Source organism: Halobacillus sp. GSS1 (assembly GCF_017307035.1).
GTDB classification, from domain to species: domain Bacteria; phylum Bacillota; class Bacilli; order Bacillales; family Halobacillaceae; genus Halobacillus; species Halobacillus litoralis.
This window is the reverse complement of record NZ_JAFLHE010000015.1, coordinates 1-57671: the sequence shown is the minus strand read 5'-3', so window position 1 is coordinate 57671 and position 57671 is coordinate 1. Positions and strand designations below refer to the sequence as shown.

52 protein-coding genes (1 of these 52 running past the window's edge) are annotated in these 57671 nt (G+C 42.4%); 40 read left to right on the top strand and 12 right to left on the bottom strand.

Annotated features, from left to right (window positions below):
- From J0K78_RS17825 to J0K78_RS17755, 15 genes are all read left to right on the top strand, one after another.
- Positions 1-756: the 3' portion of a potassium/proton antiporter gene (locus tag J0K78_RS17825; RefSeq protein ID WP_206948300.1), read on the top strand. It extends 750 nt beyond the left edge of the window; only the last 756 of its 1506 coding nucleotides appear in the window; the start codon falls outside the window, past its left edge; the stop codon is at positions 754-756.
- A gap of 214 nt (positions 757-970) precedes the next feature.
- The gene (gene proC, locus J0K78_RS17820) at positions 971-1783 is read left to right on the top strand and encodes a pyrroline-5-carboxylate reductase (protein WP_160915368.1); all 813 of its coding nucleotides are present in this window, start codon (positions 971-973) and stop codon (positions 1781-1783) included.
- A gap of 93 nt (positions 1784-1876) precedes the next feature.
- On the top strand, positions 1877-2356 hold the full coding sequence (locus tag J0K78_RS17815) for a PH domain-containing protein (protein WP_206948299.1): 480 nt from the start codon (positions 1877-1879) through the stop codon (positions 2354-2356).
- Complete coding sequence (locus J0K78_RS17810; RefSeq protein WP_242517946.1) at positions 2349-3845, top strand: PH domain-containing protein; 1497 nt, start codon at positions 2349-2351, stop codon at positions 3843-3845. Before J0K78_RS17815 ends, J0K78_RS17810 begins: the two co-directional genes overlap by 8 nt.
- A gap of 127 nt (positions 3846-3972) precedes the next feature.
- Positions 3973-5268, top strand: a complete 1296-nt coding sequence (locus J0K78_RS17805; RefSeq protein ID WP_206948297.1) for an NCS2 family permease — start codon at positions 3973-3975, stop codon at positions 5266-5268.
- 1004 nt (positions 5269-6272) lie between these two features.
- The gene (locus J0K78_RS17800) at positions 6273-7853 is read left to right on the top strand and encodes a spore germination protein (RefSeq protein WP_206948296.1); all 1581 of its coding nucleotides are present in this window, start codon (positions 6273-6275) and stop codon (positions 7851-7853) included.
- Positions 7789-8943, top strand: a complete 1155-nt coding sequence (locus tag J0K78_RS17795; protein WP_206948295.1) for a GerAB/ArcD/ProY family transporter — start codon at positions 7789-7791, stop codon at positions 8941-8943. The genes J0K78_RS17800 and J0K78_RS17795 overlap by 65 nt, the downstream gene beginning before the upstream one ends.
- Complete coding sequence (locus tag J0K78_RS17790) at positions 8940-10061, top strand: Ger(x)C family spore germination protein (protein WP_206948294.1); 1122 nt, start codon at positions 8940-8942, stop codon at positions 10059-10061. Before J0K78_RS17795 ends, J0K78_RS17790 begins: the two co-directional genes overlap by 4 nt.
- 82 nt (positions 10062-10143) lie before the next feature.
- Entirely contained in the window at positions 10144-10638 is a 495-nt protein-coding gene (locus tag J0K78_RS17785) for a hypothetical protein (protein ID WP_206948293.1), read from the top strand.
- Positions 10639-10781: 143 nt separating this feature from the next.
- Complete coding sequence (safA, locus tag J0K78_RS17780; RefSeq protein WP_370551177.1) at positions 10782-11405, top strand: SafA/ExsA family spore coat assembly protein; 624 nt, start codon at positions 10782-10784, stop codon at positions 11403-11405.
- A 126-nt stretch (positions 11406-11531) separates the two neighbouring features.
- A complete protein-coding gene (locus J0K78_RS17775; RefSeq protein ID WP_206948292.1) occupies positions 11532-12488 on the top strand; it encodes an ABC transporter substrate-binding protein in 957 nt (318 codons plus the stop codon).
- 148 nt (positions 12489-12636) lie between these two features.
- Positions 12637-13614: a FecCD family ABC transporter permease gene (locus tag J0K78_RS17770; RefSeq protein ID WP_206948304.1), complete on the top strand. Its 978-nt coding sequence runs from the start codon at positions 12637-12639 to the stop codon at positions 13612-13614.
- A complete protein-coding gene (locus J0K78_RS17765) occupies positions 13611-14603 on the top strand; it encodes a FecCD family ABC transporter permease (RefSeq protein WP_370551176.1) in 993 nt (330 codons plus the stop codon). Before J0K78_RS17770 ends, J0K78_RS17765 begins: the two co-directional genes overlap by 4 nt.
- Before the next feature lie 270 nt (positions 14604-14873).
- A complete protein-coding gene (locus tag J0K78_RS17760) occupies positions 14874-16061 on the top strand; it encodes a NupC/NupG family nucleoside CNT transporter (RefSeq protein WP_206948291.1) in 1188 nt (395 codons plus the stop codon).
- A 131-nt stretch (positions 16062-16192) separates the two neighbouring features.
- Entirely contained in the window at positions 16193-17617 is a 1425-nt protein-coding gene (locus J0K78_RS17755) for an aldehyde dehydrogenase family protein (RefSeq protein ID WP_206948290.1), read from the top strand.
- A 565-nt stretch (positions 17618-18182) separates the two neighbouring features.
- On the opposite strand, the gene J0K78_RS17750 is transcribed toward J0K78_RS17755, so the two are convergent.
- The gene (locus tag J0K78_RS17750) at positions 18183-19544 is read right to left on the bottom strand and encodes an MATE family efflux transporter (RefSeq protein WP_206948289.1); all 1362 of its coding nucleotides are present in this window, start codon (positions 19542-19544) and stop codon (positions 18183-18185) included.
- A 110-nt stretch (positions 19545-19654) separates the two neighbouring features.
- Between J0K78_RS17750 and J0K78_RS17745 the strand changes: the two genes are divergently transcribed.
- The 4 genes from J0K78_RS17745 to helD all read left to right on the top strand — a co-directional run bounded on the left by J0K78_RS17745 (position 19655) and on the right by helD (position 24272).
- On the top strand, positions 19655-20731 hold the full coding sequence (locus J0K78_RS17745; RefSeq protein WP_206948288.1) for an undecaprenyldiphospho-muramoylpentapeptide beta-N-acetylglucosaminyltransferase: 1077 nt from the start codon (positions 19655-19657) through the stop codon (positions 20729-20731).
- Positions 20732-20929: 198 nt separating this feature from the next.
- Positions 20930-21352: an ATP-binding protein gene (locus J0K78_RS17740; RefSeq protein ID WP_206948287.1), complete on the top strand. Its 423-nt coding sequence runs from the start codon at positions 20930-20932 to the stop codon at positions 21350-21352.
- Between the two features lie 5 nt (positions 21353-21357).
- Positions 21358-21711, top strand: coding sequence for a hypothetical protein (locus J0K78_RS17735; RefSeq protein ID WP_206948286.1), 354 nt, complete (start codon positions 21358-21360; stop codon positions 21709-21711).
- Positions 21712-22028: 317 nt separating this feature from the next.
- On the top strand, positions 22029-24272 hold the full coding sequence (gene helD / locus J0K78_RS17730; RefSeq protein WP_242517945.1) for an RNA polymerase recycling motor HelD: 2244 nt from the start codon (positions 22029-22031) through the stop codon (positions 24270-24272).
- 124 nt (positions 24273-24396) lie between these two features.
- Here the strand turns inward: helD and J0K78_RS17725 are convergent, their stop codons facing one another.
- The 3 genes from J0K78_RS17725 to J0K78_RS17715 are packed head-to-tail and all read right to left on the bottom strand — an operon-like array spanning position 24397 to position 28108.
- Positions 24397-25527 carry a Ger(x)C family spore germination protein gene (locus tag J0K78_RS17725; protein ID WP_242517944.1) on the bottom strand — a complete coding sequence of 377 codons (1131 nt, stop codon included), beginning with the start codon at positions 25525-25527 and terminating at the stop codon, positions 24397-24399.
- The gene (locus J0K78_RS17720) at positions 25524-26630 is read right to left on the bottom strand and encodes a GerAB/ArcD/ProY family transporter (RefSeq protein ID WP_206948284.1); all 1107 of its coding nucleotides are present in this window, start codon (positions 26628-26630) and stop codon (positions 25524-25526) included. The genes J0K78_RS17725 and J0K78_RS17720 overlap by 4 nt, the downstream gene beginning before the upstream one ends.
- Positions 26627-28108: a spore germination protein gene (locus J0K78_RS17715; protein ID WP_206948283.1), complete on the bottom strand. Its 1482-nt coding sequence runs from the start codon at positions 28106-28108 to the stop codon at positions 26627-26629. Before J0K78_RS17715 ends, J0K78_RS17720 begins: the two co-directional genes overlap by 4 nt.
- 191 nt (positions 28109-28299) lie before the next feature.
- Here J0K78_RS17715 and J0K78_RS17710 point away from each other — a divergent pair, with 191 nt between their 5' ends.
- The 8 genes from J0K78_RS17710 to J0K78_RS17675 all read left to right on the top strand — a co-directional run bounded on the left by J0K78_RS17710 (position 28300) and on the right by J0K78_RS17675 (position 39076).
- On the top strand, positions 28300-29319 hold the full coding sequence (locus J0K78_RS17710) for a TIGR00341 family protein (protein WP_206948282.1): 1020 nt from the start codon (positions 28300-28302) through the stop codon (positions 29317-29319).
- A 957-nt stretch (positions 29320-30276) separates the two neighbouring features.
- Positions 30277-32025 carry an ABC transporter ATP-binding protein gene (locus J0K78_RS17705; RefSeq protein ID WP_206948281.1) on the top strand — a complete coding sequence of 583 codons (1749 nt, stop codon included), beginning with the start codon at positions 30277-30279 and terminating at the stop codon, positions 32023-32025.
- A complete protein-coding gene (locus tag J0K78_RS17700) occupies positions 32022-34049 on the top strand; it encodes an ABC transporter ATP-binding protein (RefSeq protein ID WP_206948280.1) in 2028 nt (675 codons plus the stop codon). The genes J0K78_RS17705 and J0K78_RS17700 overlap by 4 nt, the downstream gene beginning before the upstream one ends.
- A 34-nt stretch (positions 34050-34083) precedes the next feature.
- Positions 34084-34917, top strand: a complete 834-nt coding sequence (locus J0K78_RS17695) for a S1C family serine protease (RefSeq protein WP_206948279.1) — start codon at positions 34084-34086, stop codon at positions 34915-34917.
- Between the two features lie 368 nt (positions 34918-35285).
- Positions 35286-36023, top strand: a complete 738-nt coding sequence (gene sigI / locus J0K78_RS17690; RefSeq protein ID WP_160915329.1) for an RNA polymerase sigma factor SigI — start codon at positions 35286-35288, stop codon at positions 36021-36023.
- Complete coding sequence (locus J0K78_RS17685; RefSeq protein WP_206948278.1) at positions 36020-37192, top strand: anti-sigma factor domain-containing protein; 1173 nt, start codon at positions 36020-36022, stop codon at positions 37190-37192. Before sigI ends, J0K78_RS17685 begins: the two co-directional genes overlap by 4 nt.
- Positions 37193-37263: 71 nt before the next feature.
- Complete coding sequence (locus tag J0K78_RS17680; protein WP_206948277.1) at positions 37264-37665, top strand: DUF1499 domain-containing protein; 402 nt, start codon at positions 37264-37266, stop codon at positions 37663-37665.
- Complete coding sequence (locus tag J0K78_RS17675; protein ID WP_206948276.1) at positions 37655-39076, top strand: dihydrolipoyl dehydrogenase family protein; 1422 nt, start codon at positions 37655-37657, stop codon at positions 39074-39076. Before J0K78_RS17680 ends, J0K78_RS17675 begins: the two co-directional genes overlap by 11 nt.
- A gap of 59 nt (positions 39077-39135) precedes the next feature.
- On the opposite strand, the gene J0K78_RS17670 is transcribed toward J0K78_RS17675, so the two are convergent.
- Complete coding sequence (locus J0K78_RS17670; protein WP_206948275.1) at positions 39136-39747, bottom strand: TetR/AcrR family transcriptional regulator; 612 nt, start codon at positions 39745-39747, stop codon at positions 39136-39138.
- 889 nt (positions 39748-40636) lie between these two features.
- Between J0K78_RS17670 and J0K78_RS17665 the strand changes: the two genes are divergently transcribed.
- Together J0K78_RS17665 and J0K78_RS17660 are read left to right on the top strand one after the other, a co-directional pair.
- Entirely contained in the window at positions 40637-42199 is a 1563-nt protein-coding gene (locus J0K78_RS17665) for a bifunctional GNAT family N-acetyltransferase/carbon-nitrogen hydrolase family protein (protein ID WP_206948274.1), read from the top strand.
- Positions 42200-42211: 12 nt separating this feature from the next.
- On the top strand, positions 42212-42937 hold the full coding sequence (locus J0K78_RS17660; protein ID WP_206948273.1) for an SDR family oxidoreductase: 726 nt from the start codon (positions 42212-42214) through the stop codon (positions 42935-42937).
- 55 nt (positions 42938-42992) lie between these two features.
- Here J0K78_RS17660 and J0K78_RS17655 read toward each other — a convergent pair whose 3' ends face one another.
- Positions 42993-43229: a YhdB family protein gene (locus J0K78_RS17655; RefSeq protein ID WP_206948272.1), complete on the bottom strand. Its 237-nt coding sequence runs from the start codon at positions 43227-43229 to the stop codon at positions 42993-42995.
- A gap of 184 nt (positions 43230-43413) precedes the next feature.
- On the opposite strand from J0K78_RS17655, the gene J0K78_RS17650 reads away from it, so the two are divergent.
- Together J0K78_RS17650 and J0K78_RS17645 are read left to right on the top strand one after the other, a co-directional pair.
- A complete protein-coding gene (locus tag J0K78_RS17650; RefSeq protein WP_206948271.1) occupies positions 43414-43884 on the top strand; it encodes a hypothetical protein in 471 nt (156 codons plus the stop codon).
- A 125-nt stretch (positions 43885-44009) separates the two neighbouring features.
- On the top strand, positions 44010-44552 hold the full coding sequence (locus J0K78_RS17645) for a YhcN/YlaJ family sporulation lipoprotein (protein WP_206948270.1): 543 nt from the start codon (positions 44010-44012) through the stop codon (positions 44550-44552).
- A 20-nt stretch (positions 44553-44572) separates the two neighbouring features.
- On the opposite strand, the gene J0K78_RS17640 is transcribed toward J0K78_RS17645, so the two are convergent.
- On the bottom strand, positions 44573-45286 hold the full coding sequence (locus J0K78_RS17640; RefSeq protein WP_206948269.1) for a class I SAM-dependent methyltransferase: 714 nt from the start codon (positions 45284-45286) through the stop codon (positions 44573-44575).
- A gap of 206 nt (positions 45287-45492) precedes the next feature.
- On the opposite strand from J0K78_RS17640, the gene J0K78_RS17635 reads away from it, so the two are divergent.
- The 6 genes from J0K78_RS17635 (at position 45493) to J0K78_RS17610 (ending at position 50701) form a co-directional block, all read left to right on the top strand.
- Positions 45493-45990: a GNAT family N-acetyltransferase gene (locus J0K78_RS17635; protein WP_206948268.1), complete on the top strand. Its 498-nt coding sequence runs from the start codon at positions 45493-45495 to the stop codon at positions 45988-45990.
- 84 nt (positions 45991-46074) lie between these two features.
- On the top strand, positions 46075-47484 hold the full coding sequence (locus J0K78_RS17630; RefSeq protein WP_206948267.1) for a SpoVR family protein: 1410 nt from the start codon (positions 46075-46077) through the stop codon (positions 47482-47484).
- A gap of 172 nt (positions 47485-47656) precedes the next feature.
- Entirely contained in the window at positions 47657-48193 is a 537-nt protein-coding gene (locus J0K78_RS17625) for a hypothetical protein (protein ID WP_206948266.1), read from the top strand.
- Positions 48194-48309: 116 nt separating this feature from the next.
- Entirely contained in the window at positions 48310-49050 is a 741-nt protein-coding gene (gene pyrH / locus J0K78_RS17620; RefSeq protein WP_206948265.1) for a UMP kinase, read from the top strand.
- Positions 49051-49155: 105 nt separating this feature from the next.
- Positions 49156-50046, top strand: coding sequence for a D-amino-acid transaminase (gene dat, locus J0K78_RS17615; RefSeq protein WP_206948264.1), 891 nt, complete (start codon positions 49156-49158; stop codon positions 50044-50046).
- 217 nt (positions 50047-50263) lie between these two features.
- Positions 50264-50701, top strand: coding sequence for a hypothetical protein (locus tag J0K78_RS17610; protein ID WP_206948263.1), 438 nt, complete (start codon positions 50264-50266; stop codon positions 50699-50701).
- A 20-nt stretch (positions 50702-50721) separates the two neighbouring features.
- On the opposite strand, the gene J0K78_RS17605 is transcribed toward J0K78_RS17610, so the two are convergent.
- Positions 50722-51357 carry a YczE/YyaS/YitT family protein gene (locus tag J0K78_RS17605; RefSeq protein WP_206948262.1) on the bottom strand — a complete coding sequence of 212 codons (636 nt, stop codon included), beginning with the start codon at positions 51355-51357 and terminating at the stop codon, positions 50722-50724.
- Between the two features lie 137 nt (positions 51358-51494).
- Here J0K78_RS17605 and J0K78_RS17600 point away from each other — a divergent pair, with 137 nt between their 5' ends.
- The gene (locus J0K78_RS17600; RefSeq protein WP_206948261.1) at positions 51495-52253 is read left to right on the top strand and encodes a (S)-benzoin forming benzil reductase; all 759 of its coding nucleotides are present in this window, start codon (positions 51495-51497) and stop codon (positions 52251-52253) included.
- Between the two features lie 33 nt (positions 52254-52286).
- Here J0K78_RS17600 and J0K78_RS17595 read toward each other — a convergent pair whose 3' ends face one another.
- Complete coding sequence (locus tag J0K78_RS17595; RefSeq protein ID WP_206948260.1) at positions 52287-53264, bottom strand: S66 family peptidase; 978 nt, start codon at positions 53262-53264, stop codon at positions 52287-52289.
- Between the two features lie 131 nt (positions 53265-53395).
- Here J0K78_RS17595 and J0K78_RS17590 point away from each other — a divergent pair, with 131 nt between their 5' ends.
- The gene (locus tag J0K78_RS17590) at positions 53396-53575 is read left to right on the top strand and encodes a hypothetical protein (RefSeq protein ID WP_206948259.1); all 180 of its coding nucleotides are present in this window, start codon (positions 53396-53398) and stop codon (positions 53573-53575) included.
- Positions 53576-53590: 15 nt separating this feature from the next.
- Here the strand turns inward: J0K78_RS17590 and J0K78_RS17585 are convergent, their stop codons facing one another.
- Both J0K78_RS17585 and J0K78_RS17580 read right to left on the bottom strand, forming a co-directional pair.
- Positions 53591-54214, bottom strand: a complete 624-nt coding sequence (locus J0K78_RS17585) for a class I SAM-dependent methyltransferase (RefSeq protein WP_242517943.1) — start codon at positions 54212-54214, stop codon at positions 53591-53593.
- Positions 54211-54744 (bottom strand): dihydrofolate reductase family protein, encoded by a 534-nt coding sequence (locus tag J0K78_RS17580; RefSeq protein ID WP_206948258.1) that lies wholly within the window; start codon positions 54742-54744, stop codon positions 54211-54213. Before J0K78_RS17580 ends, J0K78_RS17585 begins: the two co-directional genes overlap by 4 nt.
- Positions 54745-55029: 285 nt before the next feature.
- Here J0K78_RS17580 and abc-f point away from each other — a divergent pair, with 285 nt between their 5' ends.
- The gene (gene abc-f, locus J0K78_RS17575; protein WP_206948257.1) at positions 55030-56610 is read left to right on the top strand and encodes a ribosomal protection-like ABC-F family protein; all 1581 of its coding nucleotides are present in this window, start codon (positions 55030-55032) and stop codon (positions 56608-56610) included.
- An 86-nt stretch (positions 56611-56696) separates the two neighbouring features.
- Here abc-f and J0K78_RS17570 read toward each other — a convergent pair whose 3' ends face one another.
- Complete coding sequence (locus tag J0K78_RS17570) at positions 56697-57569, bottom strand: DMT family transporter (protein ID WP_206948256.1); 873 nt, start codon at positions 57567-57569, stop codon at positions 56697-56699.
- Positions 57570-57671: the final 102 nt, after the last annotated feature.

The window sequence follows — 57671 nt, the reverse complement described above, 5'->3', positions numbered from 1 at the left end:
GTATATGTGACAGCCGTTGTCATTGGAAATGCTGAACTGGCTTACCGTTATTCCATCTTGCGGTTTCATGAGGGATTTGGCTGGATGGCTCAAATTCTCATGTTTATAATTCTCGGGTTATTTGTTTCGCCCACTGAAGTTTTCACATGGCCTGTTATGATGGATGGATTGCTTATAGCACTTGTGCTTATATTTATTGCAAGGCCTGTAGCCACGCTTTTAAGCCTGTCTGGTTTTTCGTTTACAATGAAGGAAAAGTACTTTTTATCCTGGGCTGGGTTGCGTGGTGCCGTACCAATCGTACTGGCGATCTTCCCGATGCTGGCTGGAATACAGAACAGCCAGCTTATCTTCAACGTTGTTTTCTTTACTGTTCTTACATCAGCTCTTGTTCAAGGGTCGTCCATCACCCGTATTGCTGAACGTTTCAAACTGGTTTCCGATAAGCTTGGAAACCCGATTCATTCTCTTGAGTTAATTTCCATCGGCAAAGCGAATGTTGAAATGATTGAGTTCGATGTAACAGAAAGGAACATCATTGTTGGTCAGACTTTAGAAAATATGGAATTGCCGGATCGAGCATTAATCAACGCCATCATCCGTGACGGAGATGTAATCACTCCTTATGGTCAAACAGAAATTAAAGCGGGGGATACGTTGTATATCCTTGTAGCAAGGAAAAATAAAAAAGAAGTGAAGCAGCTGCTTGAAGCAATTAATGAAGAGGAAGCAGAACACGAAAAAAGCCGAGCTTAAGGCAGCTCGGCTTTTTTCGTAGCAGCTATGATATTTTGGGCGTTTCACTATGATATGAAGAATACAGTTATTATTATAGGTAAGATATAAGGCTTTGTAAACCTTTTCTAGAAAAAACATGTAATTTTTACTAGAGAAACAAGGGAAATCCAATATGGAATTGTACGTTCGACAATCTTCCTATACAATAAGAATCACTAAGGAGGGATGTACGGTGAACAAACGTATAGGTTTTATCGGCTGTGGTCAAATGGGGCGGGCGATGATACAGGGCATGATTGATGCAGGCCTTGTGAAAGCGCGTGATATCGCTGCGACGGCTTTATCCGATGAAACGATAGATTTTGTGACGGATGAATACGGAATTAACATTTCCAATGAAAATAAACGAGTAGCAAGAGAGAGTGACCTACTTTTCTTAGCGGTGAAACCTTATGTGTACCAAGGAGTCGTCCAGGAAATTAAGGACGAAGTACCTGAGGATACTGTGGTAGTTACCATTGCTGCCGGCATCACCCTCGACGCTATGAAAGAAGCCTTCGGCCGTAATGTGAAGGTGATTCGTTCCATGCCGAACACGCCTTCGCTGGTCGGAGCAGGCATGAGCGTTCTGTGTCCGAACGATTTCGTGACTAAGGAAGAATTAGCAGACGTGATGGAAGTGTTTGAGAGCTTTGGAGAAGCTGAAATAGTCGAAGAAAAGTTGATGGATGCGGTTCCCGCCGTCAGCGGATCTTCACCAGCTTTTATCTATATGCTCATTGAAGCAATGGCGGATGCGGCTGTCCAACAAGGCTTTCCCAGAGACAAAGCCTACAAAATGGTTTCTCAGACTGTCCAAGGGGCGGCCCAAATGGTTAAAGAAACCGGCCGCCACCCTGGTGAGCTGAAGGATGCCGTCTGTACTCCTGGAGGTACAACCATTTCGGGGGTTACAAAGCTTGAAGAAGCTGGCTTCAGAAATGCGATCATTCAAGGGATGGAAGCTTGTACAGAGAAGTCTAAAGCATTATCAAAAGGTAAATAATAAAGGGATGGCCGGGCTGTTACGTCCGGCTTCTTTTATAAATAGTGAAACATTTCGAACAGTCATTCGTAAGCATACATAGGGGGTGGGAGAATGGAACAGCAACCGACACAGAGAATATCACAGCAAGCGCTGACGGTGTGGCGCATTTATGGGTGGATACAAGTAGGGATCATTCTTTTGCTGACAATTGGTCTAACCGTGACGGTGATCTTATGGGATTGGCCATGGTGGATTGTGCTGATTGGGCTAGGCATCGCTTTGCTGGAAGTCCTTTCATTTGTATGGCTTGTACCAAGTTTACGTTGGAAAAGGTGGAGGTATGATGTCACGGAAACAGAAATCGATCTGCAGTACGGATTATTTATTGTGACACGTACACTGGTACCTATGGTCAGAGTTCAGCATGTGGATACAGAACAAGGACCTTTACTCAGGAAGTTTCGTTTATCTACCATCAGCATTTCAACAGCTGCGACGGTACATAAAATCCCGGCACTGGATGAGAGGGAAGCTGAGCGTCTACGCCAGTCCATCTCTTCCTTAGCAAGGGTGGCGGAAGATGATGTTTGAACCGAAAAGACTGCATCCGATTTCAGCAGTTATCAACTTTGTGAAGACGTTAAAAGATGCGGCTTTACCATTGATTATTGTACTCGTGTTAAATGGGAACATATTTAGTGGGGAAGTGGATTGGATTCCATTGCTGATATGGATCGGTGTACTGCTCCTTGTTTTGGGAGCAGGGATCATTCGCTGGCTGCGATTTACATACCGCATGGAAGAGGGAGAGCTGAGAATTGAATACGGGCTTATTTTTCGTAAGAAGAGGTATATTCCTATTGATCGAATTCAGAGTCTTGATTTTTCAGAAGGTATTTTTCATCGTCCTTTGAACCTCGTTAAGGTGTCGATTGAGACGGCTGGCTCAACAGGGAATGAAAAAGCAGAGGCTGAACTAACAGCCATTCGGAAGGAAGAAGCAGATTCCTTGGAAGGAGCCATTTTCCAAGAGAAGAAACGTAGAAACGCAAGACAGGATGACGACATATGGGATACCGAACATGCCCAGACAGAAATGGAAGAATCAAAGCGTGAAAAGGTCTATGCTATGTCCATGAAGGAAATCGTGATGATGGCCGTCACTTCTGGAGGAGCGGGGGTGGTCATCTCCGGAGTAGCAGTTTTCTTCTCTCAATTCATGGACCTCTTACCCGTAGGAACGATCTATAATGAAATCCTTGACTGGATCCAAATTGGCGTGTTGGTGATTGCTTTTACCGCTCTTGTCATACTCTTAGTGGCTTATGGGATATCAATTATTATGACGATTCTAAGGTATGCTAACTTTTCTGTTTTTATTGATGAAGATGATTTGATTATTACGCGTGGCTGGCTTGAGAAAAAACAGATGACGATACCTTTAAATCGGATTCAGGGCATTCGAATGGAAGAAAACCTCATTCGACAGCCTTTAGGATACGCTTCTGTCACGTTAATCAGTGCAGGGGGATCGGTTTTAAAGAATGATGAGCACCAATTACGACTGCTGCCAATGATCAAAAAAGCAGACGTGGGCGAGGTACTGAAAAAGGTTCTTCCTGCTTATGATGTTGTGGAGCATTTCCATGAACCGCCTAAGCGATCGTTATTCAGATACATTCTGCGCCATTCATGGTTCGGATTTGCAGCGTCAATTCCCATCAGCATCTTCTTTTTTCCTTATGGTCTATTATCCATTTTGGCCGGTGGATTCTTAGCCGTGCTGGGCTGGTTAGCCTACCATGATGCAGGATGGAATATTCAGGATGACCAGCTGACTTTAAGATCGAGAGGAATCATCAAGCAGACGGATTTTATGAAAAAGTACCGAATTCAGGCAGCTTATGAAAAACAAACGTATTTTCAAAAAAGGACACACCTCTCAAGTATAGAAGTTATGTTAACGTCAGGAGGAGGAAGATCGCTTGCTTCCTGCTACTACCTTGAGAAAAGGGATACAGAGGAAATTATGCACTGGTATAGAGTCAAGAGATTAAGTGAAAAACCGTCTGAGGAATGATTACTCAGACGGTTTTTTGTGTGAAAATAATAAAAGCGAACATTTTTGTTGTTACTATTGATTTTTGTTCGTAAAAATAATATTATAATACACGTTGTAATTCTTATTGAAAGTTTGGTGTTCCCAAATGTTAAACAAATGGTTCCGATTAAATGAAAATCATACAGATGTTAAAACAGAGTTGCTTGCAGGAGTGACGACTTTTTTAACGATGGTCTATATTGTTGTTGTTAACCCGGCAATTCTATCAAGTGCAGGGGTTCCTTTCGAACAAGTGTTTATGGCGACGATCATTGCCGCAGTTGTTGGTACGTTAATTATGGCATTTGCTGCTAATTACCCCATTGCAATTGCTCCTGGTATGGGATTGAATGCGTACTTCGTTACAGAAGTTGTCCAACAGGATGTTAGTTATTCTGTTATTTTTGGGGCTGTCTTTGTATCAGGTATATTATTTGTTCTTCTTAGTTTGACTAGTTTACGTAAAACGTTGATTACAGCGATTCCTCCTTCATTAAAATATGGGATTACATCAGGAATCGGTTTATTTATAGCTTTTCTTGGGTTAAGAATGTCAGGTATCATCGTTCCTAGTGAAGAGACGCTGGTTACACTTGGAGATTTAACAGCAAAAGGTCCATTGTTGACGGTATTCGGACTTTTCTTCACATTGGTCCTGATCGCAAGAAATGTGACGGGTGGATTATTCATCGGCATGTTCGTTACAGGCATTATCGGCTTTTTCACAGGTCAACTTCAGCTTGAAGGCTTTATCGAGGCACCACCAGCTCCTGTATTCTGGGATATGGATATAGGAGCGGTATTCAGCAATGGCCTTTATACGGTTATTTTCGCTTTCCTTCTTGTCACGATTTTTGACACGACAGGAACGATGATCGGTGTGGCGGAACAAGCCGGGTTCATCCGTAAAGATGGAAGCCTTCCGAGGGCGCGTGCTGCTTTAATGGCAGATGCATCAGCTACAACCGTTGGAGCTATGTTTGGAACGAGTCCTTCTTCTGCTTACATTGAATCTTCTTCAGGGGTAGCAGCTGGAGGACGGACAGGCCTGACGACAATGGTCGTTGCTCTATTGTTCATTCTATCCATGTTTTTTGCCCCTATTGTAGGAGCCGTTTCCGGTTTACCAGCTATTACAGCTCCTGTATTGATCATTGTCGGTTGCTTTATGATGGGTGGTCTTGCAAAGGTGAACTGGGGTACTTTCGATGATGCTTTTCCAGCCTTCATCATTATCCTTTCTATGCCACTCACATCCAGTATTGCAACAGGAATCTCGTTTGGTTTTATCACGTATCCATTGTTAAAGCTCGTTACTGGAAAAGGAAAAGAAGTACACTGGATTTTATACATGTTCGCGATTATTTTCATATTACAAATGGTCTTCTTCCCAGGCCACTAACCCCACCAAATCCTATGGCAATCCAGCCATAGGATTTTTTTTGTTATTCAACTAAATGACAGGTTTCTTGAAGACTCAGTTTCGAGACTTTTGTTGAGTGGATAGGGCGGAGGGGAATAGCTCGCTTTCCGCGGGAGCGCGGTGAGCCTCCTCGGACTGCGTCCTGTGGGGTCTCACCAAGCACTTTTTTCCTCTTCGATATCCGGTTTCGGCGCCTAGCGGCTAGTGAGACTTCCCTCGCTTCTGTACGATAAGTCAACATCGAATCACTCCGTTCTTCGTGTTTCCTTTATCTCCGCCAGCTCGGTCCAGTCCATACGCCGCTGATCAAGGCGCCTGCACACTTAAGGTAGGAGTCTCGCCATTCCCCTTCGCCCCTTAACCAAGTATGGTTCTCGAAACCACTACTTAAAAAACAGCTTGTATGGATATGAGAAGTGAATGATTTAAACTCTACCTCGTTGACGTTTAGCATACGCAAATGCTTGATAGAACGCACTATATGCCCGCATAGGGGAGAAGATTTGGAACCTTACTTATGAATACAGGTGTTCGAATCATCCACTTCCCTTAATCATTCAAGCTGACCCTTTTAGAAGTGGTTTCGAGACACTTATAAGGTCAAGGGGCAGAGGGAAACGGTGAGACTCCTATGGGACGTGTGGGACAGGTGAGACCCCGGAAGGCGTAGCCTGAGGAGGCTCACCGCCCGCCCCATGGAAAGTGTTCAAATGCGGAATCGTCCTGGTAGACATGACTGGCATAAGCAGAACAGCAACGGAATGTGTTTTTCATTCCTTTGCTGTTCTGCTTATGACGCGAGTGTCTGGACGATGGAGCAAGACGAACCTTTTCCCGGAGCCCCTAGAACCACACAATCGTCTCGAAACTGAGTCTTCAACTAAAGGGAGCGTTAGGGGAAAAGAAGATGATTCGTCTTATATAAGGATTTCTAACGTATATTCCATTTTATTCGTGGCAAATTAAGGGTAGGTGATGCGAAAATGGGAATCTTTACGCGATTCTTCAGGAATAACCGAGACATATTGAACGACCGGCATATGTCTGAACCTTCGGGTGATAAAGAAGTGCCAACCACAAAAAAATTGACAGAAAATGTTAAATACATCTTAGATGCTTTCCACCAAACGAATGATCTGAAAATCCGTGTCCTTAAGAAAGGGGACGCGACTCTTTTATATTTAGAATCCTTAGCTGAACACGAAAAAATCCATGAGAAAATTTTTGCTCCCATAGAAATGGGGCACACTGATGATGTTTTTCAACTTCCGAATGCAAAGCATACCCACGATTTGGAGGAAGCTGTACGCACTATTCTGCGGGGGCATGCGCTTTATTTAGAAGAGGGGAAACGAGAAATCGCGCAGTTTAGTGTGACATCATCTTTCAGCCGAACGCCTGAAGAGCCACAAAACGAAAAAGTTGTTCGGGGTGCCCATGATGGTTTTGTGGAGAATATGATGACGAACATCAACCTGATACGTAAAAGAGTAGAGCACAGGGATTTAACAATCAAATACTTTAAGTTGGGTAGAAAGACAAACACGAATGTTGCTGTCATGTATATGGATGGTATTGCGGATCCTACGCTTGTCCAGGAAGTTGAGACCCGATTACACTCCGTTGATTCAGACATGATTCATAGTCCAGGACACGTAGAAGAATTTATTGAAGATCAGTCGAACTCTCCTTTTCCTCAAATGTTAAATACTGAAAGACCCGATCGTGTCGCGGCTAACATAGTAGAGGGTAGAGTCGCCATTATGTCGGAGGGAAGTCCTACGACTCTTATTGCACCTGCTACATTCTTTATGTTCTATCAGGCACCGGATGATTATAATATGCGATGGTTCACAGGCACGTTTGTCCGTTTGATTCGACTCTTCAGTTTCGTGATAGCTGTGAGTTTACCTGCTTTCTATATTGCGGTAGTAAGCTTCCATTTTGAAGTCATTCCTGATGAACTCATCATTCCAGTCAAGGCATCCATAAATGAGATTGCCTATCCACCCATATTAGAAGCTCTTGTAATGGTTATTATTATTGAACTGATCAGGGAAGCAGGGATACGTTTACCACAACCCATTGGGCAGACCATCGGGATTGTCGGAGGCCTTGTCATTGGTGATGCGGTAGTACGTGCAGGGCTTGTATCCAACTTGATGGTCATTGTTGTGGCCTTGACGGCTATTGCTTCCTTTGTAGTCCCTTCCAATGAGCTGAGTACAGCCCTGCGGTTGTTAACTTTTCCACTGATCTTACTCGCAGGGACGATTGGGTTTATTGGTATCGTATTCGGGATGTTATTCATTCTCATTCACTTAACGCGCCTTCACTCTTTCGGAGTTCCTTATTTTGCACCACTTGCTCCTTTGAGTCTGGTGGACTTGAAAGACACGTTTGTCCGTTTGCCCATGTATATGATGAAGCTAAGACCAAAAGATGCTCATGCAGTTAAACCTGTAGCTTTGGACCCTTCAAGGGAGTGGAGAAACCGTGATGAACAAAACCAATCAAAACAAGGAGGGGACCAAACCTCCACAACAAACGAACCAAAAAAATGAGCAGAAATTGTCACGTAGACAATTTTTCTTCATAATTATCCAAACCCAAATTGGTGTGGGAGTACTCTCTGTCCCATATGAACTGCATACGGTAGCTAAGCAGGATGGTTGGATTTCTCTTTTGTTAGGAGCAGTAGCTATTCAGCTTTTACTTGTAGGAATATGGTTTGTTGCTAAGAACCTTCCACAAGATACTCTATATACAATGAATGATAAGTTGTACACAAAATGGATAGGGCGGCCACTATCCATTTTGTATATCCTGTACTTTATAGGTGTTGGGACACTTATCATTTTGTTATTCTGCCGAATGATCAATGTGTGGGTATTGCCGAATACACCCATTTGGGTCACCGCTCTTTTAATGATCACCGTTTGTATGTACATGGTTCACGGTGGGTTGCTCGTGCTTGGAAGGATGTACACCATGCTTTCGATATTGATTGTATTTTTGCTCATCCTTATGGTTTTCGGAGCAAAAGAAATGCAAATCATGTACCTTTTTCCTATCTTAGAAACAGGATGGGGAAAGGTGTTTTCTGGGATCAACCAAGCCATTTTCTCCTATTTTGGGTTTATCGTTACGTTGGTTGTTTATTCAAAAGTGGAAGGAACGCACAAACAAAAATTAACAACGATCGTACTTGCTCACTGGTTTGTAACGCTTTTTTACTTGTTTACGGTGCTTGCAAGCTACACATTCTTCAGTACTAGTGAACTCCCATTAGTTCCTGAACCTGTTTTGTATATGTTGAAATCGTTCTCACTACCGGTTGTGGCTAGGATTGATTTGTTTTTTATTACGATATGGGTCATTAATGTAGCCACTTCATTCGCGACGTATCTTTATTTATCGAGTATTGGCTTGTCGGATTTGTTTAAGAAGCAGTCCAAAACAAAATTTATTGTCTTGATTGGTGTGGTCGTGTTTAGCATTTGTATGTTTATTGATTTGGATATTAAAAAAATGGAAGCTTTCAACAAAGTGGTGACCTATTCTGGTTATGTTTTTTCTGTGGCTCTTCCATTAATCATGGTCCCATTAAGCTTTTGGAGGAGGAAAAAAGATAAGGGGGAGGGAGCATCATGAAGAGGTATTTGATCGTTGTTATGGCGGGTCTTTTATTCCTTACGGGTTGCTGGGATGAAAAACAGTTTAAAAATGTTAAGCTTGTTCTTTCGTTAGGATTCGATCAAGGAGACGAAGGTCAAATCATACAGACCGTCTCTATTCCTACAGTCAATAGAGCTACAGAAGGGCCGGGGAGTGAGAGCCTGCAAATACTATCAACCTCCGCCCAAACCCCGTTGCAAGCAAGGAATAAGATCGACCTCATGATCTCGGAGTCTTATGACCCTTCTAAAGTGAAAGTGGTCGTATTAGGGGAAGATCTTGCGAAGAAGAACATCTATCCCATTCTTGATGACATGTATCGAAACTCTCGCAGCAACTTGAATGCCTACCTTGCTGTTGTCGAGGAAGGGATGGCTAAAGATGTAATCAGTATGAATCATGCGGGAGCCACAAGAATCAGTAACTATGTCAGCGGCCTTTTGGAGGCTGCGGTTTCATCGACTCATGCGACTGGTGAAAACCTGCAGCTGCTTTGTGCGGAATTGTTGGAACCTGGAATTGATTTCTCTGTCCCTATGCTGAAAATAGAAGATGAGGGGAACCTCCTTACTTTCAGCGGGATGGGGTTGTTTCATGATAAAGCCTATACAGGTGAAAAAATTGACGCGGAACAAACGACCTTGTATATGCTTTTGCAAGGGGTAAAGGGAAGAGTCGCCCGTTTGACGGAAAAAATTGATGATAACAAAAAAGAAGAGATTTTGGATTATGTTACTGTGAATGTAGCAGAAAACGATCGGAAAATGAAAATTGAAAATAACGAAGGAGAAATTTCTGTAACCATCAATCTGGATATGAAAGTAAAGATTGTAGAATACCCTTCTGATCATTTGTATGTCAAAGGGAAGGTTGAGGAAATTGGCAAGAAGCTTTCAGAAACCCTCACTGAAGAATCTGTAGATATTATCGCTCAGCTTCAAGAAGCGAACAGTGATATTTTTGGGATTGGAAGAAGAGTGAAAGCTTATCACCCTGACGTTTGGAGAAAATTAGAGTGGGAGGAAGAGTATCCGGAAATATCCATTAAACCAAACGTGAAAGTGGAAGTCATCCAACACGGAATTATTAATTAAAATTTTTTCCTCCTATGTGAAACCTTTTTATGCTTCACCTCGTCTTTATAGTAGAAACATAGAAATGACGGGGGAAAACAGTGTGTGGAGAAGATTTGGTGTTTTGTTTTTCTGTTTGTTGTTAGTCAGTGCTTGTAGTAAAACCCATGCCATCCCTAGTGGGTACCATTCTTACAATATGGAAAAGGTATCCTCGGCTGTTGAACAATTAGACTTTCAACCTGAGCTGCCTGAGTACATTCCTGTCCCTATGATTAGCGTCGTGACAGACATCTATCAGAGTGAAGGTTCAGAGTTGATGGACTTGAGTTTTTATACACCGGGGAATGATCTGTTGACCATTCAGTTTTCCCAAGAGGAAATCGATACTCTATGGATAGATCCGAAAGAACTTTCTATCCTCGACAATATCGATGGTGTTTACGAAGACAATCGTTTTTCTAAAAAGTTGACCTGGGAAAAAGATGGAGTGACGTATTTGATGACCTATCGCGCAAGTGTGGCGCCTGAAGAAGGTAATGAACAGAGTGTGACACGACAACAATTGGTTGAAGTGGCCCGCTCGTTTCATTCATAAAATGATTATACCTCCCCTATGGTATAGCACTCACCGATTGACCACCGGTGGGTGCGTTTTTAATTCCTAAACTTTTCCTCTATATACATATTTTTATGTGTGAGAGCCAAACTACATCTGACACTAAAAAAGGAGTGAGAAACTTGAAAGTATGGATGTGGTTTGGCGCTATCATTTTTGCTGCGGTGTTGTTTGTGCAAACCCCTCAAATGACCCAAGCAGCAACGGATACTTACACAGTTAAGAGTGGGGACACATTATGGAAGATCTCAAAAAAGTATAAGATTGGTTTGAGTGAAATCATCAATGCAAACCCACAGTTCAACAACCCTGATCTCATTTATCCAGGAGACAGGGTGACGGTTCCGCTGAAAGCAGACATCAAATCAGTCGAGAGGCAAGTCATTGATTTGACGAACCAGGAAAGGGCGAAAAATGGTCTTCCTGCTTTAAAAGCCAATTGGCAGCTATCACGCGTGGCTCGGTACAAGTCCAGAGACATGGCGAATAAAAATTATTTTTCCCATACGTCACCGACTTACGGTTCACCATTTAATATGATGAGAGACTTTAATGTTTCTTACAATCGTGCGGCCGAAAACATCGCTGCCGGCCAGCAAACACCACAGGAAGTGGTTAATGGGTGGATGGAAAGTCCTGGGCACAGGAAGAACATTCTAGATCCTAATTTAAGACAAATCGGTGTAGGTTACGCAGAAGGCGGAAGTTACGGTTATTATTGGACTCAGATGTTTATAACACAATAAATGAAGGGGATGTTGCTTTGATAAAAGCGGCATCCCTTTTGCTGTGCCCTTTACAATTGACCTGAATTTGAGTATGATAAAAAAAGCATTTGATAATGATTATCAATAACAATGGAGGTATTACATATGAAGAAAAGTATAGTTCCGTTATTTATGCTTGTTCTTGTACTCGTTTTAAGTGCCTGCGGGGGTGCTTCTGAAGATCAAACTTCAGAAGATACACAAGATGAGAACGGTGAAACAACAGAAGAAACACGTGTGATTGAACATGAAATGGGCGAAACAGAAATTACAGGGCAGCCTGAGAAGGTTGTGGCGCTGGAGTTTTCATTCGTGGACAACCTTGCTTCGTTGGGGGTTTCACCTGTCGGCATCGCGGATGATGATGATTCAGAACGTATTATTGAACCGATTCGTGAGAAAATCGGTGACTATACATCTGTAGGTACAAGAAAGCAGCCTTCCTTAGAAGTGATTAGCTCTCTCCAACCTGACTTGATCATTGCCGATATGAAAAGACACAAAGATATCTATGATCAATTGTCTGATATTGCTCCGACGATTATCCTTCCTTCACTAGCTGCTGATTATGAAGGCATTATTACAAGCTTTGAAACCGTATCAAAAGCCATGGGTATGGAAGAGAAAGGTGAAGAAGTTCTAGCAGATCATCAGGCAAAAATGGAAGAACTTCGAGCGAAGGTACCTGAGGACGAAGACCGTACCGTCCTTCCTGCCGTAGTTGTGGACAGCGGTTACTTCGCACACAACATGGAATCCTACACCGGATCTCTTTTGGAATCCATCGGTTTGAAAAACGCGATTCAAAGTGGAGATGCGCGCTACAATAAAATCAACCTTGAACAGGTCGTTGAATTCAATCCGGATGTGATGTTCCATATGGTTGCCGGTGATCAAACGGTTGTTGATGAGTGGGAAAGCAATGACTTATATCAAGGTATTTCTGCGGTTGAAAATGGAGAAGTCCATGAAGTTGATCGCAACATGTGGTCACGTTTTCGAGGGTTGATTTCATCTGAAAAAATACTAGAGGACGCTATCAACTATTTATATGAGGAATAACGGCTTAAAGAGCGGAGGGAGGCCCTTCGCTCTTTCCTTTTTATCATAGGACGCTTTCCTATCGTTTGTGATATGGTGAAAAGAGTATATAGATAGGAGAATTCATGTGCAGCATATATCTGAGCAATCATCCATATTCAAATATAAAATGGCCCTCATTTTCTTGTTCGGTATTTTGGTCCTTATGGCGAGCTTCATGGCGAGTTTAAGTATTGGTGCCTATGCTATTCCATTTACTGATGTATGGAAATTTTTATTTACCCCTGATGAGGGGAAAGCTGCTTCCATCATTCATACAATCCGTTTACCAAGGGCTTTGGTAGGAATCATCGTAGGCGCATGTTTAGCTATAGCCGGAGGAATCATGCAAGCCATCACGAACAATCCTTTAGCTTCTCCTCAAGTGTTCGGGGTGAATGCGGGGGCCTCATTAATGGTAGTGGCTGGTGTTGTCCTCTTTCCGGGACTTGGTTCTTCAACGCTCGTCTATTTCGCATTCTTAGGTGCAGCCGTTGGAGGAGCGATTGTCTATTCGCTCTCTTCCACAGGGGGCGGTATGACACCAGTGAAATTAGCTCTGGCAGGGATTACTGTCCATTTGTTTCTTTCCTCTTTAATTGAGGGAATCGTCCTTTTTCATGAAACATCAACAGAGGATGTTCTTTTTTGGCTGGCCGGGGGCATCGATGGTCGCAACTGGGCTGATGTCCAGTTAATGATTCCATGGTCACTGACCGGCCTCATCGGCGCACTATTTCTAGGTAAAGGGCTTACGATCCTTGGATTAGGTGAAGATGTTGCAAGGGGGTTAGGGCAGAGGATTGGATGGATCCGGGTTTCATCAGCTATCTTAGTCATCCTATTGGCTGGCATTTCCGTGGCGGTTGCTGGTCCAATCGGTTTCATCGGCTTAATCATTCCGAATATTGTACGTAAGCTCATTGGATCAGATTACCGCTTAGTACTTCCGGTGTCAGCTATCTTCGGGGCAGCATTATTAACAATTTCTGATGTTCTTTCAAGGTTCATTTCATTTCCTGCAGAATCTCCAGTGGGTATAGTAACGGCACTGCTTGGAGCCCCGTTTTTCTTATATCTTGCTAGCAAAGGGGGGCGTTCAGTGTGAGATTGCAAAAGTTGAATCCAATAACGATTATTGTTTCCCTTACCATTCTGGTTTTGTTAGGAGCCTTTCTTTCCATTGGTATAGGCGCTGTTTGGATTCCTCCTGGATCGATATACAACTATATGATTGGATTTGATGCAGGGGGCAGTGGCTACATCATTGAAAATTTCCGATTGCCCCGAATCATTATGAGTTTGTTGGTAGGGACTGGATTGGGTGTATCTGGTGCTTTGCTGCAAGGAATTATCCGTAACCCCCTGGCATCTCCAGACGTCATCGGGATCACCAAGGGAGCTGGGTTTGCAGCCGCAGCTGTCATCATCCTTTTCCCTTCCTTGCCTGTCATCGGCCTCCCGATTGCTGCATTCTTAGGAGCGGGGCTGGTCACTATCGGCCTTTATATCTTTGCTTTTAAAAGAGGGGTCCAGCCAGCGACTCTCGCCTTGGTTGGGATTGCTTTAGGTGCAATCTGTCAGGCTGGTATACAATTTTTAACGGTCAAATTTCCATTGGAGACAAATGCAGCACTTGTCTGGTTGACCGGGAGTTTATGGGGAAAAGATTGGACAGATGTGTGGATGCTTCTGCCTTGGATTGTGATTGTTGTTCCCATTACGTTTTTCCTAGCTCCAAAGCTCGATGTTCTTAGTCTAGGAGACGATGTTGCGGAAGGGCTAGGAGAACCCGTAAGAAAAGCAAGGTTGATATTATTGATCATAGCTGTGATTCTAGCTGGAGCTTCAGTGGCCGTTGTCGGTACACTTGGGTTTGTCGGGTTAATTGCGCCGCATATTGCTAGGCAACTGGTAGGGAATAAGCATATCTATCTCTTACCTGTTTCAGCGCTGACGGGCACGTTGCTTTTAATGGTTGCTGACAACCTGGGCCGTGGATTGTTTCCACCTACAGAAGTTCCTGCCGGTATTTTTACGGCTGTCATCGGAGCTCCGTACTTTCTATTCTTATTGAGAAAGATGCAGAAATCATAAAAAAGAAACGCTTTTAAAAGCGTTTCTTTTTTATTGTGTACATGTGTATACTCATATGACAAATTTTTATTAAGGTTTCTGAAAAGGGGATAAACCCTTAGGAATAAAGGCATATTAGAGCATAGGACGACTAGCATGTCATGATTTGTTATTTATTACATACAAATAAACCTTGCATGACGTCTGACAACCTGATAAAATCCATAGTGGAATTACTTGATGTAAGCATTTTCATAAATACTTTATTTTACAATTAGGGGAGGACTTATTGTGGGTATTCTTTTAGGAATTCTTGCTGTTGCGATCATTCTTGGAATCGCTTTTCTAATGTCCAATGATCGTAAGAACATTAACTACAAAGGTGTAGGGGTTATGATAGTCGTTCAGTTGCTGATTACGGCTTTCATGTTCAACACGACCATCGGAAAACTCATCATTGACGGAATTTCCGCCGGGTTCAACAAGCTGATTGAATTTGGAACAGTCGGTGTTAACTTCGTACTAGGTGGCGTAGAAGTAGGAGAGAACGGTGTTTTCTTCTTCAACGTTCTGCTGATCATCATTTTCTTCGCAACCATTCTTTCTGTCTTAACGTATCTTAAGATTTTGCCATTCATTATTAAATATCTTGGTTGGGGACTTTCAAAAATTACCGGTTTGCCGAAAGTTGAATCATTCAACGCGGTCAACAGTATTTTCTTCGGTCAGTCCGAAGCTTTGATTGCCATCAAATCACAGTTCCACAACTTGAATGATAACCGTTTGTATATTGTAAGTGCTTCCGCTATGGGATCTGTATCTGCATCTATCGTAGGTGCTTATCTTGGAATGCTGCCAAGTCAATATATCCTTGTGGCTCTTCCATTAAACATGTTCAGTGCCTTGATTGTTTCATCCATCATCGCACCGGTTAAAGTTTCTAAAGAAGAGGACAAAGTTGATATTCAAGACGTTTCCAATGCGAAAAGTTTCTTTGAAGCCATGGGTAATGGTGCCCTTGATGGCGGTAAAATCGCTTTGATCGTTGCATCTATGCTGATTGCTTTCATCGCTTCACTTGAACTTGTGAACTGGGTGTTCGGAGCTGTATTCAACGGCTTTACGCTTCAAGAACTGCTTGGTTATATCATTGCTCCGATTGGATTGCTAATGGGTATTCCAGCTGCTGAAGTTGTTGATGCAGGTGCCATCATGGGTACGAAAATCGTAACGAACGAATTCGTAGCGATGCTTGAATTCTCTAACATGCTTGATAGTGTATCTGAGAAAACAGTTGGTATTGTCACGGTCTTCCTTACAAGTTTCGCTAACTTCTCCTCAATCGGTATCATTGCTGGTACTGTTCAGGGTATTGATGCGGAGAAAGGTGGACGAGTATCTGGTTTCGGTATGAAACTTCTTATCGGTGCCACGCTAGGTTCTATGCTTTCTGCAACGATTGCAGGATTATTCCTATAAAGTGCCGAAAAGTCTGAATGGAGGGTTTCCTCCATTCAGACTTTTTTTGTTTTCTTCATCTATGTGAGTTCTCCATACTTGGACCAGAAAATAGGAAAAGTTGTAAATTCTATTTCAAAGGAGAGAGGTTCATGGATCGTCATAAGCTCTATATTAATGGAGAATGGATAGACACCAATGATCAACTGGACGTATGGAACAAATACACACAGGAAACCTTCGCTCAGGTGGCTAAAGCTTCTGAGAAAGAAGTCAATGCAGCCATTGAAGCAGCCACGCATGCGTATAAGAAGCATGCCATGTCTCCTTATGAACGATTTGAAATATTAAAACGTGTGAGTGAACTACTGAAAGAAAACCAGGAGGAAATGGCAAAAGTCATAACGATGGAAGCGGGGAAGCCGATCAAACAGGCGTTAACCGAATTGGACCGTGCTGCTCAAACATTTGAATTGGCAGCAGAAGAAGCGAAACGGATCCATGGAGAAGGTGTTCCAGTAGAGGCTGCTCCAGGGTCTGAAAACCGTATGGCTTTCACGATCAAGGTTCCTGTAGGAGTTGTCGGAGCCATCAGCCCATTCAATTTCCCCGTTAACCTTGTCGCACATAAAATTGCACCCGCTATAGCGGCAGGGAATGCGGTGGTCTTGAAACCTGCAAGTAAAACGCCGATATCTGCGCTGAAATTAGCCGGGTTATTTGAAGAGGCGGGACTTCCGAAAGGTTTTCTTAATGTGGTGGTAGGTTCAGGATCCACGGTGGGAAATCAAATGATGAAGGATGACCGGATTAACCTTTACACGTTTACAGGCAGTGCAGAAGTCGGGCTCAAGTTAAAACAAAATACAGGTCTGAACAAACTAATCCTGGAACTCGGAAATAACTCACCAGTTATCGTTGATAAAGAAGCGGACCTTGATGCAGCTGCAGAAAATGTGGCCGCTAAAAGTTATGCGTTTGCCGGACAGGTTTGTATATCTGTCCAACGATTGTACGTCCATGAAGAAGTCCGAGAAGAATTCCAGAACAAGTTCATTCAGGCGATTGAAAAGTTGAATGTAGGCGACCCGAATGATCCTAATACCGATGTTGGTCCTATGATCAGCGAAGATGAAGCTGAGCGGGCCGAACAGTGGGTGGAAGAAGCGAAATCAGCAGGAGCCCAAGTCATCCACGGTGGCAATCGCGAGGCCGCTTTATTCCACCCGACGGTCTTAACAAATGTAAAGCCAGATATGAAAGTCGTCTGCGAAGAAATATTCGCTCCTGTTGTGAGCATCATTCCGTTCTCTGATCTTCCATCATGTATAGAGGAAGTGAATGATTCCCCTTATGGCCTCCAAGGGGGTATTTTCACGAAGAATCTTGATACCGCTTTTTATGCAGCGAGAAATGTGGAAGTTGGAGGTTTAATGGTCAACGATTCCTCGCAATATCGTGTCGACCTCATGCCTTATGGTGGCGTGAAAGATAGTGGTTGGGGCAAAGAAGGGCCAAAATACACGATCGAAGATATGACAGAAGAACGCTTAATCGTCCTTAATTTAAACCAATAACTAACGATCATAAACCAAAAAGAAGCGTCCTCACTCAGGACGCTTCTTTTTATATTCAAGATATGCTCCCTATAGTTTAAGACTCAGTTTCGAGACTTTTGTTGGATGGATGGGGGCTGCGGGGAATAGCTCGCTTTCCGCGGGAGCGCGTTGAGCCTCCTCGGACTGCTTCCTGTGGGGTCTCACCATGCACTTTTTCCCGCAGGAGTCTCGCCATTTCCCTTCGCCCCTTTACCATATAAGTATCTCGAAACCACTTCTGGAATAAGTTACTTTCTCATGTTGTAATTCGAACGAAACGAACTTCTAAGAATGCTATTTTACATGCTAAAGGCTTGTGATAGAGCGCTTTTACTAATCTCACCAGGATAATGGAAGTACATCTAATTTGGTACAGGGGTTCGTTTCTCCCTTAAATCGAAAGGGGTGGTTGGGAAGCTCGGCACTCCCCCACTGGAAAGCGAGTAGCTTCCCAGCCACCCCAGACGCCCAATAACGTAACGAACCCCGAAAACATCTCGAAACTGCGTCTTCCGCAATCCTGCAAGTTTGTTAATAAGCTGTTCTAGGAAGTGGTACTGAATTGGGTGTTTCTTTTTTGGATATACAACATACGGATGAGAAGGGTGATGGCTCCTGCGGTAAGACCGATGGTCAAGCTTAACCAGTATCCATAAGGACCGAGTGCGGTATAGTTCGCAAGCCAGTACCCACTTGGCAAGCCTATGCCCCAGTATGAAATAAACGCCATGACAAGTGTAATGTTCACGTCCTTATAGCCGCGGAGAATCCCTTGAAGAGGCGCACCAAACCCATCAGACAGCTGAAAGAATATAGCATAGATAATAAAATTCTTAGTCAATTCAATCACTCTGTCATCTGTACTGTAAAGTCTTGCAATGGCATCATCAAATATGAATAAAACCAGTCCTGCAAAAATGCTCATCGTTACAGCTGATGCAATTCCTAAATAAGAATACGTTTTCGCTTCCTTGTGTCTTTCTGCCCCAACTTCGAAACCAACCGCTATGGTTAAGGTGAAGGCGATACTCAAGGGAACCATATAGAGAAGTGATGCGAAGTTGATGGCTGCCTGGTGGGCGGCGATCGTATTCGTGTCGTAAGCTGTCATGAAAAAAGTGACGGCTGCGAAAATACTCGTTTCAAAAAAGATGGCAAAGCCGATGGGAACGCCGATCTTTAATTGTGCCCACCATTCTTTCCATTCGGGAGAAATCCATGATTGAAAAATTTTATAGGTTCTTAGCGGGCGGATTTTGTGAATGATACTGATAAGGATAACTAATGATACCCAATAGGTGAGAGCAGAAGCTACTCCTGCGCCGATCCCTCCGAGTTCAGGGGCCCCCAATCGACCGAAGATAAACATATAATTGAAAAGAACATTAATGGGTAGTGTCATAAGTATGACGGTCATTGAAACTTTGGTTTGCCCAAGGGCATCTACAAATGACCGAAGGATGTTGAAAACAAACAAAGGGACAATTCCAATCCCCAGTGTGACTAAGTAATATTTTGCGACATGCCGGACTTCTGGAGTGATGTCTAATAAAGACAAAATGGGATCCAGCAAAAAAAATCCAATTGTACCTATTCCACTTGCTAAAGCAATGGACAAATAGATGCCTTGTTTGACGGAATAAGAAATTTCGTTTTCTTTCTTTGCCCCTTTTAATTGGGCAACAATTGGGGAAATAGCCATGAGTATGCCATTCAATCCTGTAAATACAGGCATCCAGAGACTTGATCCTATTGCTACTCCTGCCAGTTGATCCGGCCCGGATTGCCCAGCCATAATCGTATCGAAAAAGTTCATAAGGTACATGCCGATTTGCGTGATCAAGATAGGAATGAGGATGATGCCGAACAATTTGATTTTTTCCTTTAATGTTTTTGTTTCATACATAGGCCACACTCTTTTCTGGTACAATTCTCTTTAGAGGAATACGAGGATTATAGCATAGTAACACATACAGACCTACTTAAGAAGCCCTCTGAAAGGACGTTGATTAACATATGAGTCAGAAACGAATTTTATTTACCGGTGGAGGAACCGCGGGACATGTGATCGTGAACCTTGCGCTTATTCCAGAATTCCAGAAACAAGGATATACCGTTGATTACATCGGTTCTTATAGTGGGATTGAAAGAAACTTGATTGAGCCTTTAGATGGAGTCACCTACCATGGCATCTCTACTGGAAAGCTTAGAAGGTACATGTCCAAGGAAAACTTTAAGGATCCTTTTAAGGTGTTGAAAGGATTAGCTCAATCTCTTCGCATCATTCAGAAACGAAAGCCTCAAGTCATTTTTTCAAAGGGTGGATTTGTTTCTGTACCTGTAGTCATGGCGGCTCGCCTGAAAAACGTTCCGACCATCATACATGAATCGGATTATACGCCGGGGCTTGCCAATAAACTTTCCTTCCCGTTTGCGAAAAAAATCCTGGCCACTTTTCCAGAGACAATGAAACACCTGCCAGAAGGAAAGGGCGAATATATCGGAGCCGTTGTACGTGAGGAACTGTTTGAAGGAGACCGCTCTAAAGGTTTAGCTTTGTGTGAGTTTCATAAGCAAAAACCTGTAGTCATGGTGATGGGAGGCAGTACAGGATCGAAAAGAATCAATGATGCGATTCGTGGTAATCTAGATGAGTTGCTTCAGGAAGTCCAGATTGTTCACATCTGCGGGCATGGGCACAAGGATACGTCCATCAATAAGCGGGGATACGCCCAGTTCGAATATGTTCAGGATGAGCTGAAGGATTTGTTTGCTGCTACAGACTATATTGTTTCTCGGGCAGGATCAAACGCCATCTTTGAGTTTTTAGCTTTGAAGAAGCCGATGCTTCTTATTCCATTATCAAGAAAAGCCAGCCGAGGAGACCAGATTTTGAATGCAGACTCTTTTGTTAAACAGGGGTATGCGCTTAAAAGAGAGGAAGAAGAACTTACTAATGAAACATTAGTGAATGACCTCCGTCAGCTCATTAATAATCGTGATCAGATTCTTGCCTCCATGCAAAGCTATCAAAGTGAACAAACGAAGGAAAAAGTGGTGGACATTATTCAGGGTCATGAAAAGAATAATTAAGAACCGTACTCCTATAGGTCAAAGATAGGCAAGGGGTAATGTTCTTCCGCTTGGAACCGTTATTGTTTTCCATTTTTATGAAAAAGTAGGCACTTCCCCTTTTAAGTGATTTGGATAAAGGGAATAGGAAAGTGAACAAATCCATTTGCTAAGTACAATGATTGCACATCATTGACTTAAAAGAGGAGAGGCTGAATAATGAAGGCATCTATAGAAGCCAATATCAGACATCCGAGAGAACTGAGAGATGTCCGACGCAAATATTCACCATATCTTTCCAAATACTACGGAAATGATCAACTTCTTGTGGATGCATCCATTACTGAAGCTGTAAGGAATGCATGGGTCCACGGCCACCATGAGAGGACAGATTATCCCGTCTTGTTAAAAATCCACTTTCTTCACAAAAGGTTGCTCGTCAGAATTTATGATCATGGAGATGGGTTTGACTGGAGGCCTTATCAGGTGTCAGGTGATGTGAAGCACTGGTTCCCAAGTGTGGAAGATTTAGATGAGAGTGGACGTGGAATTACGTTAATGCTTAGAGTTATGGATGTTTTACGATATAATGAAAAGGGCAACGAGTGTTTGCTAATGAAAAAATATCTCAATCAGGAGTAGATTTCGTGAACACAAACATCTGTCGGTATTGTTTCAAAAAAATCCAGGACCGTGACGAGCTTGTCACAGCATCCAACTGGTTCAGAATACGCCCTTATCACTACCGTTGCTTCGAACTGTTAGAGCAGGACACGAGGACCATTGCAGGAACGTGGACACCAATTAATGGGAGAGTAGGACTTGTGACTGTTTTTCTCATGCTTGTTCTTTCGATCGTTCTACTTTTAACCGATCTTCTTGGGAGGATTGGGGATTTGGTAGGATTCCTGGCCTTATATCCTGTACTTCTGCGTATTCTTTCTTTCTTCATATTTGAAATGCATCTGCCGAAATATGTGGAAAATAAAAACAGACATTAGGCCCTTATGTTAGCAGTTTAGTTTAGGTGTATGCGCAGAATAAAGCGCACCCTTAAACTAAACTGCTTTTTATTTTACATAACGATAGAAAAGGATTTTTAAAACGTAATTTTGAGATGATTGAATGGATTACGTGACGTTTCATATTCATGATTTCAGTTGAAATGAACAATCATGATTGCGCTTCCAAGGCGGGTATGGTATCTTATTTATTCGTTGCTTCGAAAAACTGTATGATGGGCCAGCGCTCACGCGTCATTCCATTAGGTAAATGTTCTGTGAACTCTTCAGAACAAAAAGAAGGAGGAATGGCTCAAATGACGGAACGGCATCCGGAATTTGAAAAAGAATTGGATCGGCTTTCCTTTACGAAAACGTACATGGACAAACTGATCGCCTCACAGGAAACGGGTCAGGAATCACTGAAGAAGCGCCAGGAAGACACACTTGAAAACCTTAGCTTTAAAGACAGCAGTCTTAGATATCAAGAAATGCTCTCTCATGCAAATTTCATGAAAATGTCCAAAGAACAGTTGGAGAACCTCAAACATCTACGAAATAAACCGTACTTTGCCCGCATTGATTTTCATCAGAAAGAAAAGCCCGATCGAGAAATATTTTATATTGGTAAGACGTCTTTATTTGATCGGGAGACTCAATTTCCTATTATCTTGGATTGGCGTTCCCCTCTAGCAAATGTTTATTATGAAGGCCGCCTGGGAGAAGTGAGTTACGAAGCCCTTGGAGAAAGGTATGAAGGAGATGTTTCCCTAAAACGACAGTATCAGATTGAAGATGGAGAGCTGTTGGATTATCGGGATATCGACCTTACTACAAAGGATGAGTTGCTCCAGGATTCGTTAGCTCAAAATGCAGAAAAGCGTTTAACTGAAATTGTATCAACTATTCAAGAAGAACAGAATAAAATCATTCGTGCAGACTTACGAAAGCCAATCATTGTGCAAGGGGCTGCGGGGAGTGGGAAAACGACGATTGCTCTTCACCGAATTTCTTATTTTCTATACACAATGAAAGAGATTTTCCGCCCGGAAGAAATGCTCATTCTCGCCCCTAACCGTCTGTTTATTCAGTACATATCTGAAGTCCTGCCGGAACTTGGAGTAGATCGAGCGAGACAGACCACATTTACCGAGTTTGTTCAAGAAGCTACTGGTCTTCATCTACCGGTCATTTCCCAGCACGAGGTGCTCATGAATGTTGTAGAAGATCCTAAGAAACACAGCGCTATTCATGATGCGAGACTTAAAGGGTCCAAAATGTTCAAAGACATTCTGGATCGCTATCTGCAAAAATGGAAAAAATCCTACAAGGTAGAGGATGATTTTACCCTCGCAGGATTCAAGGTCAAAAGTGCAAAAGCCATCAATCGACTGTTTTTTGAGGAATACAGTTATTTTCCTTACGAGGTGCGCGTTCAAAAAATCAAGGCTGTTTTGCAAAGTGAATTACGAAGAAAAAAGAAGGAAATTTTGAATAAAATGGCTGCCAAATATGATGAAGCCTTGGACGATGCGCTTTATGGGATGAAGAATGCGGAGAAACGCAAAATCCGTGTTAGTTTTTTGATTACACGGAAAGAGGAGAGGCTTGATGAAATTAAAAAAGCAGCCAGGACAGCGGTCAATCGTTACATGAAGCAATATCCGGAAGTGGCTGTCTGGACACTCTATCAGCAGCTCTTTCAGGAAGAATGCTTTTCACTGGTTGCTGCTGAAGAATCTTCTGAATGGGAACAAATGAGAAAGAATACAAGAAAAGTTCATGCAAAAGGGAAGCTTTGTCCGGAGGATTTAGCTCCTCTTTTGTATTTAAAGACCTTTATCACCGGTCTTGACCCTGATGATCGTACAAAGAAAGTGGTCATTGACGAAGCGCAGGACTATAGCTTTATGGAAATCTTCAGTTTGAGGAAGGCTTTCCAAACAGATTTGTTCACCATTGTAGGGGACTTGGCTCAAGGGATCTATCATTACCGAGGCTTAGAGAATTGGGAGACGTTACAAAACGAAATATTCCCAACCGCGAATTATCTTACTTTGCAGAAGACGTACCGCACGACCATTGAAATCATGAATTTAGCGAACAGCCTTTTGGATGATATGCCAGATGCACTTCCTAAAGCCGAGCCCGTCGTCCGACATGGGGATGTACCTACTTTCCTTTATAGGGATGAGCATGCAATTAAGAATATCCATCCATTGATTAAAGATTTACTCGAAAAAGGGATGAATAACTTTGCTTTTGTTACGAAAACAAAACATGAAGCGGAGCAGTTAGCTCATGAACTTCCTTCATTTGAGATTATGGACGAGAACACGGACGTGTTAGGAGATCGCGTCATTCTCCCCGCCTATCTTGCCAAGGGACTGGAGTTTGATGTTGTTATTCTCTATTGTAATGAACATACGTATGGAAGAAATGAACTGGATCTGAAAATGCTTTATGTAGCTATGACGAGGCCTCTGCATCGTCTTTATTTGATTGGAAGGCAGCCGGAAGACTTTCTCCTTACAGATAAGGATGGACTTTGGACGCTTTAGTACTTCCCGCGTAAAAGCGCAGGAGTGGTTGATGCACACATCCAAAGTCCATCCTTGAGAATGCATAAATGGATGTAAACCCTTGTGATAAGAAGGTGCAACATTTTTCACAAGGGTTTCTACATTATTCGGAAATGCCATAGCGAAGAAGTTTAAAAGATACATCAAAATCAACTTGAAGACTTGGGATTTGCTCCCGCCAATTTTCTTTAGTTACCCGATTCGTTCTGTTCTGGGTGTTGTACTTTGCACCGAATCCAACAGGATCGACTCTATTATCAATCAGCACCTGCAAGGTTTCTTGAAGGTGTCTTTTTATTTGTTTTGCAATTTCCTTTTCTAAAGTTTCTACAGCTTCTTCATTTTTTAAATCTATATCCTGTGTGATTTCCAACAAACGACCTTCCATTTTCAGTTTGAATGATTGTTTGGTTGGATCTCCTTTAGAAGGGGTAATGGCATGTTCAGAATTCAGCTCATGGATAGATACATGCAGGGCATTTTCCCCTGGTTGATCGATGCTTTCTTTTTTGTGATACTTCTCTAATGCGTCCTTGGGCAGTTGGACTTGAAATTGCCCATGGTCAAATTCTTGTTTCATGAGCATAATGTAGAACGTGTGCTCATGGGATGTCGTATGGACATAGCGGTCATCCTGGAATAAACTGATTCCGTTGATCACGGCTTTATCGTCTTCAAGTGTAAGTGATGGAAGAATGGGGTCTTTGCCCGTGTCATAATAGTCATGCAGAAAGCTTGTCAATACAGCATTGGGAATCGCTTCTTCTTTGATGCTTTTTTTAATCAGCTCCTGAATATAATTCCCCGTGTTCGGGCGATCTTCGTCATTTCCTGATTTCAACAGTTCTTCTGACGGAACTTCACTTGTAGCTAAGTAACCCATATCCGATATGGCAGCATCTCTTTGAAGGGTGTCCATATACTTCATCATCCCTCGTTTGGCCAGCTCGTTTTCAAATATTTCAAGTCTTACTTGACCGGAGACGAGTTGATGACTGGTGAGACGGCTTGTCGCAAATCGTATCCCTTTTGATGTATCTGCTTCTCCCGTAACGACCTGCGAGGTGCTTGTTTCCCCAGCATCAAATTGATACATGACAAGCGTGCCTCGTATCCTTTCATCTTCAGTCAAGTCATATCCAACAGCTGAAATGATACCTAATGTTTCTATATACGATTTGGGGATGCAGCCGGCCAAGAGGAATAGGACGACAAGAAGGGATGACCATTTCATGATGCATGCCTCTTTTTCATTGATTTTTTTAGTAGAACCAACACGTAAATCAATAATGGATAGACAAAAACAATCCAAAAACCAATTTGCCCCGTCCAGTCGGTCAGTTCGTTTAGGGCGACCCTTTTTTCTGCTGTGATCGAGGTTATGAATAAAAGAAAGGCTAATCCGTACAAGGATGGTTTCTTTGGTGCATTGAAAAGCCGATTTAAAGAATGGACGATCATCCATCCGAATAAAACGATATTCGGAATGATAACCATCATCCATAACGCCACAGCAATAAAATCAAATCGTTCTAATATGGAAAAACTTATGATTTTGAACAAAGATAAAGTGGCCCATACGGTGGACTTTAACTGATCAGGGCTGAAATAACCGATGGAAACAACGGTAACTAACAGGATGAGAAAAGTCGTAAAGAGTACACCCGCATGTGCTGGAAGGGCCGCTCTTTGTTTATCCTGGATAAACGGATAAACAAAAAAGAGAATCTCGAGTCCAAGCACAGAAAAAGTGACTTGCTGCACTCCCTTTAGCAGATCAGGAACAGGTGTCTGAAGCACGGGTAAGAAGTGTTCCCAATCCATATAGGTGATCGGTTTGTAGATGGTAAAGACAAGCCAGATGGTAAGAAAGAAAAAAACGACGCTTGTCCCTACGACCACTCTGAATCCGCCTAAAATACTATAAACCATGAGGGATAGTAAAAAGAGAGACATCAGCCATATCGGCATTTCAGGAAAGATAAATACCTGAACCACTTCAATGTAATTTTTAATGACCGTCAAAAGAAGCATGTAAATGTAGAGGACATATATTATGCCCAAGGCTTTCCCGATCCACACGCCAAATAAATCTTGCTGAATCCCAAGAATGTCGGCATTTTCATAAGACTTCAATATTTGGAGCATGATGAAAACTATCAAATGAAGGTAAAGGCCCGCTACCAATACTGAAATCCAGGCATCCACCCCTGCTTCCAGCACAAGTATTCGGGGTACCCCCATTAACCCAGCACCGATTTGTGAGGTATGGATGATAAAGAAAAGATAGAAAGCTTGAACGGTACGATCAGGATGAAAGGGGATATTCGTTTTCATAGACGGTCCACATCATTTCGTTCTCTCGCTTTTGACTCACTGTACCTCGAGTTGTCTTTGGTCATAAGAGCTTTGGAGCGTTTGGCGTTTTTTTGAAAAGGTACTCTGAAAATGGATTCATTGAAATCACTCCATTCAAATGGATAGATGGGGGCCAAATATGGACGTCCTAATGATTTCTGCTTTAAAAGATGAATAATAAGGAAAGACAAGGCAAATACAATGCCGATGATTCCCCAGGCACCTGCCAGAAGGATCATCGGAAAGCGGATGATTCTAATCGCTGTCCCCATTAAATAACTCGGGGCAGTAAAGGAAGCCAGAGCACTGAGTGCGATGATAATGATGAGAATGTTGCTCGTGAATCCAGCTTCTACAGCAGCTTGACCAAGAACGATCCCTCCAACAATACCCATCGTTTGCCCCACCTTCGTAGGCAAGCGGGCTCCTGCTTCTCTAAGTAATTCAATCAGAATTTCCAGTAAAAGAGCTTCTAAAACAGGGGGGAAAGGTACCGTCGATCTGGATTGTCCTAAGGATACAAGTAATGTGCTAGGGATGATTTCATAGTGAAACGTCAGTGCTGCTACATACATCGGTGTCAGAATGATGGACAAAGCCATGGAAACGAATCGAAGCAGCCTTATGAAACTCCCCATATTCCAGCGCATATATAAATCTTCCGTCGACTCAAAAAAACTGAAGAGATTCATCGGTCCCAGCAACATGGTCGGGCTTTTATCGACCATAACCCCTACACGACCTTTAGAAATGGCATTACAAAACCGATCGGGCAGTTCCGTGAATATCAACTGAGGAAAAACGGTACTTGAGGAATCCTCTATCAATTGTCCAAGGACACTCGTGTCTTCTACTTCAGAGATATTTAAATCCTGAATCCGTTGTCTCATAGTGTTCACATTCTCTGTATTGGCAAGAGACTTCAAGTACACGATACGTATTTCCGATTGAATCCGTTCGCCGACAATCAACTTTTCCGTAACGAGGTCTGATGTGTCGAGACGCCAACGGATAACATTCAAGTTCGTCATGAGGGATTCAGTAAACGACACTTGAGGACCAAAAACCAGAGACTCTGTTTCTGCTTGGTTTAAAGGACGGTGCTCTTGATTGGGGAGAGCGAATAGCGTTGCCTCTTTTTCACTTTCAATGTATATGCAAACACTCCCATGAATCATCTGCTCTATGATGGCATCCATTTTATGCTCTTGTTTCGTGGAAGCTAGAGGGATTTTATTCATAAGCCCCTCATTCGACCAAGGGTGAGTAGATCTAGTGATAATTTCTAAAATTTCATCCTCCAGCTGTTCTTTGTTTACTTGATAATGAATGAATTGGACAATGATCAATTGACCTTCATGATTAAATACTTTTTGGACAAGATCCGGACTTTGATTAAGTAAATCTTTGGATGACGACAGAAACTGGTCTTTCTTCATCGGTAGTAGGAGAGACATCAAGGAACCCCCTTTCTATTCTTCTCTAAGTAGAATTAGTATGTGGAAAATAGGAGACATTATGAAGGAGGTTCAATCCATCTCATTTGGAAGAGCGAGCTGAAGGACTGGAGTTATTAGAATCATCCATAGTTTAGTGTTCTTTTAATTCTTCAGATCTTATACAGAATGGTTGAATAGAGGTGAACGGCATGAACTTGCAATTAATTGAAGTGTACATTCCTGACCAATACTTTGATTCCATCGATGAGAAGTTAAAAAAGTATGATCATCGTTCATATTGGGTGTCAAGTGAATCAGAGGAACGTATGCTTGTGCGCATACTCGTCCAAAAAAATGAAGTGGAAAAAATCCTTAATTATTTGGAGGAAGTTTCTAATGTGGTGGAAGGGTTTGAGACCCTGTTAATTCCTGTCCAAACTTATATATCTAAGGAAACCATTCATGAAGAAACCAAAGAGGAAAAGGAAAAAGAAGACGACGAAGAGGAAAAGTCCCGTTTGCTGCGAGCAAGTCGCCATGAATTAATGAATGCCGCTGAAAAAAACAGCCATATTACAATGAATTATTCCTTACTTATCCTGCTATCAGCTATTGTAGCAACTGTCGGTATCATTAAAGATAGCGAAGCGGTTGTTATTGGGGCTATGGTGATAGCCCCTATGATTGGTCCTGTCATCTCCGTTGCATTTTTTGCTATTCTGGGTGATTATAAAGGACTTGGGCAGTCAGCGGTTAGTTCTTTATATGGGGTAGCCATCGTATTGTTTATTTCCATAGCCTTTGGTTTTTTTACGGATGTCGGAATGGAGAACGCTCAATACTTGGATAGAACGAAGGTGACCTTGATAGATATTCCATTGGGAGTAGCTTCTGGTGCTGCTGGAGCACTTGCTTTTTTAAATCGTTTATCCGGAAACCTGGTGGGTGTGATGGTTGCTGTAGCCTTGCTTCCGCCTTCTGTAGCTATGGGAATGTCGATCGGCGATGGATCGATGTCAGCCGCATATGGTGCATTCTTGTTAGTGACGGTAAACATCATGTCCATCCTCCTTGCTGCCGTCTCAATCTTCTCGATCAGCGGGATCCGACCTGTTCGATGGGAGGAGGTCCAAAGAGCGAATGTCTCCCGCCCCCTCTCCATCGTATTCGTCATCGTCATTGTCCTCATCCTAGCCATCGTCATTCTTGAAGGTCAGAACATTATCTGACTAAAGCTCCCGATTGTGGAAGACTCAGTTTCGAGACTTTTGTAGTGTGGATGGGGGCTTCGGGGAATAGCTCGCTTTCCGCGGGAGCGCGGTGAGCCTCCTCGGACTGCGTCCTGTGGGGTCTCACCATGCACTTCTTTCCCGCAGGAGTCTCGCCATTCCCCTCTGCCCCTTTATCATAAAAGGTTCTCGAAACCACTACTATAAGGACAGCTCGTATGATTATTAGAAATGGATGAAAGAACACCTCCCCTAGCACAGAAAAATTTGATCCAGAGCGCTTTCCCCCTAACAGTTGGATAGTAGAAGACCATCCAACTTGGTAAATGGGTTCGTTACACTCATACATCGAATGGGGTGGTTGGGAAGCTGCGAGACTCCCGTGGGAGAAGGAGATAGGCGAGATCCCGCAGGACGCAGTCCGAGGAAGCTCGGCGCTCCCCCACAGGAAAGCGAGTTGCTTCCCAGCCACCCCTGACGCTCAACCCTGGCAACGAACCCTGGAAAGTCTCGAAACTGAGTCTTCCACAATTCTGCCATATTGTTTAATAATGACTGTTTGAAAATAATGGTTGATTTAAAATTCAGAAAAATATATAATATATAATCATTGATACAAAAAGGAGGTCACGATGATGGAAAAGCAACGTCTTCAACATAAAGACAACTTCATATCGATCGTGACTATAAGCCGTTTGTTTATCTGACAACTTGGACTCGTATAGAAGAAACAAGGTCACGTAGATACGTGCCTTTTTTTATGTGTGAAAGCATACGTCAAAGGACGTATGCTTTTTTGTGTCTGAATAGAAGTCGGTTACACGACCGATTTTTATATAAATTGAATGAGATGATCAGAGGAGGAATCAAGATGGTTCACTACATGGAAAAGAAAGAATGGAACGAAGATTGGAAAGAGAGCGGCTAGTGACTGTTTAGTAGAGAGGGTGATAAACGATGTTTAGTGTATTATTCAAGCTGCGCTGGTTTTTTAAAATTTATTGGAAGCGGTACACATTGGCGATTATAGCATTAATTGTTGTAAGTATGATTGATCTGATCCCTCCAAAACTTGTGGGGATGGCGATAGACGAAATACAATTCCATTCGTTTACAAGAGAACGTCTATTGGAATTGTTGCTCCTTTATGGGGGCATCATCATCTTGAGTTATACCATTTCCTACTTATGGGATTATACGCTATTCAGTGGTGCAATGATGATGGAAAGAACGATGAGATCTCGGTTAATGAATCATTTTCTGCGGATGACTCCCACTTTCTTTGGAAAGAACCGTACGGGGGACCTGATGGCGAGGGCAACGAATGATTTGAAAGCTCTGACGATGACGGCGGGTTTCGGTATACTGACACTGGTCGATTCGACCGTGTTCATGATGATGATCATTGCTGTTATGGGTTTTACGATAAGTTGGCCGTTGACTTTTGCGGCGTTGATTCCTTTGCCGATTATGGCTGTAGTCATGAAGCGTTACGGCAAAGTGATTCATAAGCGTTTTACAGAAGCACAGGAATCTTTCGGAGAAATGAACAACCAAGTTCTTGAATCTATTCGGGGAGTTCGAGTCATTCGAGCTTTTGTGCAAGAAAATAATGATGAACGCTCATTTAACCACATGACCACGGAGGTTTACGACAAAAACATAGAGGTAGCCAAGATTGATGCGCTATTTGAACCGACCATAAAAATATTGGTGGGCCTTTCTTATACGATCGGATTGGGATACGGAGCGAACCTTGTCTTCCAAAAACAGATCACCTTAGGGGAAATGGTTTCGTTCAATGTTTATCTAGGAATGTTGATTTGGCCTATGTTCGCTGTTGGAGAACTGATTAACGTTTTGCAGCGTGGAAATGCGTCTTTGGATCGTGTACAAACGATGCTTGACTATGAGCCGGATGTAAAAGACCCTCAGTCACCTGCCTTCCTTGAAGATCCGAAGCAGGTAGTGTTTACAGGATTGTCCTTCCTTTATCCAGGGTCTGAGAAGAAAAGTCTTGATGACATTCATTTAAAGGTGAATCAAGGGGAGACCGTTGGAGTTGTAGGGAAAACAGGAGCAGGGAAGACGACGTTGTTCCGTCAACTTCTTCGTGAATATCCTGGGGCTTCGGGGCGTCTTGAGGTGAACGGCGTTTCTATAGAAGACCTTAGTCTGGATCAGACAAGATCCTGGATCGGTTATGTCCCCCAAGATCAGGTTCTGTTCTCAAAGACAATCCGAGAAAATATTCAATTTGGTAAACCAGGGGCCTCCGATTCTGAAATTAACCGCGTGTTGGAACTTGCTCATTTTGCAAATGATATTCAACATCTGCCTAAAGGGTTGGACACAAAAGTCGGGGAAAGTGGAGTTACGCTCTCGGGTGGACAAAAACAAAGGGTCTCCATCGCCCGAGCGTTCATCATGGACCCTGAAATTCTTTTGCTGGATGATGCCATGTCAGCCGTAGACGGGAAAACAGAAGCTGAAATTCTTCAACACTTAAGGAGAGAACGGAGAGGGAAGACAACGCTCATCGCCGCTCACCGACTTTCAGCCGTAACCCATGCGGATCAAATTCTGGTCCTTGAGGATGGGGCTGTTATCGAACAGGGGACGCACGAAGAACTGGTTGTAAATGGTGGATGGTATCAACAGCAGTATGAACATCAACAGTTGGAGAGCCGGGAGGTGGGACGATGAAAAAGTCGACGGAAAAACAGCTGTTTCAGTATGCGTGGCTATTCCGTAAACGTATATTCATTGGTTTGGTTTGTTTAATTATCGCCGTTGCGCTAGAACTCACCGGTCCTTTCATTGCCAAAAGGCTGATTGATCAGCATATCATTGGAATTGAGAATCAATGGTATCAGGTTGAAACAAAAGATGAACATACCGTAACGTACAGAGGAAATTTATATAAACGCTCAGATCGAAAAGATGAGTCGGATGAAGTCGTTGAAACTCGGACCATTTTACAAGTGGATCGAAACTATTACTTCACAGAAGAACAAGTGCCCGTTAGTGGTAGTCGTCAGTGGCAGGACGGGGTTTTGACTATTAAAACGTCAAACAATACGTATGCAGTAGGCGCTGAAGAATTAGAGGTACAGGAATTGTACAGCTTTTTTCTACCTGAAATGAAGTCCATTTATTGGTTACTCGGTTTATATGTAGGGTTATTGCTCATTGCATCTGTTTTTCAGTTTTCCCATACGTTTTTGTTACAAAAGTCTTCCAATAGAATTATTAGGAAAATGAGAGATGACCTTTTTTCACACATCCAGACACTGCCGATTCAATTCTTTGTTGATCAGCCGGCAGGGAAAGTAGTTGCTCGTATAACGAATGATACGGAGTCGATCCGTGAATTGTATGTAAAAGTGCTGGCGACATTTGTGACGAGTTTCTTTTATATGAGCGGTATTTATGTTGCGTTGCTGCTCTTGGATTGGAAACTCGCTTTATTGAGTTTATTATTAATTCCGATTTTACTGATTTGGATGAAGCTGTTCAAAGGGTATGCAGGAAGGTATAACCAAGTCGTCCGATCAACCGTCAGTGACATGAATGGGAATATTAATGAAGCCATCCAGGGCATGTCAATCATTCAATCTTTTAGACAGGAAAAACAAACATCAGCAGGGTTTGAACGCTTGAATGAGCGTCACTTTACCTACCAGAGGAAATTGATCAGACTTAGTGCTTTAACATCATTTAATCTCGTGAATGTATTGAGAAATCTCGCTTTCGTAGCTTTTATCTGGTACTTCGGAGCAGGTTCCATCGGTCCTGAAGGAATGGTTACGGCAGGAGTACTTTATGCATTCGTTGATTACTTGAACAGACTCTTCCAGCCCGTGACCGATCTCGTCAATCAATTGCCTCAGCTCGAGGAAGCGCGAGTAGCTGCAGGACGTGTCTTTGAAATTCTTAATGAACATGGGGAGCCTGTCAAAAACAACCCAATTGGACGGTACAATGGGGAGATTCACTTTGATCATGTGACGTTCGCCTATGAAAAAGGCAACGATGTGCTAAAAGATCTTTCATTCAAAGTGAAACCTGGAGAGACAGCAGCCTTCGTCGGTCATACCGGTTCAGGGAAAAGCTCTATCATGAATCTGTTATTCCGTTTCTATGATCCGCAGCAGGGAGCAATTCGTATCAATGGGAAGTCGACGAGTGAATGGTCGAGACAACAAGTTCGCAGCCACATGGGTATTGTCCTTCAAGACCCTTTTATTTTTAGTGGAACGATTCTGTCGAATGTGACCATGAATGATGAGCGTATTTCCCGGGAAATGGCCGTAAAGGCGTTGGAAGCTGTCGGTGCTGATCACTTTGTAGGGAAGTTACCCGGAAAATATGATGAACCAGTTAACGAAAAAGGGGATACCTTGTCGATGGGTGAAAGGCAGTTGATTTCCTTTGCCCGGGCGTTGGCCTTTGATCCTGCCATTTTGATTTTGGATGAAGCAACAGCAAACATCGATACAGAAACAGAACAACGGATACAAAAAGCATTAGAGGTTTTAAAGAAAGGGAGAACCACTTTGGTGATTGCCCATCGATTGTCCACCGTTCAGCAAGCCGACCAAATTTTTGTCCTGAATCATGGTACAATAATGGAGCAAGGGACCCACGAGCAACTAATTCATAACAAAGGTGAGTATTATCGCATGTACCAGATGCAGCAAGGTGCTGCAGGTATAGAAGCGGTATAAAGGTCTCAAAACTGCTGACATGGAGGCAGGTTTCATGCATGAGCAAGAATACAAAAAAAAAGACATCATCGATGAAGACCTGTATGAAGAAATAGATGATGAAGAATTGTATGAACTCGTTCAGGAAGAAAAGAGAAAAGCATATGAACGGGAAAGGATAGAGAAAGAACAGCGGAAGGAAAAGCGTCCATTCCCTAAATGGATATTTTGGTTGATCGCTTTCATGATGGTCTTGAATATCGTCGCTGTCCTTCCGAATACATTTTCCATACCGGCGATTGACTTTCTTATGACTTCTGCAAAACTTTCGACAAATGAAAAGGTGCAGACATATAAGGAATCCGTTGTTGTGGTGGAGGCAGGGCAAAGCAAGGGCACAGGGTTTGCTTTTACCGAAGACGGTAATATCCTTACCAACCATCATGTGATTGAAGATGAAAAAAGAATTTCTGTTGGCTTTCGAGATGACGGGCTTTTCGACGCGGAAGTCATTGCCTCTTATCCAGAAGTCGACCTCGCTGTTCTTGATGTCGAAGGAGAAAACCTCCCTCATTTGGAACTTGCTGATGAAGCGGCTTTTGATGACCGTGAACATGTGTACTTCATCGGGAATCCTCTCAAGTTTACGGGGATTGCCAATGAGGGGAATGTGATTGGCTATAAACAGTTGTCTGATTGGGACCAACAAGTTCTGATGCTTGATGCGCCGATATACCGGGGGAACTCAGGAAGCCCGGTCATCAATGATCAAGGAGAAGTAATCGGTGTAGTTTTTGCAACATTACATGATGATGATGAGGGACGGGTCGGCCTGGCGGTACCTATAGATTATTACTACGAACAGACCGAAAGAGGAAACCTCCCCTAGGGTTTCCTCTTTTGATTTTCTTGCAATTGATCATATAGTATGTCATTCATTGCTCTGGTGAGTATATATACCTACAAAATCCTTGTTTCCGGCTACTATAATTCCTTGTATACCATGGAAGAGTCTTAGGTCTTATTTTTTGAAATGGTTATTTAATAAAATGTAACCCCTATGAAGTAGACCGTTCAGGCGTTGTTCAGTAAAATGGTCATGGTCGAGGACAATACCTTTTTCCCTGACCCAATAACTGCAAACTTCAGAAATTTTGGTTGATACGATTTTGTAACACAATTGAAATAATCTTAAAAAAGACACCCAAAAAATAAAAGCCATAATCGAAAACATTAATAGGCTGGAGGTGATAAAGGTTGATCAAACGTCTTTTTCAAAAAGCAGATCCCTCCCTGGATGAACAAGTAGCTTCAGCCAAACAGGGAGATGATGATGCACGTAATGAAATGCTGAAACAGTATCAACCTTTCATCGCCAAAAGTGTTTCTGAAGTTTGTAAAAGATATATAGACCCTAAAAAAGATGATGAGTTTAGTATCGGTTTGCTTGCATTCAATGAAGCCATCCAATCTTATTCCTGTGATAAGGGCAGTTCATTTCTTTCTTTTGCAAGACTTGTCATTAAGCGGAAAGTGATTGATTACATTCGAAATGAACAAAAACGTGTGCAAGTCACTTCTCTTGATGAGGATTTCCATGATGAAGAACAAATGGAAAACCCTGTAGAAATTTCAGCAGCCAAGGAGAAGTTTCAATTGGAAACAGAAGCTTGGCATCGTAAAGAGGAAATTCTGGAATTTCAGGCCCAGTTGCAAAAGTATAAGCTTTCATTTGAAGAGCTGATTGAGGCTTCCCCAAAACATAGAGATGCTAGGGAATCCGCTGTTCAGGTGGCCAGGCTCGTTTATGAAGATGAGTTTTTATGTTCGCAAGTCATTGATAAAGGACGTTTACCGATCAAGGACTTGGTCGATCGTGTTGATGTTAGTAAGAAAACATTAGAACGGAACCGTAAATTCATCATCGCCTTAGTTCTCATCCTGAACGGGGATTACGTATATCTTAAGGATTATCTGAAAGGGGTGGGTATGTGAAAAAAGGTATTGTCATGGAACAGCAGAATGAATATATGATTGTCATGACTAGTGATGGCAAGTTTCATAGAGCTGAAAAGGTTGACCATGTAGATATTGGGATGGAAATCCAGTTCAGGACAGTCAGTGAGCGTGAAGTCCTGCATCGATGGACTCAAGTGTTGCGTAATAATTATACGCGAGCAGCTGTTGTAGCCATTATCTTCCTATTAATGGTATTCCCTGTTTTCTCCTGGTATGGCAGCAATCAGGCGTTTGCCTATATGAATATTGATATTAATCCCAGTGTTGAACTTGAATTGAATGATCAAATGAAAGTCATAGATATCATCCCTCAAAATGAGGAGGCTGAAAAGATTGTTTCCTCTTTGGAAGATTGGAAAAAGAAAGATGCATCGGAGGTTACCTTTGAGTTGATTGAATTAAGTCAAGAGAAAGGGTATGTCAATGATGCAAATCAAGTCCTCATTGGTATCAGTTATTTAAAAGAACAAGAGGAGCAGAAGTACGCGGAAGAAATTGAAACATTTCTCATGGATAAAGCGGCGAATATAAGCGTTGCTACTTTTCTGGTCCCGAAGGATCTACGAAGGGAAGCCATTGCTCAGAAGGCATCTGTCAATGAAATGGTTGCAGACAGAATAAAGAGTGAAGAAAAGGATCAGACAGGAGAATCAGAACTCCCTGTTCACGTTGAAGATGATGATCGAGAAATTATTCAATCGTTTTATAAAGAAGATTCATCTGAAGAAAAACAGGAAGAAGTCTTAGATTCTGAAGCGAAACCAACGGCTCCTCCGGCTGTAAATGTAAAACCTGAAAACCAGGGTGCGAAAAATAGACAACCTGAACAAGAGGGTCAAAAAGGGAAATCCCAAGCTCCGGGTCAGCAAAAAGAAAAGCAAAAGTCTGAACATGAGGAAAAACACATAGAAAAGAAAGACCATAAGAATAAACATAAAGAAAACGAAGATAAAAAAACGAACAGTAAACATCAGGAAAAAACCAAAAAACCGTCTCCTAAACCAAACAAGAAAGAAAAAGGGCAAGAGAAGGGTAAGGGTTCAGAACATAATCATAAGAAGGATGAACGAGAAAGAGGAGGATCAAAAGGGAAAGAGAAACCTCCTCAAGGTAACGGAAATTCTTCGAATGGAAAGCACTCCTAGACAGTTGGGAGTGCTTTTTTGTTGAAGAAGCAGGGAGGATAAGGGTATCGTGTAGAAAAGGAGGAGTAATGATGAGTAAACCATATATAGGCGTTAAGAACGGGAGACTCTCTGAATGCCCGACGTCTCCAAACTGTGTCAGTACTCAAACAAATCAGGAAGAAAAGAAGATGGATGCTTTGGTATTTTCCAAGGACTTGGAAACCACAAAGTCTTTGATTAAAGAGATTTTAAGTGAGAGACAAAGAACGACGATTGAGACAGAGAACGAAAATTATATCCATGCTGTAGTTGAATCGAAGTGGATCAAATTCAAGGACGACGTTGAATTTTATTTTGATCAGAAGGAAGAGGTCGTCCATTTCAGGTCTGCTTCAAGAGTGGGATATTCCGACTTCGGAGTCAATAAAAAAAGAATGGCAGCCATATCCGAACATTATGAGTCAATGAAGAGAGAAACCCATGACGTTTGATTATCAAATCGTTGTCATAGGTGGCGGTTCTGGTGGGTTAACGGTAGCAGCAGGTGCGGCAAGTTTTGGAGCGAAAGTAGCTCTTATTGAACGGAAAAATGAACTTGGCGGGGATTGTCTTCATTATGGATGCATGCCTTCGAAGGCATTGATTCAAGCGTCTAAAGAAGTAAAAGATGCCTCCAAATATACTCAATTGACGGAAGATGATTACGAAAGTTTTTTCACATCGGCGATGGAACGCGTATCTGATGCTTTACAGGATGTCCAGAAACATGATTCCAAAGACCGCTTTATTAACCTGGGGATTGATATTTATCAAGCAGAAGGAACGTTTCTAGATGAACATACGCTGCAGGTAGGAGAACAGAGGATTACAGCTAAACGTTTTGTTATAGCTACAGGATCTTCCCCCGCAGTCCCTCCTATTGATGGTTTAGACGAAGTGGATTACTTAACAAATGAAACTATATTCTCTCTAAGGAAAAAACCTTCTTCCATGGTGGTAATCGGTGGAGGAGTGATTGGTGTGGAACTGTCGCAGGCCATGAGTCGTCTGGGTGTGGAAGTGACAGTAATTGAAGGAAGTGAACAAGTTTTATCCAAAGAGGATAAAGAAATTGCAAATCTCTCCCAACGATTGTTATCAGAAGAGCTGAATATTTTAACAAATACTAAGGCTGAACGAGTCGAGAGAGACGGGAAACAGGTGAAAATTCACTATACGAAAGACGGGGCTCAAAACAGCATTACTGCCGATACCATCCTTGTAGCGGCTGGAAGAAAAGCGAACATCGGTAGGCTTGGGTTGGACAAGGCGGGTATTATAACTGAGAAAGGTTCGATCCAAGTGGATGCAGCTTTAAGAACGAATCAGAAACATATTTATGCTGTAGGTGATTGTAATGGCTCTATGCCTTTCACTCATGTTGCAGGAATGGAAGGGAAAATCGCTGTATCCAATGCGGTTTTGGGCCTTTCTAGAAAAGTTTCTTATGAAAAAATCCCGTGGGTTGTCTACACAAACCCAGAGATTTATCATCTTGGTTTGACCGAACAAGAAGCACAAGAGAAGTATGGGGAAGATTTATTAACCTTCAAAACAAAATTAGCTGATAACGATCGGTTTATGGCGGAACGGAAAAAAGAGGGTCTTGTAAAAGTTTTGACAACAAACCGAGGGAAAATCGTTGGAGCTCATGCTATTGGCGACGGGGCTGGAGAATGGATGCAGGAAGTCGGGACCGTTCAGGCCCTCAATAAGAAGTTTCAAAGCATCTCGAATGTTATACACCCTTACCCGGCTAAAAACAATGTCGTTTCTCAGACCGCAGACCTTTATTGGAGAGAGAAACTATTCGGAAGTAAATGGAATGATCTTATTCGCTGGTATGTGAAAAAATGGAGATAAACAAAGAATAGAAAAATGCGTAGAGTAACGTTTCTCTACGCATTTTTCTATTCAAGAATTTAATCTTCGTGCAAATGTTCGTCCTGATTCCCCATAAGGCCATAGAAAAACATATGGGTGATCTCCTCACTTAATTCTGGTAAAGAATGATCGAAGAAATCTTCCTTCGAGCGCATCGCTTGGTAGTACATTTCTATATAAAACATAATGGATCGAAAAGAAATATCCGGATGAACGAAACCTTGCGTTTTTCCCTGTTCCACGAGTTCCATAAGTAAAGGAACCGCATCTTTTTGTGTGAAGGTTTGAATCAGTTCTTGTAACTCAGGCTGGTCCCTCATCACGGTTTCAAGAAATCCAGGGTCCATATGGAGGATGTTTTCTTTTTTATCTTGAATCACAAAACGGATCTTATCTTTAAAGTCCATATCGTCATTGTGGACGACGTCCCGAAAACGGTCCAATCGTCCGTAAATGAATTTTTTTACCGTCTCGAATAGCAGTTCATCTTTGCCGCCAAAATAATTATAAATGGTGACTTGAGAAACTTGTGCTTTTTTTGCAATTTCCTGGATGCTGACTTTCTGCACCCCGTATTCTGAGAACAATTTCAGGGAGGCGTTCAAAATATTCTGCTTTTTTCGTTCTTTCCTTCTTTCAAATCCGTTCATTGTCTACACCTCTTCTTAAACCATCATACACGAAGTTATGAACCGATTCAATTCATACATTTCATTTCTGAACATACTGAATTAAACCATCCATGTTTCATAAAAGCTCCCTTTAGTTGAAGACTCAGTTTCGAGATGTTTGTGTGATTCTAGGGGCTCCCTGAAAAGGTTCGTCTTGCTCCATCGCCCAGACACTCGCGTCATAAGCAGAACAGCAACGGAATGAAAAACACATTCCGTTGCTGTTCTGCTTATGCCGGTCGTGTCTACCAGGACGATTCCGCATTTGAACACTTTCCATGGGGGGATGAGCCTCCTCAGGCTACGCCTTCCGGGGTCTCACCTGTCCCACACCTCCCATAGGAGTCTCACCGTTTCCCTCCGCCCCTTTACCTTATAAGTGTCTCGAAACTATTTCTGAAAGGGGGAGCATGAATGGTTGAGGGAAGTGGATGATTAGAACACCTGTATTCATTAGTAAGGTTCCAATTCTTCTCCTAGGCAGGCGTATAGTGTGTTGTATCAAGCATTTGCGTTTGCTAAACGTCAATGGGATAGAGTTTACATCATTCACTTCTCATAACCACACAAGCTGATTTTTCCAGTAGTGGTTTCGAGACTCTGATATAGCAAAGGGGAATGGTGAGACTCCTGCGGGGAGAAAGTGCTTGGTGAGACCCCACAGGACGCAGTCCGAGGAGGCACACCGCGCTCCCGCGGAAAGCGAGCTATTCCCCGCAGCCCCATACACTCAACATAAGTCTCGAAACTGAGCCTTCAACAATCCTGCCATATAGTGGAATAACTTTGTTGAAAAACTAGACAAGAAGGATGGAGGTTGAGTACGATGAAAATGGTTGAACGATCATGATGAGGAGAGGAAGATAAAATGTCGAAGCTTGATCTGACTCAATATGAGAAGAAAATGATTGTTAGAAATATGCAGGATAAAGATATCGAACAGATATTTAAGTTACAAAAGGTCTGCTTTCCTGATATGGAGCCATGGAAGAGGGAACACCTCGAGAGCCACTTAACACATTTTGCAGAAGGGCAGTTTGTCGTCGAGTTCGACGGGAAAATTATTGGAAGCTGTTCAAGTTTGATTGTGAATTTTGACGAATATGATGACAAACACACCTGGGATGACATTACAGATGAAGGGTATATAACCAATCATGATCCAGACGGATACAATCTGTATGGAATTGAAGTGATGGTCCATCCTGAATATAGAGGGATGAAAATAGGAAGGCGTTTGTATGAAGCAAGGAAAGAATTAGCACGCGAGTTGAATTTGAAGAGTATCATTATCGGTGGCCGTATACCGAATTACCACAAGTATGAAGATGAAATGACACCGCGTGAATATGTGGAGGAAGTCCGCAATCAAAACATTTATGATCCTGTCCTCACTTTCCAGATCATGAATGGATTTACCGTCATGCGGATTAATCCGGACTATCTTCCAGATGACGAGCAGTCTTTAAAGTATGCGACGCTGATGGAATGGAATAATATAGATTATCGTGCCAGGACGAAGCGTTATTTTAAGACAAGTCACCCAGTGAGAATCATGGTTATCCAATACATGATGAAAAATATCGATTCTTTTGAAGAGTTTGCGAAGCAATGTGAGTATTACGTAGATGTCGCCGCTGATTATGGATCTGATTTTGCTGTATTCCCTGAAATCTTCACTACACAGCTCATGTCCTTTTTAGAGGAAAAAGTACCTTCTCAAGCGGTTCGTAAATTGAGTGGATATACCGAAGAATATATAGAAATGTTCACACACCTTGCTGTGAAGTACAATGTGAACATCATCGGCGGGTCTCATTTCGTAGAGGAAGAAGATCAAATTTATAACATCTCTTATCTATTCAGACGTGACGGTACGATAGAAAAGCAATACAAAATTCATGTTACTCCGAACGAGCGGACTTGGTGGGGCATTCAGCCTGGAGATGCAGTCAAAGTTTTTGATACGGATTGTGGCAGGATTGCTATTCAAATTTGTTACGACATCCAGTTTCCTGAGCTCGCTCGCTATGCGGTCGATCAGGGAGCGAACATCATTTTCGTTCCGTTTTGTACAGATGACAGACAAGGGTACTTGCGCGTGCGATATTGCGCCCAGGCTCGTGCCGTTGAAAATCAGGTCTATACCGTTATCGCAGGTACAGTAGGGAACCTGACGCAAGTGGAGAATATGGATATTCAGTATGCACAATCAGGCATCTTTACGCCATCGGATTTTGAATTTGCCCGTGATGGGATTATTGGCGAGTGTAACCCCAATGTGGAAACGGTCGTTGTTGGAGATGTTGATTTAGAAATACTGAGAAGACAACGAAAATCAGGGACTGTCCGGCAGCTGAGGGATCGACGTCGAGATTTATTTGATCTTCGATTTAAATTAGACACAGAAGAAAAGCCAGAACGAACGTAAGGAGGAATTTTTGTGTTAGACAAACAAGTTGCTATTGTGACAGGAGCTTCTCGGGGAATTGGAAGAGAAATTGCATTCCAACTCGCTGAAAAAGGAGCCTATTTAACCATCATAGGCAGTTCAGAAGAAATTCATCATACGAAGGAAAAATTAGAAAATCAAGGGTTCACAAACGTTTTGGCTTATACCGCTGACGTCAGTGATGAGAACGAAATGGATCAGGTCGTGGAAGGAACGAAGAAAGCATACGGCAAAGTGGACATTCTTGTGAATAATGCAGGGATTGGAGACTTCAAGCCAATCGAAGAAGTGACTGTAGAAGAATGGCGTCGAACGTTTGATATTAATGTTCAGGGCGTATTTCTTGCGACCAAAGCCGTTCTGCCTATCATGAAGTCACAAAAGTTCGGCACTATCATTACGGTCGCATCCGATGTCTCTCGTTATACAATTCCAGAAGGTGGAGCTTTATATACATCTACGAAATATGCGGTTCAAGGGTTTATGGGATCACTTGCTCAAGAAGTAAGAAAAGATGGCATCCGGGCAGGTACCATTAATCCCGGAATGGTGGATACTTATTTCGCCAATGGGACTCAAGGAGACCCGGAAAAAGCAGAGTGGCTCAAGGTTCATGATATTGCTGAAGCTGTTGTATATATGGCGCTTGCACCGAAACATATGGTCATTGATGAAATGCATCTCCACCCGCTCATACAAGATTACCCGCGTGTATAAATGGAAATAAATGAAGACCAGGTCATCCATAAATTGGGTGACCTGGTCTTTCTTTTTATGTGAAAAAGCTTGTTTGTAGGGTGGTAGCTTGAGCATGATCGATATAACTCAACAAGGCTTCGTGCGACTCCAGCATTTCGCTTTGTTTACTCGGGTAGTAAGCCGAGTGAAGGAATGTTTCAATCTTTTTTGAAAGAAATTCATCCCTTGTGCGTACCATGAGGACGAGCAAGTCGTCCCATTGCCCCCAAATCATGAAGTGCAGGGCTTTGTCGTAATCATAGTGACTCATTGGATGACACTTCCTTTATGAAAGGAGTGGTCTTATTATCCCCGTGAGCGTTCCTGCTCAATCAGAGAGTTCGTCACAGTTCTGGGAATCCCGACACATTTTTGCTTTTTTCTTCCGCAAAGTATTGGAAATTTTGTTATGATAGTATGGAAAAGTTTTGCTTTTGACGGAAGGAGTTTTCGTGATGTCAGAAAAAAATCTTCTTTATACAAATGTGGGGTGTGTGATTTTACTGGGTGTTTTATTATTCTTGAGCTTGGTAACAGCTGAAGCTGATGCCACCCAACAGGTGATGATTCTCATAACGGAAATCATCGGAGGAATAACCCTGGTTGCGGCCATTCTTTCTCTTTATTACATAAAAAGTGATCAAAGGTATCTCCCTCTATCTATTTTATGTTTTTTGGCTCCCTGGTTGTTGTATGGAATTGGTTACGAAGTGGGTTTTGATGCGTCAACCCCTCATACGTGGATATGGTTTATCAGCTTGTATATGCTTCTCATTGCTGGATTCATTTTTATTCGCATCGGTTATAAAAAAGTAGAAGGTCATTATAAGCTTGTTTCTGTTTTCCTTTTATTTATTAATGCTATTTTTTTCGTTTATTTAATTTTCATTCAAATATGGTGGAGTCTCCCATTCCTGAATCGTTAATCCTCAGTTTTCTTAACTGGGGATTTTTTTGTTGTTCACGTACTTTTCCTGTTTTTGTCAATCGCATATTTGCTTTTCAACCACACATACTAACCGTAAATATGGATGGAAGGAGGGTGAATATCATGAAAATCAAAGTATTAGCCATCGGTCTATTAGCAGCTGGATCTCTTGTGGCCTGTCAGGCAGAGCAAGAAGCTGGAGACAATGGCAACTACAACGGAGTGGAAAATACAAGCTTCGAGCGTACAGCGGATGATATGTCCGAAAATGGTCAAAAGGCGAACCAGTATGACAATGATCGCGGTATGGTTCATAACACGAATTATAAAGTTGCCAAAGATGCAGCCAACCGTATCGAAAAAAATGTGGACGGCGTAGATCGTGTTTATGTGTTGAAAACACGTGACAATGCCTATGTAGCTGCAGAGCTTGATAATCCAAAAGGAGACAAGAACGAAGTCTCTGATGAAATGGAAAAGCAAATTAAAAAAGCAGTCAAAGATTCGGATCAGGATATAAACAATGTTTACATTTCAACGAATCCAGATTTTGTTGACTTGACGAACAATTATGTAGAAGATGCTCAAAATGGTGAACCTGTCAGAGGATTTTTCCGTGAATTCGGAGAAATGGTTGACCGTATTTTCCCTGACCAACGCTCATAATAAAGAAAAGCCAGGACCTTTTATTTAGGTTCTGGCTTTTCAGCTTTTACAATAATGAAATTCGGTTTTGTGGAAACTTTATGGAATCCCTTTGGGTGTACTTCTTTAAATTCAGGCGTAGGTTTTGGCTCTGAAAGTTGAATGAAACGGAAATGATCGGTCACCGCAGAAATAATCTTCTCAAGCGGCCGCCTATAAAAAGTCATCGGAACTTTTTCACCGTTCACCGTCCATTCCTCCTGAAGTTGCTGGCAGGCATAATAAGTATCCACATCATGGTTCATATAATCCATAAACGGGTGATGGGTAGAGAAAAGGAGTGTTCCTCCTGGTTTTAAGGTACGATAGAACTCCTGAAAAATAGGCGTCCAATCTTTTATGTAATGCAGTGTAAGTGAACTGATAATGAAGTCAAAAGATTCGTTTTCCATCGGTAAAGGATTCGACAAATCGTGAACAAAAGCATGGATACTGGCATTTTCTGCTCGCCGCTTGGTTGCATCAATCATGGAAGGACTGAGGTCAACCGCTGTTACGTCTGCGCCGTGATCAGCCATGTAACGCGCATACCACCCTGCTGCACACCCGGCATCCAAAACGTTTTTTTCTCGAAGTTCTGGGAGCAGGTCTATCATGGCGGGACGTTCGAGATAAGCATTGTAGGGCTTTCGGTCAACGTCAAATTCATAATGCGAAGACAAATGCTCATAGGAGTGAAGGATCTTCTTTTTCATTTGAAAACTCCTTTCTGTTCTTGTGTCATTCAGTGTACCTCAAAAAAGGTTGTATCTCTAATGTTCAGGTTCGCTGACATGTTGGAGCCCTTTAAAGTTCACCCCTTTTTAGATCAAAGTACTGGTGTCACGCAGTTAACCACCTCTAAGAGAGTGGCGTTTGACTGCCTTTCTTCTGATAGAATTAAGGAAAGGGGGCTTTAAAGATGATTAGAACAGCGGAGGTCTGTGATGCAGCAGGCTATCGAAAACTCATGGAGAAACTGGAGTCGGAAACGGATTTTTTACTATTCGGTAATGGGGAAAGGAAAGCCGCGAACGAACAGGTAGAAAGGTTGATTCAAAAAGTGGAGAAGGAAGAAAATTCTACGATCCTTCTTTCTGACTTTAACGGAGGAATCAACGGACATGTGACCGTTTTTGGCGGTGGAGCACCAAGGAGCTTACATACAGCAAGTGTTATTACAGGAGTATTGAAGGACTTCCACGGTTTAGGAGTCGCTAAAGAGCTATTTCATCATCTTTTTGGATGGGCAGGACATCATGGAGTAACGAGGCTTGAACTTACTGTCATGGTTCATAATGAGAGAGCAGTCCATTTTTATGAACAGATGGGGTTTGAAAAAGAAGGAGTCAAGAGGCAGTCTCTGATCGTCAGCGGGAGGCCTGTGGATGAATATGTCATGGCTAAAATTCTAGTATAGAGGACAAGAAGATGACCTGAACCTTCATGTTCGCTGCTTTACCCTCATATAGTTAAATAAGCGAAATCGAAGGAGGGGGCATCTTTGAGACCAGATGACCAAAAGAAGCTCGAATATGCGATCAGAGAAATAACGGAAATCGCTAAAGGTTTCGGGCTTGATTTCTATCCAATGCGTTACGAAGTCTGTCCTGATGATATTATTTATACATTCGGAGCGTACGGGATGCCGACACGCTTTTCCCACTGGAGCTTTGGAAAGCAGTACTACAAGATGAAGCTGCAATATGACCTCGGATTAAGTAAGATTTATGAACTTGTCATCAACTCGAATCCTTGCTATGCCTTTTTATTGAATTCAAACAGTTTGATTCAGAATAAGCTGATTGTTGCCCATGTCCTGGCTCACTGTGATTTCTTTAAAAACAATGCCCGGTTCCAGAATACGAAGAGGGACATGGTGGAAAGTATGGCGGCGACAGCAGAAAGAATCGCTACCTACGATAAAATATATGGGAAACATGAGGTAGAGTCATTCCTCGATGCTGTTCTTGCCATTCAGGAACATATTGATCCATCTTTGGTCCGTCCTAAACTCGCCTGGTCCTTGGACGAAGAAGAAAGTGAAGAAAAGCCGGTTCAAACCGAATATGATGATATTTGGAAGATTGATGAATCCTCCTCAGAAGAGCAGCCAAGGTTTAGGAAGAAAAAGAAATTCCCACCACGGCCTGAGAAGGATTTGCTTCTTTTTATTGAACAGTACAGCCGTGAACTTGAGGATTGGCAGCGGGATATCCTGACGATGATGCGCGAAGAAATGTTGTATTTCTGGCCGCAGTTGGAAACGAAGATTATGAACGAAGGATGGGCTTCCTACTGGCATGCGCGAATTTTACGGGAAATGGACTTAACAAGCGATGAGTCCATTGAATTCGCTAAACTCAATGCGAGCGTTGTGCAGCCAAGTAAGACGCAGCTAAATCCGTATTACTTAGGGTTGAAGATTTTCGAGGACATTGAAGATCGTTATGACAACCCAACCGAGGAAATGATTAAACACGGTGTCGAACCCGGTTCAGGAAGGGAAAAGATGTTCGAGGTCCGCGAAATTGAATCTGATCAAAGCTTCATCCGTAACTATTTAACGAAAGAACTGGCCAGGAGAGAGGATTTATATCTTTTCCAAAAGCAAGGCCAAAAATATAAAATCACGGATAAAGATCATGAAGCCGTACGGGATCAGCTTGTCACCATGAGGGTGAATGGAGGATTCCCTTATATCACTGTGCAGGACGGTGATTATGTGAAGGCCGGAGAACTTTATTTAAAACACCATTTTGAAGACGTAGAACTCGATGTCGGATATTTGGAAAAAACATTGCCTTATGTGTATCAGCTGTGGGGACGGAATGTTCACATAGAAACGAAAGTAGAGGGACGGGATGTAGTTTTCAGCTATGGCGGTAAAAAAGTTCAGAAGAAGTATTTATAGGAATGCAGACTGCTCTTTAAATAATAAAGGGCAGTTTTTTTATTTGATTATGTCTGAGACTTAATAAGTAAGAAATCGACAAAACCTCTCCCTTCGTTTGACAACTTGGAGAAAAGGAATTTGATATAATGACGGTAAGATTTACCTTCCTAATGCAAAAGAGGTGAGACGGATGAAAAAGGTGCGCGTGGCTATATACAGTTTGATTGCTGTATTGATTGCTGCTGTCTTTTTTTATGTGGACAATAAGGAAGTCAACGCACTGAAAAATAACCAGAGTTATCCGATGGTGGAAGATCCGAAACAACACCCCGAACCCATTACGGTGTCTTCTCAGGAAATCGGAGATACGAAAGTCCATTTAACCAAGCTTTACAGCCGCAACAATGCAAGGGGACTGTATCTTGGGATGTGGTATGGAGACCGAAATGCTCTAATGAAAAACAAGGAAGAAGATTGGTTGAGAGATAAAGGCCATATCGAATTTTTAGTTAAAGCGGTCGATTCGAACGGCACCACGTATAATGGACACACGATCGGTACCAAGGAAGGAACCTTCACTACTTTTCGTTATATCCAATTTGATGACTTCCGTTATGACAAAGACCTTGTTGAGCTTGATTTGGCATTTTACCCTATGATGGATGATGGCAAGGGAGGCCTTCCCTACGAGCATCCCTGGTTGGAAACCACTGTGGAAGTGGAATGAATAAAGCTTGCCTGAGCATAAGATAGCATAGATAAAGTTGGTTTAATAATGAGCTTAGACACAGGTCTAGGCTCTTTTTTTCGAATAAACAAAGGTCAATGAAAAGGGGACTCATAATGAGATATTCTCGTGTCTTGCTAAAAATTAGTGGTGGTGCCATGAAAGGGGATAGCAGGGACAGTTTCGATAATCAACGACTGGAACATATCGCAAACGAAATCCTCTCTCTTCTTGATAGTGGGTTGGAAGTTGCGGTCGTCGTCGGCGGAGGCAATATCTTCAGGGGCAGAACCGCAGAAGACTGGGGGATCGAGCGGGTGGAAGCTGATAATATTGGTACAATCGGCACGATTATTAACAGTTTGATGTTAAGAGGTGTGTTAAAGAAAAAATCAAAAAAAGAAATAAGGGTCATGACTTCTATACCAGTCGCAAGCGTAGCGGAGCCTTATATTCGTTTGAAGGCTTTGCACCACCTTGCTAAAGGTATGGTGGTCATTTTGGCAGGAGGGAACGGACAGCCATTTGTGACGACCGATTATCCTGCGGTTCAAAGGGCCATTGAATTGAACTGTGATGCCATCCTTGTTGCAAAACAAGGCGTGGACGGTGTGTATACATCGGATCCGGCCAAACACAAAGGAGCGCAAATGTATGGCCGTTTAAACTATGATGATATTCTTCTTCAAAACATCCAGATCATGGATCAGTCTGCTCTCATTCTTGCACGGGATTTTAAGTTGCCCGTCCACATTTTTAATTTTGATCATCCGGGACTGATGAAGAGGGTTTGTAAAGGGACAGATGAGGGTACTCTCATTTCACATCGACCATCCAAGCTTCAAACTTTGGAATAGGTTGAACGCTCTCGTTTAAAAAGTTTTTCAACGGAGGGTCCAACCCCGGCCTTTTTTCTGATAAACTATTCGTTAAACCTGGAGATGACTTGAGGAGGCAAAGTAATGACGATTCACGACCATATTTTGACAGAAAATGATTTTGTAAAGCAGGATACATTGAAGTACCCCTTCGAAGAACGAGGGCTTCAGTTCGGTGATGGAATTTATGAAGTGATCCGTGTTTACAATGGAAACTATTACTTAATGGATGAACACATCGATCGGCTGTACCGTTCAGCGGCAGCTGTTAAAATTGATGTCCCTTATACAAAGGAAGACATGTATGAGCGGCTGGAAGAACTGCTCAAGAAAAACAAAATCAGCGGAGATGCCAAAGTGTACTTGCAAATCACCAGAGGCTCTGCGCCGCGGGATCATGCTTTTCCTGATCAGACACAAGCGAACTTATATGCTTATGTGAAAGATCTTCCTCGTCCGGTTTCATTCTTGCGCGAGGGCGTCAGTGCCATTACTCATGAAGATGTGCGATGGGACTGGTGTTACATTAAAAGCTTAAACTTGCTTCCCAATGTCCTTGCAAAACAGACGGCTAAAGAACACGACTGTTACGAGGCCATCCTCCATAAAAATGGAGAAGTAACTGAATGCAGCTCTTCTAATGTCTATTTTGTGCGGCAGGGGAAAGTCTACACGCATCCGGCCAAGAAGAACATTCTACATGGATGTGTAAGGATGAGGGTGGAGGCTTTTTGTAAGAAAGAAAAGGTTGATTTTGTTGAAGAAGCCTTCCAGGTAGAGGACCTAGCTTATGCAGATGAATTGTTTTTATCAAGCAGTACCTCAGAAATCATGCCGATATTAAAAGTTGACGGGCAAACCATTGGTGATGGCCTTCCTGGAGCTGTTACAAGAAAGCTGCAAAAGTGTTATGAAGCAGATGCTCACATAAATCAAGATGATTCTATCTTTACAAGTCAAACGGCAACTGAATAATAGAAGGCCCGGAAGGCTATACTTCCGGGCTTTTTCGTTACTTATTAATATGAAAGCATGTGGAATATAACTGGCATCCATGAATCTCGTACGGCAAGGTGCGGGAATTCACGAAGGTAAGTCATGTAAGTCATGTAAAAAAGGCCAAGCGGCATAATAAATAGAGAACTTTGGATATGCTATAATGCTAAGGAAAAGAGGAAAGGAGCGGTCTTTTATGGGTAATATAAAACTTGAAATGACAAAAGAACAATATGAAACACTGGTTGAAATGGTGTTTTTAGGGACATGGATGGTCAATTCGACAAAATTGGAGCTGGATGAACAGTTCGAAGATGTAAGAGAGCTTGTCTTATCAAAATACAAGGAAGCGAATCTTGAGGACAAGATTTCTTATCAGGAACAAATAGGTGTTCATGACCTTGATGTAGATTATGAATCGAATCTATTAGATACACACGTAGAAGAATACGATGAGTTCAGCTTTTGGGATAAGTTGGTCGAAAAACTTGCCGAAAAACAGATGACGGAAATCTACGGGCCAATGGACGGAAAACTGACGGAAGACCAAATGGAAAAGCGACTAGCTATTGAAGAAGAAATTGGCCGGAGGCTTGAAGAGACAGGCGTGACGAAGCTCTCCTTTGAGGAATGAAAAAAAGCGTGATGGAAGTATCACGCTTTTTGAGGCATTTTTTTCTTCGGTTCTGTCCACAGAGCAGCAATCGGCCTCGCCCATTGGAACGACCATTGAATAAGTGGCCCTAACAGCAAAGCGACAATTAATGTCCCAAAACCGACCGGAGCTCCGAGCAAAAACCCAATGAGAGCCATTCCGGATTCGGAGAAAATGCGCACCGTGCTTTTGGATTGATTTGTTTTTTCATTCATAATCATCATGAAGTGATCCAGAGGAATGCGGGGGAATGGAGTTCGTAAGTAAACAGAGATTCCCACAGCTGTGGCTAAGAGGCCGAGTGAGAAAATGCCCCATTGAGCCCACCACGCTTCATATTCCATGTTCTCAAGCATTCCGTATAGAAAGATATCCAATGTTCTTCCACGTATGATAATTGGGATTAATGATTCGAATTGGGGTCGCTTATGCTCCAACTTGGCATTAACAAGTAAAAGAATGACAAAAGCAACAATCATGACGCTTCCGACAGTTACTGGTAAATGCATGGAGAGGCCGACAGCAATGCTATCTCCCGGGCCGACACCTAAACCGGATTGTATGATCAGCGCTAGGCCCAGACTTGAAACGACAAGTCCTGCAACATAGATGATAAACAGAAATAAATATTTCATAGGTAGACTCCTTTATGTGTCCACTTGTGCTCCGTTTATCATATCGTTTGAATTCTGGGATGTAAAGTTTCTGAACGGAGCGTTTGCCGATTGGACAAAAGGGAAAGCAAAAAAAGAATGGAGAAAGGGTGATAGACATGCAATATGCTGTTGTAACAGGGGCTTCTCGTGGTTTAGGAGAAGCGATTGCGCGACAATTCATTTTGAAGAGCGTGAATGTGGTGGCTGTTTCGCGATCAGGCAATGAAGAGTTGAAGGCTTTGGCAGATGAAAAAGGTGTGAGTTTCCATCATGTCAGCTGTGATCTGAGTGACTTGGATGATTTAAATGAAGGGCTCAATCAAATGATCGATCTTGTACTCCACAAGGATACTCATTATGTTTATCTCGTTAATAATGCAGGAGTCATCGAGCCTATTCAGACAGTTGGTCAATTAGAAGCAGAAGCCGTGCAAAAACACATGCAGGTTAATGTAACGGCACCTATTTTGACCGTGAATCGTTTTATTAAAGAAGCGAATGAAAGGGACATCTCTCTTGGTATCATAAACATTACTTCGGGTGCAGCAGAGAAAACCATTCATGGCTGGAGTACATACAGCAGCTCCAAAGCAGCCATTAATCGTTTCACGCAAACTTTGGCACTTGAGCAGGAAGGGAAGGATCATACGATATTTGCCTATAGCCCTGGTGTGATTGATACAGACATGCAAGGCGAAATTCGTTCTTCTTCGGAAGACGCTTTTGCTGATGTAGGGAAATTCCGGAAATTGAAAGAAGAAGGGGAGTTACGCTCCCCTGAAGAGGTGGCAGGTGTATTGATGAACCTTTTAGAAAAACCGGATAAAATCGAAAATGGTCAGGTGTATAAACTTTATGATCTAATAGGGAAATGATTGAAAGAGCCCAGTGATATCACTGGGCTCTTATTAATATGCTAGAAGTTCAATCGTGGGAGATTGTCTATGTGCTTCAATTCTTACCCGGCCTCCGATAGGAAAAGTGAAAATCGGTGTGGTATGACCGAAGCTGGCATTGTATAGGATAGGGATATGTTCGAGTTCTTTTTTAGACTGGAGGATCTGTTTGAGCGTATCATCATCCATGTGTGATTCTTTTTGGAAGCGGCCGATTACCATTCCCAGCACACCCTCGAAGCTTGGTTGATGAATTAAAGATTGTAAATCACGGTCGAAGGTTGAGGGATCGGATAACATGTCGTCTTCAAGGAACAGGATTGAATTTGTGAGGGAAGGCATATATGGCGTTCCTTGAAGCAAGTTCAAAGTACAAAGGTTTCCGCCTATGGAGGTGCCTTCAGCGACTCCTTCATACAGCACTTCATAACCGGTATTGGTATGAAATTGTCGTTCCTGTTGATTCAAATACCAGCGATCGTCACTCCAATCCATTGCAGGATGTATATTTTGCGGTTCTGTTTCAGTGAACACGCTCATAAAATGGTCGAACGTATAGTCGATGCCTTTTTCCATACCAAACGATGAAAAGTGAGGACCACTGTATGTGACCAGTCCTGTCTTGTTATATATCGTGTTGGAGAGAGCCGTAATGTCAGAATACCCACAGAAGATCTTAGGATTCTTATGGATGAGATCAAAATCAAGGCGGTTCAGCAATTGGTTGCTGTCATATCCACCAAGAGTAGTCAAGATGGCTTTGACATTCGGATCAGAAAAAGCTTCGTGTATATCAGTCACCCTGTGGTCAACGGGATTGGAGATGAACTGGCTGCTTTCTGCTGCATATGTACTGAAGGTCACTTTGAATCCCGCCTGGTTCAATCGCTCTACGGCCAGTTCCTGCTGGTCAGGTGCTACAATCGATAAACTTTTGGCGGGGGAGATTACTCGAATTTCATCTCCCTTTTTTAATTTCTCAGGTATCATTAACTTGCCTCCTTCGTGAATTGGTAAATTACATAACTATACCAAAAAGTATGGTTTGCGTCCATTAGGATTTAGAATATTTTGAAACTATCTTCAAGATCGGATCGTATGTATAAGCAAGGGGGAATTTTATGTTCTCAACCATTGTTGGGTTTATTCTTGTTGTTGCTTTTTTAGCTCTTATCTTCAGGTTTGTTCGCCAGTCAACCAGTAGTCGATCCCTTTCCTCTAAAAAAGATGACCCTACGTGGCAGCCTGGGTTTCATCAGTTCGATCATTCTGATGGTGGTGGAGACGGGGGAGGGGAGTGAACCATGAATGATGAGTCACTTTCTTAGAATAACTCCCTGAAAATGAGTGGGGCCATCTTCACCTTCTTCTATCGGAATTTTATGAAACGCTTCAAGCTTGAACTCACGTTTTAGAATAGATTCAAGAATATCGTCTTCATAAAAAGAGAAAAAGCGTTTAGGCTCATGGAAGTCTTTCTGCCAAATGCCCTCATGATTGATGCCGCCGTAAACACCTAAATAAAAAAGCCCATCTTTTTTTAGAACGCTGCGAATACCTCTTAGGATTTCAGGAAGGTTCTCTTTGGGTACATGAAGCAGACAATTCAAAGCCCAGACGGCATCAAAAGATGCTTCCGGAAACTGTAATTCATCAAAACTCATGACGTCTGCTTTCAATCCTTTTTCACGGCAGAGCTGGACCATATCTTCGGATAAATCCGTTGCCTGAACGTTGAATCCTTCCTGGGAGAAGAAAAGACTGTCTTTCCCTGGTCCGGATCCGATTTCGAGCAGTGAATCCTTCTTCTCATTCTTTAATTTTTCCAGGAAAGCCGCCCTTTCCTTTATTTTCCAATCTTGTGAACGTGATTGATTACGCTGTTTTGATTGACGGTCATACGCTTTAGAGAGATTCTTTTTTATATCTTGTGGAATCAATGTCTCTGCTCCTTCTTTTGGTAAGTAACGGCGAGCATACCGTCTTGATAGGCTTTGGTTTCTGTAAGCTGAAGCTCTTCTTCAAGGTCATTTTTTTGGAAAAGGGGAATGCCTTTACCAATCAATGTTGGTTGAATAAAGATCTGGAACTCATCAATCAATCCAGCAGAGATGAAATAATGGATCAGGTTTGCTCCTCCGACAACCCAAATGGTTTTATTCTGTTCATTCTTAAGCATGTTCACAAGGGGCAGGATTTGTTCAGGTTGTAGATATGTCGCATAATCGTCATGGCCTTCGCGCGTGTTACTCACGACATAGACATCCTTCATTTTGTAAGGGAATTCTTCGGTTAATTCAAAGATGTGATCATAAGTTTTCCTTCCTAGAAAAACGGTATCCACTGCGTTGATGAATTGTTCATAGCCATAGTCTTCGTCAGCACCATCCCGCAGCCAATCAATGCTCCCATCCTCTCTTGCGATATAGCCATCAGCACTTTGAGCAATGTATAATGTGACTTTCCCCATATGAATTCCTCCATTCTTTTTGTCTTGTATTCCTAAGCCACTTCATCATATAATAAACGTAACCAAAAAAGAAGGGACTGACGTTTAAAGCAATGAAGTACTAATCCTGTTGCTAAACGAGTATGAGAATAAGAAACAACACTCGTTCCAGATACAGGATTGGTCTGTCCTTTTTTAAAAAAGGATCCTCTTGCTTTTTATATCACCCTTCATATATGTTGTGGTGTGCCCAAAAAGTGGTGGCAGACTAAAAACCTCTCTGGAACGGTTCAGGGAGGTTTATTTATGTTAAATATGCGTGCAACCAATATACTGTATCAAATCGGAAGCCGAGATCTACTTGATATTAAAGAACTGAAGATTCATGAAGGAGACCGAATTGGTCTAGTAGGAAGAAATGGAGAAGGGAAAAGCCTGTTGCTGCAATACTTGTTAGGAAAGCTCGATGTAGCCCCGCAAGTGGAATGGCACACATCTTATGGATGGATGAAACAGATGAATGAAGAAGAGTGGAAATCTTCTACAATGAGTGGTGGAGAAAAAACACTCGCTCGACTGGAGCGAATCCTTTCCCAGGGCCACTCCTTGCTTTTTCTTGATGAACCAACGAATAACCTGGACTGGGAGCACATTGAATCATTAGAAGAAGAACTGCTCAAGCATAACGGCGCTTATGTTCTTGTTTCCCACGATCGAAAGCTGCTCAATCGCTGCTGCAATAAAATCTGGGAACTTGAACAAGGAAAATTGACGGAATACCAAGGGAATTATGATTTTTATGAAGTTCAAAAGGAGCTTGAACGAAAGCAGAAATACGAAAAGCACGAACAGTATGTGAAAGAAAAAAACAGAATCGAGGAACGAATCCGCCAGAAGCAGTCCCAATCTAAAGGAATGAGAAAACCTCCAAAGCGAATGGGAAATTCCGAGTGGCAACTTGGGAAGAACAAAGCAGCTGCTCATCAAAAGAAGGTGGAGCGTGTCGGTAAGACCTTGGAGCGCAGATTGGATCGTCTCGAGAAGGCCGAGAAGCCTATGGAATGGGATCAAGTGAAAATGGAGTTCAGTAAATTGAACCCATCAAGTAAAAAAGCATTGGGAACGGTAGGGGAGACAGAAGTCCAGGCGGGATCTAAGTTTCTTTTTACCAGCCCTAAATTGTCATTGAAAAATGGATCCAAAACAGCCTTCATCGGTGGAAACGGAACAGGAAAATCCACTTTTATCCAACATCTTTTACGGACAACAGATTGGCTTTCTCCAGGAGTAGAAGTCGGGTACTTTCACCAGACTTTGGAAGATTTGCCTTTAGAAAAGAAAGTGTACGACTATGCAAGTGAAAAGAGTTCACTATCCGAAACTACCATTCGTATCATCCTTGCTCGTCTAAGGTTTTTTGCTGAGGATATGAACAAAACCATAGGTCAATTGAGTGGAGGAGAACGAGTGAAGCTGTCTTTAGCGAAATTGATGGCCAGCGGGGCAACTTTCCTCGTGCTTGATGAACCAACAAATCACCTGGATCTCGAAGCGATACATGCTTTAGAACGGTTAATCTGTGATTTCCCAGGGACGATTCTTTTTGTTACCCATGATCGTACATTCATCGAGAGGACAGCGGATCAAATATGGATGATTGAAGATTCAAAGTTCATAACTTTCGATGGCACATGGAAACAGTGGGAGGAGTATGTGGAGAATCCCCCTGTCGCTGACGATGACGTCTACGATCAGATGGCATTAGAAACAAAGTTGACGGAACTCATCAGCCGGTTGAGCATGCCTGGTCCGAATGAAGATGTTAATCAATTGGAGGAGGACTATCAACACACGTTGTCTAACTTAAAGAAACTGAAAAAGAACTAAAAAAAAGCGACCGGGAAGAGGTCGCTTTTTTATGTTAAAAGAGGTGTCTATGTGTGGAAATCACCTATCGAGCTGGCTTTTCCTGGCTACTGAGATGTCTCTACTTTTTTAGCTTCTTTGTTATTTCTCAAAAACATGTACAGCGAGGCACCGAAGATTGTGAAGTAACCGAGAATGCTGAAAATATCAGGTACTTGATCAAATAAGATGATACTGATGAGTGCCGAGTAGACCACGGTGGAATAGAAAAAGATAGAGATCTCCCGTGCTGGAGCGAATTTATAGGCTATGGTCAAACCGAACTGTCCCAGCGTTGCAAATGCCCCAGCGGATAGCAGGTACACCCATTGTTTCAAGCTCATCGGTTCATAGAAAGCAATGGTGAAAGGGAGCAGGGTGACGGTTGTGAAAAATGAGAAGTAGAAGACAATGGTATAAAATTTTTCTTTATCTCCTAATACACGGAGCAAAGTATAGGCGCCAGCTGCAAACACAGCTGAGAAAATACCGGCGAGATAAGGAATGAATTCAACAGAAAATGCCGGTTTTATGATGAACAGTGTCCCGATAAACGCAACGACAATAGCAATGATCTGATACAAACGTGCCTTCTCTTTCAAAAAGATAGCTGAAAAGATAATTAACAAAAATGGACTGAGCTTGTTGAGCATATCCGCATCTGACAATACAAGGTTATCAATGGCATAGAAAAACAAAACCATCCCGATCGTACCGAGTGCTGAACGCGAAAGCAGCAACTTCTGATTTTCCTTTTTACCAAATAGCCGTTCTTTGTTGTACATGACAAAACCAAAGGCGATAATGGCTGATACAAGATTACGGAATAAAGTCTTTTGAACAGTCGGAACGTCTCCAGACAGCTTAACGAGTGCCGCCATCATAGAGAAGCCGAAGGCAGATATAAGTAGTAATATGATTCCTTTATTTCGATTGCTCATGATGGTTCCTCCAGTTGAACTTATGTTGTGCAAAAAAAACACCTTTACCATCCTAATATAAAAAATTAATGAAAGAAAGCCACATGCACTTCTTCCACAAAC

Excerpts from the sequence above, each read along its gene's own strand:
- J0K78_RS17815 (WP_206948299.1), top strand. The coding sequence starts at position 1,877 with ATGGAACAGCAACCGACACAGAGAATATCACAGCAAGCGCTGACGGTG.
- J0K78_RS17810 (WP_242517946.1), top strand. The coding sequence starts at position 2,349 with ATGTTTGAACCGAAAAGACTGCATCCGATTTCAGCAGTTATCAACTTT.
- J0K78_RS17805 (WP_206948297.1), top strand. The coding sequence starts at position 3,973 with ATGTTAAACAAATGGTTCCGATTAAATGAAAATCATACAGATGTTAAA.
- J0K78_RS17800 (WP_206948296.1), top strand. The coding sequence starts at position 6,273 with ATGGGAATCTTTACGCGATTCTTCAGGAATAACCGAGACATATTGAAC.
- J0K78_RS17795 (WP_206948295.1), top strand. The coding sequence starts at position 7,789 with ATGAACAAAACCAATCAAAACAAGGAGGGGACCAAACCTCCACAACAA.
- J0K78_RS17790 (WP_206948294.1), top strand. The coding sequence starts at position 8,940 with ATGAAGAGGTATTTGATCGTTGTTATGGCGGGTCTTTTATTCCTTACG.
- J0K78_RS17775 (WP_206948292.1), top strand. The coding sequence starts at position 11,532 with ATGAAGAAAAGTATAGTTCCGTTATTTATGCTTGTTCTTGTACTCGTT.
- J0K78_RS17770 (WP_206948304.1), top strand. The coding sequence starts at position 12,637 with ATGGCCCTCATTTTCTTGTTCGGTATTTTGGTCCTTATGGCGAGCTTC.
- J0K78_RS17755 (WP_206948290.1), top strand. The coding sequence starts at position 16,193 with ATGGATCGTCATAAGCTCTATATTAATGGAGAATGGATAGACACCAAT.
- J0K78_RS17750 (WP_206948289.1), bottom strand. The coding sequence starts at position 19,544 with ATGTATGAAACAAAAACATTAAAGGAAAAAATCAAATTGTTCGGCATC.
- J0K78_RS17745 (WP_206948288.1), top strand. The coding sequence starts at position 19,655 with ATGAGTCAGAAACGAATTTTATTTACCGGTGGAGGAACCGCGGGACAT.
- J0K78_RS17740 (WP_206948287.1), top strand. The coding sequence starts at position 20,930 with ATGAAGGCATCTATAGAAGCCAATATCAGACATCCGAGAGAACTGAGA.
- helD (WP_242517945.1), top strand. The coding sequence starts at position 22,029 with ATGACGGAACGGCATCCGGAATTTGAAAAAGAATTGGATCGGCTTTCC.
- J0K78_RS17725 (WP_242517944.1), bottom strand. The coding sequence starts at position 25,527 with ATGAAATGGTCATCCCTTCTTGTCGTCCTATTCCTCTTGGCCGGCTGC.
- J0K78_RS17720 (WP_206948284.1), bottom strand. The coding sequence starts at position 26,630 with ATGAAAACGAATATCCCCTTTCATCCTGATCGTACCGTTCAAGCTTTC.
- J0K78_RS17715 (WP_206948283.1), bottom strand. The coding sequence starts at position 28,108 with ATGTCTCTCCTACTACCGATGAAGAAAGACCAGTTTCTGTCGTCATCC.
- J0K78_RS17710 (WP_206948282.1), top strand. The coding sequence starts at position 28,300 with ATGAACTTGCAATTAATTGAAGTGTACATTCCTGACCAATACTTTGAT.
- J0K78_RS17705 (WP_206948281.1), top strand. The coding sequence starts at position 30,277 with ATGTTTAGTGTATTATTCAAGCTGCGCTGGTTTTTTAAAATTTATTGG.
- J0K78_RS17700 (WP_206948280.1), top strand. The coding sequence starts at position 32,022 with ATGAAAAAGTCGACGGAAAAACAGCTGTTTCAGTATGCGTGGCTATTC.
- J0K78_RS17695 (WP_206948279.1), top strand. The coding sequence starts at position 34,084 with ATGCATGAGCAAGAATACAAAAAAAAAGACATCATCGATGAAGACCTG.
- J0K78_RS17680 (WP_206948277.1), top strand. The coding sequence starts at position 37,264 with ATGAGTAAACCATATATAGGCGTTAAGAACGGGAGACTCTCTGAATGC.
- J0K78_RS17675 (WP_206948276.1), top strand. The coding sequence starts at position 37,655 with ATGACGTTTGATTATCAAATCGTTGTCATAGGTGGCGGTTCTGGTGGG.
- J0K78_RS17670 (WP_206948275.1), bottom strand. The coding sequence starts at position 39,747 with ATGAACGGATTTGAAAGAAGGAAAGAACGAAAAAAGCAGAATATTTTG.
- J0K78_RS17665 (WP_206948274.1), top strand. The coding sequence starts at position 40,637 with ATGTCGAAGCTTGATCTGACTCAATATGAGAAGAAAATGATTGTTAGA.
- J0K78_RS17655 (WP_206948272.1), bottom strand. The coding sequence starts at position 43,229 with ATGAGTCACTATGATTACGACAAAGCCCTGCACTTCATGATTTGGGGG.
- J0K78_RS17650 (WP_206948271.1), top strand. The coding sequence starts at position 43,414 with ATGTCAGAAAAAAATCTTCTTTATACAAATGTGGGGTGTGTGATTTTA.
- J0K78_RS17645 (WP_206948270.1), top strand. The coding sequence starts at position 44,010 with ATGAAAATCAAAGTATTAGCCATCGGTCTATTAGCAGCTGGATCTCTT.
- J0K78_RS17640 (WP_206948269.1), bottom strand. The coding sequence starts at position 45,286 with ATGAAAAAGAAGATCCTTCACTCCTATGAGCATTTGTCTTCGCATTAT.
- J0K78_RS17635 (WP_206948268.1), top strand. The coding sequence starts at position 45,493 with ATGATTAGAACAGCGGAGGTCTGTGATGCAGCAGGCTATCGAAAACTC.
- J0K78_RS17625 (WP_206948266.1), top strand. The coding sequence starts at position 47,657 with ATGAAAAAGGTGCGCGTGGCTATATACAGTTTGATTGCTGTATTGATT.
- pyrH (WP_206948265.1), top strand. The coding sequence starts at position 48,310 with ATGAGATATTCTCGTGTCTTGCTAAAAATTAGTGGTGGTGCCATGAAA.
- dat (WP_206948264.1), top strand. The coding sequence starts at position 49,156 with ATGACGATTCACGACCATATTTTGACAGAAAATGATTTTGTAAAGCAG.
- J0K78_RS17610 (WP_206948263.1), top strand. The coding sequence starts at position 50,264 with ATGGGTAATATAAAACTTGAAATGACAAAAGAACAATATGAAACACTG.
- J0K78_RS17605 (WP_206948262.1), bottom strand. The coding sequence starts at position 51,357 with ATGAAATATTTATTTCTGTTTATCATCTATGTTGCAGGACTTGTCGTT.
- J0K78_RS17600 (WP_206948261.1), top strand. The coding sequence starts at position 51,495 with ATGCAATATGCTGTTGTAACAGGGGCTTCTCGTGGTTTAGGAGAAGCG.
- J0K78_RS17595 (WP_206948260.1), bottom strand. The coding sequence starts at position 53,264 with ATGATACCTGAGAAATTAAAAAAGGGAGATGAAATTCGAGTAATCTCC.
- J0K78_RS17590 (WP_206948259.1), top strand. The coding sequence starts at position 53,396 with ATGTTCTCAACCATTGTTGGGTTTATTCTTGTTGTTGCTTTTTTAGCT.
- J0K78_RS17580 (WP_206948258.1), bottom strand. The coding sequence starts at position 54,744 with ATGGGGAAAGTCACATTATACATTGCTCAAAGTGCTGATGGCTATATC.
- abc-f (WP_206948257.1), top strand. The coding sequence starts at position 55,030 with ATGTTAAATATGCGTGCAACCAATATACTGTATCAAATCGGAAGCCGA.
- J0K78_RS17570 (WP_206948256.1), bottom strand. The coding sequence starts at position 57,569 with ATGAGCAATCGAAATAAAGGAATCATATTACTACTTATATCTGCCTTC.